The 57,671-nt window shown below is 57.1% G+C and carries 52 protein-coding genes and 1 pseudogene; 36 read left to right on the top strand and 17 right to left on the bottom strand.

The genetic code is table 11. The annotated features are described in order from the left end of the window. Positions 1–381 precede the first annotated feature (381 nt). A complete protein-coding gene (mdtD, locus tag F3J36_RS22050) occupies positions 382–1,785 on the top strand; it encodes a multidrug transporter subunit MdtD (RefSeq protein WP_021508168.1) in 1,404 nt (467 codons plus the stop codon). Here the strand turns inward: mdtD and rbsR are convergent. The 7 genes from rbsR to F3J36_RS22085 form a co-directional block, all read right to left on the bottom strand. Next, positions 1,782–2,774, bottom strand: a complete 993-nt coding sequence (gene rbsR / locus F3J36_RS22055; RefSeq protein WP_371742074.1) for a ribose operon transcriptional repressor RbsR — start codon at positions 2,772–2,774, stop codon at positions 1,782–1,784. The two genes, mdtD and rbsR, sit on opposite strands and share 4 nt — an antisense overlap. A gap of 4 nt (positions 2,775–2,778) precedes the next feature. Beyond that, positions 2,779–3,708, bottom strand: coding sequence for a ribokinase (rbsK, locus tag F3J36_RS22060; protein ID WP_166720610.1), 930 nt, complete (start codon positions 3,706–3,708; stop codon positions 2,779–2,781). 64 nt (positions 3,709–3,772) lie between these two features. Continuing rightward, the gene (gene rbsB / locus F3J36_RS22065) at positions 3,773–4,648 is read right to left on the bottom strand and encodes a ribose ABC transporter substrate-binding protein RbsB (protein WP_021508171.1); all 876 of its coding nucleotides are present in this window, start codon (positions 4,646–4,648) and stop codon (positions 3,773–3,775) included. 27 nt (positions 4,649–4,675) lie between these two features. After that, complete coding sequence (gene rbsC, locus F3J36_RS22070; protein ID WP_021508172.1) at positions 4,676–5,647, bottom strand: ribose ABC transporter permease; 972 nt, start codon at positions 5,645–5,647, stop codon at positions 4,676–4,678. Continuing rightward, complete coding sequence (gene rbsA, locus F3J36_RS22075) at positions 5,644–7,152, bottom strand: ribose ABC transporter ATP-binding protein RbsA (protein WP_058781859.1); 1,509 nt, start codon at positions 7,150–7,152, stop codon at positions 5,644–5,646. Before rbsA ends, rbsC begins: the two co-directional genes overlap by 4 nt. Positions 7,153–7,159: 7 nt before the next feature. Beyond that, positions 7,160–7,579, bottom strand: a complete 420-nt coding sequence (rbsD, locus tag F3J36_RS22080) for a D-ribose pyranase (RefSeq protein WP_021313542.1) — start codon at positions 7,577–7,579, stop codon at positions 7,160–7,162. A 172-nt stretch (positions 7,580–7,751) separates the two neighbouring features. Beyond that, entirely contained in the window at positions 7,752–8,147 is a 396-nt protein-coding gene (locus F3J36_RS22085; protein WP_058758226.1) for a YgiW/YdeI family stress tolerance OB fold protein, read from the bottom strand. Between the two features lie 170 nt (positions 8,148–8,317). Here F3J36_RS22085 and qseB point away from each other — a divergent pair, with 170 nt between their 5' ends. Together qseB and qseC are read left to right on the top strand one after the other, a co-directional pair. Continuing rightward, entirely contained in the window at positions 8,318–8,980 is a 663-nt protein-coding gene (gene qseB, locus F3J36_RS22090) for a quorum sensing response regulator transcription factor QseB (RefSeq protein ID WP_088516146.1), read from the top strand. Then, the gene (qseC, locus tag F3J36_RS22095) at positions 8,977–10,308 is read left to right on the top strand and encodes a quorum sensing histidine kinase QseC (protein WP_166720611.1); all 1,332 of its coding nucleotides are present in this window, start codon (positions 8,977–8,979) and stop codon (positions 10,306–10,308) included. The genes qseB and qseC overlap by 4 nt, the downstream gene beginning before the upstream one ends. An 11-nt stretch (positions 10,309–10,319) precedes the next feature. On the opposite strand, the gene kup is transcribed toward qseC, so the two are convergent. Then, a complete protein-coding gene (kup, locus tag F3J36_RS22100; protein WP_021508177.1) occupies positions 10,320–12,188 on the bottom strand; it encodes a low affinity potassium transporter Kup in 1,869 nt (622 codons plus the stop codon). 299 nt (positions 12,189–12,487) lie between these two features. On the opposite strand from kup, the gene ravA reads away from it, so the two are divergent. From ravA to F3J36_RS22235, 27 genes are all read left to right on the top strand, one after another. Beyond that, positions 12,488–13,984 carry an ATPase RavA gene (gene ravA, locus F3J36_RS22105; protein ID WP_058758223.1) on the top strand — a complete coding sequence of 499 codons (1,497 nt, stop codon included), beginning with the start codon at positions 12,488–12,490 and terminating at the stop codon, positions 13,982–13,984. Continuing rightward, a complete protein-coding gene (viaA, locus tag F3J36_RS22110; RefSeq protein WP_166720612.1) occupies positions 13,981–15,441 on the top strand; it encodes an ATPase RavA stimulator ViaA in 1,461 nt (486 codons plus the stop codon). Before ravA ends, viaA begins: the two co-directional genes overlap by 4 nt. A 14-nt stretch (positions 15,442–15,455) precedes the next feature. Continuing rightward, on the top strand, positions 15,456–17,651 hold the full coding sequence (gene ovoA, locus F3J36_RS22115) for a 5-histidylcysteine sulfoxide synthase (RefSeq protein WP_166720613.1): 2,196 nt from the start codon (positions 15,456–15,458) through the stop codon (positions 17,649–17,651). A 105-nt stretch (positions 17,652–17,756) separates the two neighbouring features. After that, entirely contained in the window at positions 17,757–18,218 is a 462-nt protein-coding gene (gene asnC, locus F3J36_RS22120; RefSeq protein ID WP_007893613.1) for a transcriptional regulator AsnC, read from the top strand. Between the two features lie 154 nt (positions 18,219–18,372). After that, entirely contained in the window at positions 18,373–18,813 is a 441-nt protein-coding gene (gene mioC / locus F3J36_RS22125) for an FMN-binding protein MioC (protein WP_021508182.1), read from the top strand. A 441-nt stretch (positions 18,814–19,254) separates the two neighbouring features. Next, positions 19,255–21,144 carry a tRNA uridine-5-carboxymethylaminomethyl(34) synthesis enzyme MnmG gene (gene mnmG, locus F3J36_RS22130; protein ID WP_166720614.1) on the top strand — a complete coding sequence of 630 codons (1,890 nt, stop codon included), beginning with the start codon at positions 19,255–19,257 and terminating at the stop codon, positions 21,142–21,144. 48 nt (positions 21,145–21,192) lie between these two features. After that, on the top strand, positions 21,193–21,810 hold the full coding sequence (gene rsmG, locus F3J36_RS22135; protein ID WP_021508184.1) for a 16S rRNA (guanine(527)-N(7))-methyltransferase RsmG: 618 nt from the start codon (positions 21,193–21,195) through the stop codon (positions 21,808–21,810). Between the two features lie 713 nt (positions 21,811–22,523). Next, positions 22,524–22,904: a F0F1 ATP synthase subunit I gene (gene atpI, locus F3J36_RS22140; protein ID WP_021508185.1), complete on the top strand. Its 381-nt coding sequence runs from the start codon at positions 22,524–22,526 to the stop codon at positions 22,902–22,904. Positions 22,905–22,912: 8 nt separating this feature from the next. After that, positions 22,913–23,731, top strand: coding sequence for a F0F1 ATP synthase subunit A (atpB, locus tag F3J36_RS22145; protein ID WP_031279833.1), 819 nt, complete (start codon positions 22,913–22,915; stop codon positions 23,729–23,731). A gap of 49 nt (positions 23,732–23,780) precedes the next feature. Beyond that, complete coding sequence (gene atpE, locus F3J36_RS22150; RefSeq protein ID WP_003849523.1) at positions 23,781–24,020, top strand: F0F1 ATP synthase subunit C; 240 nt, start codon at positions 23,781–23,783, stop codon at positions 24,018–24,020. Positions 24,021–24,128: 108 nt separating this feature from the next. Then, positions 24,129–24,599: a F0F1 ATP synthase subunit B gene (gene atpF, locus F3J36_RS22155; protein ID WP_021313757.1), complete on the top strand. Its 471-nt coding sequence runs from the start codon at positions 24,129–24,131 to the stop codon at positions 24,597–24,599. Positions 24,600–24,613: 14 nt separating this feature from the next. Next, entirely contained in the window at positions 24,614–25,147 is a 534-nt protein-coding gene (gene atpH, locus F3J36_RS22160) for a F0F1 ATP synthase subunit delta (RefSeq protein WP_021508187.1), read from the top strand. Positions 25,148–25,161: 14 nt separating this feature from the next. Beyond that, complete coding sequence (gene atpA, locus F3J36_RS22165) at positions 25,162–26,703, top strand: F0F1 ATP synthase subunit alpha (protein WP_021508188.1); 1,542 nt, start codon at positions 25,162–25,164, stop codon at positions 26,701–26,703. A 52-nt stretch (positions 26,704–26,755) separates the two neighbouring features. Further along, positions 26,756–27,622, top strand: coding sequence for a F0F1 ATP synthase subunit gamma (gene atpG, locus F3J36_RS22170; protein ID WP_021508189.1), 867 nt, complete (start codon positions 26,756–26,758; stop codon positions 27,620–27,622). 63 nt (positions 27,623–27,685) lie between these two features. After that, positions 27,686–29,083 (top strand): F0F1 ATP synthase subunit beta, encoded by a 1,398-nt coding sequence (gene atpD / locus F3J36_RS22175; RefSeq protein ID WP_021508190.1) that lies wholly within the window; start codon positions 27,686–27,688, stop codon positions 29,081–29,083. Between the two features lie 24 nt (positions 29,084–29,107). After that, entirely contained in the window at positions 29,108–29,527 is a 420-nt protein-coding gene (locus tag F3J36_RS22180; protein ID WP_021508191.1) for a F0F1 ATP synthase subunit epsilon, read from the top strand. Between the two features lie 290 nt (positions 29,528–29,817). Next, on the top strand, positions 29,818–31,188 hold the full coding sequence (gene glmU, locus F3J36_RS22185) for a bifunctional UDP-N-acetylglucosamine diphosphorylase/glucosamine-1-phosphate N-acetyltransferase GlmU (RefSeq protein ID WP_031279605.1): 1,371 nt from the start codon (positions 29,818–29,820) through the stop codon (positions 31,186–31,188). 180 nt (positions 31,189–31,368) lie between these two features. Beyond that, complete coding sequence (gene glmS, locus F3J36_RS22190; RefSeq protein WP_166720615.1) at positions 31,369–33,198, top strand: glutamine--fructose-6-phosphate transaminase (isomerizing); 1,830 nt, start codon at positions 31,369–31,371, stop codon at positions 33,196–33,198. Positions 33,199–33,416: 218 nt separating this feature from the next. Beyond that, on the top strand, positions 33,417–33,908 hold the full coding sequence (locus F3J36_RS22195; protein ID WP_166720616.1) for a fimbrial protein: 492 nt from the start codon (positions 33,417–33,419) through the stop codon (positions 33,906–33,908). A gap of 109 nt (positions 33,909–34,017) precedes the next feature. After that, positions 34,018–34,431, top strand: coding sequence for a fimbrial protein (locus F3J36_RS22200; protein ID WP_166720617.1), 414 nt, complete (start codon positions 34,018–34,020; stop codon positions 34,429–34,431). A 47-nt stretch (positions 34,432–34,478) separates the two neighbouring features. Then, a complete protein-coding gene (locus tag F3J36_RS22205; protein ID WP_166720618.1) occupies positions 34,479–35,411 on the top strand; it encodes a hypothetical protein in 933 nt (310 codons plus the stop codon). 289 nt (positions 35,412–35,700) lie between these two features. Further along, a complete protein-coding gene (gene pstS / locus F3J36_RS22210; protein ID WP_021506928.1) occupies positions 35,701–36,744 on the top strand; it encodes a phosphate ABC transporter substrate-binding protein PstS in 1,044 nt (347 codons plus the stop codon). Between the two features lie 86 nt (positions 36,745–36,830). Beyond that, the gene (gene pstC / locus F3J36_RS22215; protein ID WP_031279603.1) at positions 36,831–37,793 is read left to right on the top strand and encodes a phosphate ABC transporter permease PstC; all 963 of its coding nucleotides are present in this window, start codon (positions 36,831–36,833) and stop codon (positions 37,791–37,793) included. Further along, a complete protein-coding gene (gene pstA / locus F3J36_RS22220) occupies positions 37,790–38,677 on the top strand; it encodes a phosphate ABC transporter permease PstA (RefSeq protein ID WP_021506926.1) in 888 nt (295 codons plus the stop codon). The genes pstC and pstA overlap by 4 nt, the downstream gene beginning before the upstream one ends. 44 nt (positions 38,678–38,721) lie before the next feature. Beyond that, positions 38,722–39,495 (top strand): phosphate ABC transporter ATP-binding protein PstB, encoded by a 774-nt coding sequence (gene pstB, locus F3J36_RS22225; RefSeq protein ID WP_021506925.1) that lies wholly within the window; start codon positions 38,722–38,724, stop codon positions 39,493–39,495. A gap of 14 nt (positions 39,496–39,509) precedes the next feature. Beyond that, on the top strand, positions 39,510–40,244 hold the full coding sequence (phoU, locus tag F3J36_RS22230; RefSeq protein WP_021506924.1) for a phosphate signaling complex protein PhoU: 735 nt from the start codon (positions 39,510–39,512) through the stop codon (positions 40,242–40,244). Positions 40,245–40,363: 119 nt separating this feature from the next. Continuing rightward, entirely contained in the window at positions 40,364–41,602 is a 1,239-nt protein-coding gene (locus F3J36_RS22235) for an MFS transporter (RefSeq protein ID WP_088516154.1), read from the top strand. A 149-nt stretch (positions 41,603–41,751) separates the two neighbouring features. Here the strand turns inward: F3J36_RS22235 and yieH are convergent. Further along, positions 41,752–42,413, bottom strand: a pseudogene (gene yieH / locus F3J36_RS22240) (6-phosphogluconate phosphatase). A 151-nt stretch (positions 42,414–42,564) separates the two neighbouring features. Here yieH and F3J36_RS22245 point away from each other — a divergent pair. Continuing rightward, a complete protein-coding gene (locus F3J36_RS22245; RefSeq protein WP_166720619.1) occupies positions 42,565–43,878 on the top strand; it encodes an NCS2 family permease in 1,314 nt (437 codons plus the stop codon). 27 nt (positions 43,879–43,905) lie between these two features. On the opposite strand, the gene F3J36_RS22250 is transcribed toward F3J36_RS22245, so the two are convergent. Then, the gene (locus F3J36_RS22250) at positions 43,906–44,670 is read right to left on the bottom strand and encodes a 4'-phosphopantetheinyl transferase superfamily protein (RefSeq protein ID WP_058775620.1); all 765 of its coding nucleotides are present in this window, start codon (positions 44,668–44,670) and stop codon (positions 43,906–43,908) included. A 293-nt stretch (positions 44,671–44,963) separates the two neighbouring features. Here F3J36_RS22250 and F3J36_RS22255 point away from each other — a divergent pair, with 293 nt between their 5' ends. After that, a complete protein-coding gene (locus tag F3J36_RS22255; protein ID WP_031279601.1) occupies positions 44,964–45,473 on the top strand; it encodes a flavin reductase family protein in 510 nt (169 codons plus the stop codon). A gap of 41 nt (positions 45,474–45,514) precedes the next feature. On the opposite strand, the gene F3J36_RS22260 is transcribed toward F3J36_RS22255, so the two are convergent. From F3J36_RS22260 to rpmH, 7 genes are all read right to left on the bottom strand, one after another. Continuing rightward, complete coding sequence (locus F3J36_RS22260) at positions 45,515–46,105, bottom strand: malonic semialdehyde reductase (protein WP_021506918.1); 591 nt, start codon at positions 46,103–46,105, stop codon at positions 45,515–45,517. 426 nt (positions 46,106–46,531) lie between these two features. Beyond that, entirely contained in the window at positions 46,532–46,789 is a 258-nt protein-coding gene (locus F3J36_RS22265; RefSeq protein WP_166720620.1) for a helix-turn-helix domain-containing protein, read from the bottom strand. Between the two features lie 207 nt (positions 46,790–46,996). Then, a complete protein-coding gene (gene mnmE, locus F3J36_RS22270; protein ID WP_166720621.1) occupies positions 46,997–48,361 on the bottom strand; it encodes a tRNA uridine-5-carboxymethylaminomethyl(34) synthesis GTPase MnmE in 1,365 nt (454 codons plus the stop codon). A gap of 80 nt (positions 48,362–48,441) precedes the next feature. Beyond that, positions 48,442–50,088 carry a membrane protein insertase YidC gene (gene yidC / locus F3J36_RS22275; RefSeq protein WP_021506916.1) on the bottom strand — a complete coding sequence of 549 codons (1,647 nt, stop codon included), beginning with the start codon at positions 50,086–50,088 and terminating at the stop codon, positions 48,442–48,444. A gap of 2 nt (positions 50,089–50,090) precedes the next feature. Continuing rightward, positions 50,091–50,348 carry a membrane protein insertion efficiency factor YidD gene (yidD, locus tag F3J36_RS22280; protein ID WP_071813586.1) on the bottom strand — a complete coding sequence of 86 codons (258 nt, stop codon included), beginning with the start codon at positions 50,346–50,348 and terminating at the stop codon, positions 50,091–50,093. Further along, positions 50,312–50,671, bottom strand: coding sequence for a ribonuclease P protein component (rnpA, locus tag F3J36_RS22285; protein WP_040679622.1), 360 nt, complete (start codon positions 50,669–50,671; stop codon positions 50,312–50,314). Before rnpA ends, yidD begins: the two co-directional genes overlap by 37 nt. Before the next feature lie 15 nt (positions 50,672–50,686). Further along, the gene (rpmH, locus tag F3J36_RS22290) at positions 50,687–50,827 is read right to left on the bottom strand and encodes a 50S ribosomal protein L34 (RefSeq protein ID WP_000831330.1); all 141 of its coding nucleotides are present in this window, start codon (positions 50,825–50,827) and stop codon (positions 50,687–50,689) included. Between the two features lie 601 nt (positions 50,828–51,428). On the opposite strand from rpmH, the gene dnaA reads away from it, so the two are divergent. The 4 genes from dnaA (at position 51,429) to gyrB (ending at position 57,629) form a co-directional block, all read left to right on the top strand. Next, on the top strand, positions 51,429–52,832 hold the full coding sequence (gene dnaA / locus F3J36_RS22295; RefSeq protein WP_166720622.1) for a chromosomal replication initiator protein DnaA: 1,404 nt from the start codon (positions 51,429–51,431) through the stop codon (positions 52,830–52,832). 5 nt (positions 52,833–52,837) lie between these two features. Then, positions 52,838–53,938 carry a DNA polymerase III subunit beta gene (dnaN, locus tag F3J36_RS22300; RefSeq protein ID WP_010617831.1) on the top strand — a complete coding sequence of 367 codons (1,101 nt, stop codon included), beginning with the start codon at positions 52,838–52,840 and terminating at the stop codon, positions 53,936–53,938. A 179-nt stretch (positions 53,939–54,117) separates the two neighbouring features. Further along, positions 54,118–55,203 carry a DNA replication/repair protein RecF gene (recF, locus tag F3J36_RS22305; RefSeq protein ID WP_058758201.1) on the top strand — a complete coding sequence of 362 codons (1,086 nt, stop codon included), beginning with the start codon at positions 54,118–54,120 and terminating at the stop codon, positions 55,201–55,203. Between the two features lie 17 nt (positions 55,204–55,220). After that, a complete protein-coding gene (gene gyrB / locus F3J36_RS22310) occupies positions 55,221–57,629 on the top strand; it encodes a DNA topoisomerase (ATP-hydrolyzing) subunit B (RefSeq protein WP_058758200.1) in 2,409 nt (802 codons plus the stop codon). Positions 57,630–57,671: the final 42 nt, after the last annotated feature.

Genomic DNA, 57,671 nt, shown 5'->3' on the forward strand with positions numbered 1-57,671 from the left:
CGGTGCGACGCGGCGCTCGGCCTGCTGTCGCGAGGTGGCGTATATTACGCTTTCCTCCTTCAGAGTCAAACACTTTTTTCAGCGTTTTTCTCCGGCGGGGTGAATCACTTCACGCCCTGCTGAGCCGCCTGCGTTGCCGCTTTGCCGTCTCAGTGGTGGCGCATTATAGGGAGTTAATCTGAAGTGACAAGCATTTCCTGAAAAAAATTGACTGAAAGCTACTTTTTTATACGAACGCGGTAAAAACAGACATTTCCCGTCTAATAATCAGGCAAATCAGCTCTCACAGCGGCACAAATCAGCGCCATCATCGCAGCGACCGATGCTATCCTGTTTAACTTACGCTCTTTGCTGACCGATTTTCTTCAAGAAGGATTTTCAATGATTCGCTCCGCGCGCAGTATGGCCGGCCTGCCCTGGATCGCCGCCATGGCGTTTTTTATGCAGGCTCTCGACGCCACCATCCTGAATACCGCGCTTCCCGCCATTGCCACCAGCCTTGAACGTTCCCCACTCGCCATGCAGTCCGCCGTCATCAGTTATACGCTCACGGTCGCGATGTTGATTCCGGTCAGCGGCTGGCTGGCCGATCGCTTTGGCACGCGTAAGGTGTTTATTGTGGCGGTTTCCCTGTTCACGCTTGGCTCACTGGCCTGTGCGCTGTCCGGATCGCTGAGCATGCTGGTGGTTTCGCGCGTGGTGCAAGGCGTTGGCGGAGCAATGATGATGCCGGTAGCGCGTCTGGCGCTGCTGCGCGCCTATCCGCGCAGCGAACTGCTGCCGGTACTCAACTTTGTCACCATGCCTGGCCTGGTCGGACCGATTCTTGGCCCTATGCTCGGCGGTCTGCTGGTCACCTACGCCAGCTGGCACTGGATCTTCCTGATTAATATTCCTATCGGCATCGCCGGCATCTTCTATGCGCGCAAATATATGCCGGACTTCACCACGCCAAAACGCCGCTTCGATTTCGGCGGCTTTATGCTGTTTGGTTTTGGTCTGGTGCTGATCTCCATCGGTATTGAGCTGTTTGGCGAGCGTATAGTATCGCCGTGGCAGGCAGTGCTGGTACTGGTCAGCGGCGTGGTATTGCTGCTGCTCTATATTATGCATGCGCGTCGCCATCCGGCTCCGCTGATTAGTCTGCCGATGTTTAAGACACGCACGTTCTCCGTCGGGATTATCGGTAATATTGCCGCGCGTCTTGGTACCGGCTGTATTCCGTTCCTGATGCCGCTGATGTTACAGGTAGGATTTGGCTATCCGGCGATCATCGCCGGCTGCATGATGGGCCCTACGGCGATTGGCTCGCTGCTGGCTAAATCCACCGTGACTCAGGTGCTGCGCCGCTTTGGCTATCGTAAAACGCTGGTGGGCATTACGGTTATCATCGGCGTGCTGGTCGCCAGCTTCGCGCTGCAGTCGCCGGACGGAAGCATCATCATGTTGCTGGTGGCGCTGTTTGTACTGGGCATGGCGATGTCGACCCAGTTTACCGCCATGAATACCATCACGCTGGCGGATTTGAATGATGAGAACGCCAGCGGCGGCAATAGCGTGCTGGCGGTAACGCAGCAGGTGTCGATCAGTTTTGGCGTGGCGGTCAGCGCCGCCGTGCTGCGCTTTTACCAGGATTTTGAGAGCACCACGGTGCAGCAGTTCCACGCCACCTTCTTTACCATGGGCGTGATTACCGTGCTGTCGGCGCTGGCGTTTCTGATGTTACGGCCGGGTGATGGCCGTAACCTGATCGCCAACCGCGAGAAAACGCGTAAAAGCAGTTAAACCGAACCGCGCTCCACCAGCTCCGGCGTCAGCACCAGCGTTTGCTGGCTGGCGTCGGGATCGCTCATACGATGAATCAGCGTATCAATGGCCAGCTCGCCCAGCTCATCTTTCGGCTGATGAATGGTACTGAGCGGCGGCGTCAGATAGCGCGCCAGCTCAATGTTGTCATAGCCCATCACCGCCATATCCTGCGGCACGCGCAGTCCCGCCTGATACAGGGCGTGATAGACGCCTACCGCCATCGCATCGTTGCTGGTAAACACCGCCTGCGGTGGCGGATCGAGCGCCAGCAGCTGATTCATGGCGTTAAAACCGCCCTGAAACTCGAAATCGCCGTCCACCACATAGCCCGGCGGCACCGCCAGCCCACTGGCGGCCATCGCCTGATGAAAACCGTCCAGACGCAGGCGCGCCGGGGTTTTATCCAGCGGCCCGGCAATACAGGCGATACGGGTGTAACCGCGGTCAATCAGATACTGCGTGGCCAGTTCGCCGCCCAGCAGCGCATTGTCCTGAATAATATCGCCGCGCCCTTCAAATGGCGCCCAGTCCATCATCACCATCGGCACCGAAGGATAGCGATTAAGGATGTCGGCGGAGGGCAGATGGGTTTCCGTGCACATCAGCAGCAGGCCATCCACGCGCTTCTGCATCAGCGTTTCAAGGCTGCGATTCATGCGCTCTTCATCGCCTTCGGTATTGCACAGAATCAGGCTGTAGCCGCGTTCATAGCAGCTGTTCTCTACACCGCGCACCACCTCCGAGTAGAACGGGTTGCTGCTGGCGGTCAGTAACATGCCAATGGTGCGCGTTTGCTTGATCTTCAGGCTGCGCGCCAGCGCCGACGGCGCGTAGTTTAATTCGCGAATCGCCTGTTCCACTCTGTCGCGCACCTGTTCGCTAACAAAACGGTTGTTGTTGATAACGTGCGAAACGGTGGAGGTGGAGACGCCCGCCAGACGGGCGACATCTTTCATGGTAGCCAAGCGCTTAACCCTGTTGCTGCAGGAATGCGTCAATCTCAGTGCGCCATGGCACTGAGGGCTGTGCGCCCGGGCGCGTCACGGCAATGGCTGCCGCCGCATGGGCAAAACGGACCGCATCCTGCATCGCCACGCCTTCCAGCCGCGCGGTAATGAAGGCCCCGTTGAAGGTATCACCGGCAGCGATGGTATCCACCGCCTGCACGCTGAAGCCGGGAATACGCTGTCCCTGGCCCTGCTCGCTGAGCCATACGCCGCGCCGGCCCAGCGTAATCAATACGGTATCGATGCCTTTGGCGTGCAGCGCCTGGGCTGCCCGCGCCGCGTCGTCGTCGTCGTTGACGGCGATGCCCGTGAGGATTTCCGCTTCGGTTTCATTCGGCGTAATAATGTCGATCAGCGCCAGCAGCTCATCAGAGAGCTGGGTCGCCGGCGCCGGATTGAGGATCACCTGAGTGTGACTGGCGCGCGCGATGCGGGCCGCGGCCAGCACGCTGTCCAGCGGCGACTCCAGTTGCATCAGCAGCGCATCGGCCGAACGAATCACCTGCTGGTGGCGCTCCACACAGGCTGGCGTCAGCGCCGCGTTCGCGCCTGAGTAGATGCCAATGTTATTTTCGCCTTCGCCATTCACGAAGATCATCGCCACGCCGGTGGCTTCTTCCGCCACGGTTTCCACCGGAGCGGTATCAATCTGGTCCTGCTGCAGCTGCTGGCGAATACGTTCGCCGATGTCATCTGCACCCACGCAGGCAATAAAAGCAATGTCAGCGCCGGCACGGCCAGCCGCGACGGCCTGGTTGGCCCCTTTACCGCCAAAGGCAACCTGATACTGTTTCCCGATCACCGTTTCACCCGGACGGGGAAAATGGGCGAGGTTGAGGATGTGGTCGGCGTTGATGCTGCCGAGTACCGCCAGTTTTGCGCTTTTGCTCATAGGGAGTTATCCAGGAAGTTGCGCCACCGCGAGGGTGGCGCGTTGCCATGCTTTTCTTTGGGTTTTATTTAGTAACCAGTTTCAGGTCAACCGGGTTGATCGCCTGCACTTTTTCGCCCTTCAGAACTTTATCTGCGGTATCGACGCCAATCATACCAATCTTGTCTGGCATCTGTGCAACGGTCGCGCTGAGTTTACCGGATTCTACCGCCTTCACGCCGTCCGCGGTGCCGTCAAAGCCCACCACCAGCACGTCGGTTTTGCCTGCAGTCTGCAGCGCACGCAGCGCGCCCAGCGCCATTTCGTCGTTCTGGGCAAAGACTGCCTGCACGTCCGGATGCGCCTGCAGCAGGTTCTGCATCACGTTCAGCCCTTTAGTACGGTCGAAGTCGGCCGGCTGGCTGGCCAGCACGTTGAATTTGTGCGCGTCAGCGGCCTGCTTAAAGCCTTCGCCACGCTCGCGGGCAGCGGAAGTGCCGGCAATGCCCTGCAGCTCGATGATTTTCGCACCGTCGCCCAGTTTCTTCGCGATGAAATCGCCGGCCATTTTGCCGCCGAAGCGGTTATCAGACGCCACGTGGCTGACAACTTTCCCCTGCGCCGCCATACGGTCCAGCGTAATCACCGGGATGTTCGCCTGGTTAGCCATTTTCACGGCGTTACCGACCGCGTCAGAATCCGTTGGGTTGATCAGCAGCAGTTTGGTGCCGCGCACGGTGAGGTCCTGCACGTTTGCCAGCTCTTTTGCCGGGTTGTTCTGTGAGTCGAGCACCACCAGGTTATAGCCCAGCTTATCGGCTTCTTTCTGTGCGCCATCTTTCAGTGACACAAAGAACGGGTTATTCAGGGTTGAGACCACCAGCGCAATCGTATCCTTAGCCATCGCGCCAGCACTGAGGGTGGCGCCAAGGATGACGGCCAATGCAGTTAACTTTTTCATTTCTTTAATCCTGTGTGAAGGTCAGAGTTACTTACTGCTTTTGTTATCCACCAGCACCGCCAGCAGAATGACGACGGCTTTGACAATCATCTGGTAGTAAGACGATACGCCCATCAGGTTGAGGCCGTTATTGAGGAAGCCGAGAATCAGCGCACCGATCAGCGTGCCCATAATGCGCCCTTTACCGCCCGCGAGGCTGGTCCCGCCCAGCACTACTGCGGCAATCGCATCCAGTTCATAACCGGTGCCCGCCGTCGGCTGCGCCGAAGAGAGACGCGCCACTTCGATGGTGCCCGCCAGTGCCGCCAGCAGGCCGCACAGCGAATAGACGATGACTTTAACGCGGTTAACGTTGATGCCGGACAGGCGCGTGGCCGCTTCGTTACCGCCCAGCGCATAGATATAGCGGCCGAGGCGGGTGTGATGCAGCATGTACCACGCCAGCGCGAACACCACCGCCATCAGCCATACCGGCGTCGGAATGCCCAGCGGACGGCCAATGCCGAACCAGCCAAACAGATCGGCGTTATCGCTGAAGCCGGTGTTGATCGGACTGCCGTTGGTGTAAACCATGGTGACGCCGCGCAGTAGCAGCATCATCACCAGCGTAGCGATAAACGCCTGCACCTTGCCGCGCGCCACAATCACACCGGTAATGGCACCAATAAAGGCGCCGAGCGCCAGCGATGCCGCTACGGCCACCAGCGCATTGACTTCCAGCCCGACAATCGATGCCGCTACCGCGCCGGTCAGCGCCAGCAGCGAGCCGACCGAAAGGTCGATACCTGAGGTCAGAATCACCAGCGTCATGCCCACCGCCATGATGGCGTTGACCGACGTCTGCTGCAGGATGTTGAACATGTTGGGCAGCGTGAAGAAGTTCGGGCTCTGGCTGGCAACCACGGCGATCAGCACAATCAGCGCGATCAGCGATTTCTGCTCCAGCAGCCAGGCTTTGCTGAACCAGCGACGGCTGGCAGGTAAGGTTTGGGTACTCATACAACTAACTCCTCGCTGTGTTGCTTACCGACCGCCGCTGCCATCAGGGATTCCTGGGTAGCCTGCTCACGGGAAAATTCGCCACTCAGATGGCCTTCATGCATCACCAGAATGCGGTCGCTCATGCCCAGCACTTCCGGCATTTCCGACGACACCAGGATGATGCTCAGCCCTTCGGCTTTAAACTGGTTAATTAACTGATAGATCTCTTTTTTCGCCCCGACATCGACGCCGCGCGTCGGCTCGTCGAGGATTAGCACATCCGGGCGCGTCATCAGGCCACGCGCAATCGCCACTTTTTGCTGATTACCGCCGGACAGCAGACCGATCGGCTGCATCATTGACGGCGTTTTCACATTGAACAGGCGGATAAAATCGCCCACCGCCAGCTGCTCTTCGGCGTGCTTCAGGCCGCCATCGGCGCGGCTGAAGTAGCGCAGCGCGGTCAGCGACATGTTCTCTTTGACCGACATACCGAGCACCAGTCCGTCACGCTTACGGTCTTCCGAGATATAGACGATGCCGTTGGCCAGGCCGTCCTGCGGCGAGCGGGTGACAATCTCGCGGCCGTTAAGCGTCACTTTGCCGTGCGTACGCGGCAGCGCGCCGTACAGCACCTTCATTAATTCGGTGCGGCCCGCGCCCATCAGACCGGAGATGCCCAGAATCTCGCCCTTACGCAGGGTAAAGCTGACATCTTCTACGCCCGGTCCGCTAACGTGCTCGACCCGCAGCCGCACCTCGCCCGGTGTCTGATCGAGATGCGGATACTGATCCTCAAGCTTGCGGCCGACCATCATTTCGATCAGGCCCTCTTCGCTGAGATCGTTTACCGCGCGCTCGGCAATAAACTGGCCGTCGCGGAACACGGTGACATCGTCGCAAATCTCAAAGATCTCTTTCATGCGGTGGGAGATATAAACAATGCCGCAGCCCTGCGCTTTCAGCTCATTGATGACGCGGAACAGCGACAGGGTTTCGGTATCGGTCAGCGCATCGGTCGGTTCATCCATAATGATGACCTGCGACTCGAAGCTGAGCACTTTGGCGATCTCCACCATTTGCTGGTCGCCAATCGACAGATCGCCCACCAGCTTGTGGCTGCTGAAGCGCAGATTGAGGCGCTTTAACAGCGCATCCGCCGCGGCATACATCTGCTTCCAGTCGATGCGGCCAAAGCGGTTAACGAATTCACGGCCGAGGAAAATATTCTCCGCGACGGTCAGCTGCGGGATCAGGTTCAGCTCCTGATGGATGATGCCGATGCCGGCTTCCTGAGACGCTTTCGGCCCGGAGAACGTCACTTCTTTGCCCAGCCAGTGCAGCGAACCGGCATCCATGCTGTAGATGCCGGTCAGCACCTTCATCATGGTGGATTTGCCCGCGCCGTTTTCTCCGACCAGCGCCATCACGCGCCCGGGATAGACCGCCAGCGACGCGCCGTTGAGCGCCTTCACGCCGGGAAATGATTTTTCAATTCCCCTGAGTTGCAATAACGGTTGCATAGCGGCCTCAGAAAGTGACGCCCGCGCTCAGGATGACATTCGCATACGGAGAGCACTCTCCGCTGCGAATGACCGCCTGACTGCGCTGAGTGTGTTGTTTGAACTGTTCATGGCTGGTGTAACGAACGCTAATCACATTCCCCTGGTGCTGTTGCAAGGCTTCGAGCACGGCGATCAGCTGGCTGTGGAGTTGCGGATTGTGTTGTTGGATCTCTTCCGCTATCAGGGCGCTCTCAACCTGCATCTCCTGCGTGATGACCTCCACCACCTGTAAAAAATCGGGCGTACCGGGCGTCAGCGCCAGATCGATGCGCTGTGGACCGGCCGGGATCGGCAAGCCCGCATCGGCAATCGTCAGCGTATCGGTATGCCCGAGGCGGGCAATCACATGAGAGACTTCAGCGTTTAACAGGCGACCTTTTTTCATTTATTCCACTCCACAGCGAAACGTTTCGCTGTCTGGCAGTGTATTAAATGTACATGGCAACTCAATGACGGCATCACGGAAATGTGATCGCCATCGAAACGTTTCGCCTGCGCCGGAGAAAATTTGAGTTTGGCGGGATGGCGGAGCCCGCGACGTGGCTCCGCAGGGGAGGTTACGGCAGTTTACGCACCTGTTTAACGTCCAGTTCAATCGAATTGAAATCCTTATCCAGTTCGCCGGTCAGCTCGACCTGATCCTTCGGCGTAATGGTCTGGCCGTTCCAGCGTTTGTGGTCAATCTCCACTTTCATGCTGCCGCTGCTGTCGCGGAACAGATAATCTTCATCGCCGATCTGCTTATCAAGCTGGCCGCGCACGGTGATCCAGCTGTCATCCTTCATCTCTTCGGCCTGTTTTACCGTCACCACACTGCTGTTATCGGCCTTAAAACCGCCGGCTTTAGCCTGAGCGGCTGGCGCGTTGGGGTCGACAAAGCCACCCTGCTGGGCGGCCAGTACCGGGGTTGCCGCCAGGGCGATAATGGCGAACAGCGCTGCACTCTTTTTCATTTTTCACCTCATTTCCATGTCTGTGCGGATTACGGGAGCTATTTCACCACAGGGTTCTTAACAGGATCTTAAGGCAAAAAAAGAGGGGAAAAATAAGCCAAAACGGGCGAATGACGCTGTACAAGCGCGCATCTGCTTCGTATAACCCCCCAGGTAACCGGGAGAAACGCATGCGCATTTTATTAATTGAAGACGATACGCTGATTGGCGATGGCCTGAAGGTCGGCCTGACCAAACTGGGTTTCAGCGTCGACTGGTTTGTCAGCGGCGAAGCCGGATTTCAGGCGCTCAACGCGGCGCCATGGGATGCCGTGGTGCTGGATCTGTCGCTGCCGCAACGTGACGGGCTGGACATCCTGCGCCAGTGGCGTGAGCAGGGCGCGGATGTCCCGGTGCTGATCCTCACCGCACGCGATGCGCTGGACCAGCGCGTGCAGGGCCTGCAACTCGGTGCCGACGACTATCTGTGTAAGCCGTTTGCGCTGACGGAGGTAGCCGCGCGTCTGCAGGCGCTGATTCGTCGCCGTCACGGTCAGCTGCAGCCGGAGCTGCGTCACGGCAGGCTGGTGATGGCTCCCGGCAGCCACAGCGTGACGTTGGATGGCGAACCGCTCAGCCTGAAAAGCCGTGAGCTGGCGCTGCTGGAGCTGTTCCTGCGCAATCCCGGTCGCGTGCTGACGCGCGCGCAGCTGGAGGAGAAGCTGTACAGCTGGGACGACGACGTCTCCAGTAATGCAGTCGAAGTGCACATCCACCATCTGCGTAAAAAGCTTGGCAGTCAGTTCATCCGCACCGTGCACGGTATTGGCTACACGCTGGGAGCGGCAGAATGAGTCTGTTCCTGCGACTGGCCATCGGCTTTCTGCTGTTAATTATTCTGTGTGGTGCCAGTGCCACCTTTAGCGCATGGCAGCAGACGCGCGATACAGTTAATGAGCTGTTTGATACCCAGCAAATGCTGTTCGCCAAACGCCTGCTGGCGCTGGATGCCAGCCGTCTGCAGGCCGCCTCGCTGCCAAAAACCAAAGCGATTTTGCGCCACCATCGCGGCGATCAGGATGACGACGCGCTGGCCTTTGCGCTGTTCAGCGCCGACGGCAAACCGCTGCTGAACGACGGCGAAAACGGCCGCGATTTGCAGTTTACAGCGGATCGTGACGGCTTCCACGATGGTCGCCTGCGTGGCGATGACGATCGCTGGCGGCTGCTGTGGCTGACGTCAGCCGATAAGCAGTGGCGCGTGGTGGTCGGACAGGAGTGGGAATATCGTGATGACATGACGCGCGATCTGGCACTGAGCAGTCTGCTGCCGTGGCTGGTGGCCATGCCGCTGATGCTGCTGTTGCTGCTGGCGCTGGTGTGGTTTGAGCTGCGTCCGCTGAAACGCCTGACTGCATCGCTACAGCAGCGCGCGCCGGATGATGCCACCCCGCTGACGCCGCAGCGCCTGCCGCTGGAGGTGAAGCCGCTGGTGGCGGCGCTGAATGGCCTGTTTGCCCGCATGGCACAGCTGGTCCAGCGCGAGCGACGGTTTACCTCCGATGCGGCGCACGAGCTGCGCAGCCCGCTGGCAGCGCTGCGCGTGCAGAGTGAGGTGATTCAGCTGGCCGGCGATGACGAGGCGATGCGTAACCATGCGCTGCAGCAGCTCGACAGCGGCATCCTGCGCGCCACGCGGCTGGTCGATCAGCTACTGACGCTGTCGCGGGTCGAAGCGGACGATTTGCGCAGCGAATTTCAGCCGGTCCCCCTCGCGCCGTTGCTGCACCAGCTGGTGACCGAACATCAGGCACAGGCGGCAGCGCAGCACACCAGGCTGACGCTGACGGCTGACGCGGAACCGGTGATGAACGGTCATCCACTGCTGCTGGGTTTACTGCTGCGCAATCTGCTGGATAACGCGCTGCGCTACACGCCGTCCGGCAGTGAGATTCAGTTGCAGCTCAGCGCGTGCAGGCTGGAGATCGCGGATAACGGACCGGGCGTCAGCGCAGAGCAGCTGGCGCGGCTGGGTGAACGCTTCTGGCGACCGCCGGGGCAGGCGCAAACCGGCAGCGGGCTTGGCTTGTCGATTGTGAAAAATGTGGCTCAGCTGCACGGCATCCGGCTGACCTTCAGCGCGGTGCAGCCGCAGGGGCTGCGCGTCACCCTCAGCTGGTGACGCGCGATGCGTCAGATTTCGACCTGAGTACCGAGCTCGATCACCCGGTTAGGCGGAATTTCAAACTGATCCGGCGCGCGCAGGGCGTTGCGCTGCAGCGCAAGGAACAGCTTACCGCGCAGACGCAGATACCACGGGCGTTTGCCGATGATCAGCGACTCGTGTGACATAAAGAACGAGGTTTCCATCATGCGGCAGTTGAGCCCTTCGAGGCCGCAGCGGTGGAAAATCTCCTCGACGTTCGGCGTTTCACGCCAGCCGTAGCTTGCCACCACGCGCCAGAAGGTGGGCGACAGCTGCTCAATGGTCACGCGACGCACGTTGTGCACATAAGGCGCATCTTCGGTACGCAGCGTCAGCAGCACCACGCGCTCGTGCAGCACCTTGTTGTGCTTCAGGTTATGCAGCATGGCAAAGGGGATGACATTGAGCGCCCGTGACATGTAGACCGCCGTGCCCGGCACGCGCACCGGCGGCGACTTCTCCAGCGAGGCGATCATCGCCTCCAGCGAATTGCCATGCTCATGCATACGACGCAGCAGGCGGAAGCGCTCGCTCTTCCACGTGGTCATCACGATAAACATCATCAGTGCCAGCGTCAGCGGCAGCCAGCCGCCGGAGAACACTTTGACCAGGTTGGCGGAGAACAGCGAAACGTCGATGCACAGCATCGCGATGAGAATCAGCACCACCAGGTAGCGATTCCAGTGCCAGTTCTGAATCGCCACCGTTGAACACAGAATGGCGGTCAGCACCATGGTACCGGTCACCGCAATCCCGTAGGCGGCCGCCAGATTACTGGAGTGTTCAAAGCCGACGATCACAATCACCACAGAGAAATAGAGCAGCCAGTTGATCACCGGAATATAAATCTGGCCGGATTCCTCTTCGGACGTGTGCACGATGCGCATCGGCGGCAGATAACCAAGACGCACCGCCTGGCGCGTCAGCGAGAATACGCCGGAGATCACCGCCTGCGAGGCGATCACCGTGGCCAGCGTCGCGAGAATCAGCATCGGAATCAGCGCCCAGTCCGGCGCCAGCAGGAAGAACGGGTTTTTGATGGCCTCCGGATGCTCCAGCAGCAGCGCCCCCTGGCCGAAATAGTTGAGCACCAGCGACGGTAGCACCACCACAAACCATGCCAGGCGAATCGGAAACTTACCAAAGTGGCCCATATCGGCATACAGCGCTTCAACGCCGGTGATCGCCAGCACCACCGCGCCCAGCGCGAAGAACGATACCGTTTTGTACTGAATGAAGAAGTGCAGCGCCCAGTACGGGTTCATGGCGTGCAGCACCTCAGGATTATTGATGATACTGCGCGCGCCCAGCACCGCCAGAATGATGAACCACAGCAGCATCACCGGCGCAAATAGCTTACCGACAATGCCGGTGCCGTGTTTCTGAATCACAAACAGCAGCGTCAGTACCGCAATCGCCAGCGGCACAATGTAGCTATCGAGGCTCGGTGCGGCGATCTCCAGCCCTTCGATGGCCGAAAGCACGGATACCGCCGGCGTGATCACCACTTCCCCGTAGAAGAAGCTGCCGCCAATCAGCCCCATGATCACCAGAATCGCCGTGGCGCGTGCGCCGGTATTGCGGCCCGCCAGTGACATCAGCGTCAGGATCCCGCCTTCACCGGCGTTGTCGGCGCGCATCACATAACTGATGTATTTAAGCGAAACCACCAGAATCAGCAGCCAGAAGATCAGCGACAGAAAGCCAAACACCGCCTCGCGTTCCACGCCAAAGCCGAACTGACCAGAGAGACACTCGCGCAGGGTATAGAGCGGGCTGGTGCCGATATCGCCATACACCACGCCGATCGCCGCCAGAGTGACTGCGCCAAGGGACTGTTTCTTATCCGAGCTCATAAGTTGTCTTTTGTTGGAGCCGCGCAGGCCTCAGCCCGGCGCTCAGATCATCAAAAAGCGCACAGTATGCACATATTCCCGAAAAAACCTACTTTTACCGTCTGGCATTACGCCGTCTGTGCAGCGTTTTTTCGCCGAAAATCGGCGCGAAATGCGCTGAAAACCCGCGATTTGCCTCACCTCAACCTTCTGAAACAAAAAAGCTGACGGCTATCAACGCTTTCACGCATGATAAACAGTAGAGTATTGCGCTCGCCAGAATATGACGGCACCAGGATCAGAAGGACAATGATGTGATTATGGCTCAACCCCATCTTTTGGCAGAAAGAATTTCTCGCCTCAGCAATGCCCTGGAGAAAGGGCTGTATGAACGGCATCATGCCATTCGTCTCTGCCTGCTGGCAGCGCTGAGCGGCGAAAGCGTGTTTCTGCTTGGGCCACCGGGCATCGCCAAGAGCCTGATTGCCCGCCGCCTGAAATACGCCTTCCAGCACGCCCGTGCCTTTGAATACCTGATGACCCGATTTTCCACGCCGGAAGAGGTGTTTGGCCCGCTGTCGATCCAGGCGCTGAAAGATGAAGGCCGCTACCAGCGTCTGACCAAAGGCTATCTGCCGGATGCCGAAATTGTCTTCCTTGATGAGATCTGGAAAGCCGGTCCGGCGATTCTCAATACGCTGCTCACCGCCATCAACGAACGACGCTTCCGCAACGGCGACAGCGAAGAGCCGATCCCGATGCGCCTGCTGGTCACCGCCTCCAACGAACTGCCGGAGGCCGACAGCGGTCTGGAAGCGCTGTACGACCGTATGCTGATCCGGCTGTGGCTCGACAACGTGCATGAAAAGCAGAACTTCCGCAGCATGCTGACCCACCAGCAGGATGAAAACGCCAACCCGGTGGCGGAATCGCTGTGCATCAGCGATGAAGAGTATCAGCAGTGGCAGAAAGGCATCAGCCAGGTCAGCCTGCCCGATCATGTGTTTGAACTGATCTATCAGCTGCGCCAGCAGCTGGAGAACCTGCCAGAGGCGCCGTATATCTCCGATCGCCGCTGGAAAAAAGCCATCCATCTGCTGCAGGCCAGCGCGTTTTACAGCGGCCGCGTGGCGATTGCCCCGCTTGATCTGATCCTGCTGAAAGATTGCCTGTGGCACGACGTGGCGTCGATGCAGCTGCTGGATCGTGAAATCGATGCGCTGATGACGCAGCACGCGTGGCAGCAGCAGGCGATGCTGCACACGCTGCAGCAGATCAAAGCGCGCCGGCTGGCGCTGCAACAGCAGCAGAGCGTGGCGCAGGCGCTGACGCTGGAGAAGCACAGCGGCATGTTCAGCCGCAAACCGCACTATGAATTACCGGCCTCGATCACGGACGAACAGCTGACCCTGATGCTGCAACAGCCGCTGACGCTGCACGACATGCAGGTCACGCACGTGGTGGTGGCACGCGATGCGCTCAATCAGTGGCTGCTGAAAGCGGGCGAGATCCGCGGCAAGCTCAACGGCATTGGCTTTGGCCAGACGCTCGACCTGCTGGTGGATGCGCACCACTGTCTGACGCTGCGCGACGTCAGCCTGCAGTCCACGCGCCTGACGCTGCCGGGTGCCGCCAGCAGCAGCGACGTGCCGCAGGAAATCATTGAAGAGTACGACGCGCTGGAGGCCCAGCTGCGCGCGCAGCGCACGCTGTTTAGCCAGCATCAGCGCTGCCTGTTTATCAGCGACGACTGGCTGGCACGCGTCGAAACCAGCCTGCAGGATGTGGCGGAACAGCTGAAACAGGCGAGAAAATGATCTCGCTGGAGACGCTCAGCACGCTGTTGTCGATTGGCGAAACCGAGCTGATCGAAGAGCTGATCGTGGCACTGCTGGCCTCGCCACAGCTGGCGCTGTTCTTTGAAAAATTTCCGCGCCTGAAACAGGCGATGATGGGCGAGCTGCCGCGCTGGCGCGCCGAGATTGCCGCCCAGATGAAAACCACGCCGGTGCCGGACGCGCTGGCGCGCGAATTTCAGCTCTTCCAGCAGATGCAGCTGCTCAGCAGCCACGCCTTCAGTGAGCAACTGCCCGCCATCATGACGCAGCTGAAAGCGCTGCCGTCCCCGTTTATCGAAGAAGCCAGCAAACTGCTGCTGCATACCGACAGCGCCCAACTGAGCAATGCGCAGCACACGCTGTTCCTGCAGCGCTGGCGCCTGAGCCTGACGCTGCAAACCCTGACGCTGAACGAAACTCTGCTGGAAGAGCAGCGGGAACGCCTGATGGCCGAGCTGCAGCAGCGCATGGCCATCAGCGGTCAGCTGGCGCCGATTCTGACCGATGACGACGAAGCCGCCGCCGGACGCCTGTGGGATCTGAGCAAGGCACCACTGCAGCATGGCGACTATGAGCTGATTGTGCAGTACGGCGATTTCCTCGCCCAGCAGCCGGAACTGATGAAACTGGCGCAGCAGCTGGGACGCAGCCGCGAAGCGAAATCGGTACCGTCCCAGGATGCGCCGCTGGAAGCGTTTCATCAGCTGGTGCGCGAGCCGGACAACGTGCCGGAAGAGGTCAGCGGCATTCATCAGAGCGACGATGTGCTGCGTCTGTTGCCGCCGGAGCTGGCGGCGCTGAGCATCAGCGAACTGGAGCTGGAGTTTTATCGCCGGCTGGTGGAGAAACGCCTGCTGACCTACCGGTTACAGGGCGATGCCTGGCACGAGAAAGTGACGCTGCGCCCGGCCAGCCATCAGCAGCACGAAGCACAGCCGCGCGGCCCGTTCATCGTCTGCGTGGATACCTCTGGTTCGATGGGCGGTTTCAATGAACGCTGCGCCAAAGCGTTTTGTCTGGCGCTGCTGAAAGTGGCGCTGGCCGACAGGCGGCGCTGCTACATCATGCTGTTTGCTCATGAAGTGATTGGCTACGAGCTGACCGCCGATAACGGCATCGAGCAGGCAATCCGTTTTCTCAGCCAGCGTTTTCGCGGCGGCACCGATCTGGCCGCCTGCCTGTCTGCGGTGGTCACGCGTATGGAGGGCAGTCAGTGGCAGGAAGCCGATGCGGTGATCGTTTCCGATTTTATCGCCCAGCGTCTGCCGGACGACATCGTCAGCACCATTAAACAGCGCCAGCGTCACCACCTGCAACGCTTCCACGCCGTGGCGATGTCGGCGCACGGCAAACCCGGCATTCTGCGCATTTTCGATCACATCTGGCGCTTTGATACCGGCCTGAAAAGCCGCCTGCTGCGCCGCTGGAAACGCTAATTCATCAGGCAGAAATGCTAATTTGCTATAGTGAATTACCCGCTGTGTTTAATCAGCTTACGGAGTTCACTGTGACAACCGCTCATCTTCACGCTCAATTGCCTGCGCCCACCCGCACCGTCCGGCTTTCCGGCAACAGCAGCGACGCCAAACGCGCCGAATTGCTGGCCTATTTCACCCAGACCTGGGAGCTGTACGAAAGCCTGTTCGACTGCCTCGCCGATGAGCGCGCGTACTTTAATAAAGCCATCACCCTGCGCCATCCGCTGATCTTTTACTTTGGCCATACCGCCACTTTCTACATTAATAAGCTGATGGCGGGCGGTTATCTGCAGCAGCGTATTGACGATCGCATCGAGGCGATGATGGCGATCGGCGTGGATGAGATGAGCTGGGACGATCTCGACGACAGCCATTACAGCTGGCCGGACGTAGCCGAGGTGCGCGACTACCGCGGCAAAGTGAAAACCGTGGTAAGTGAATTCATCCGCACCATGCCGCTGGAGCTGCCGATTGACTGGGACAGCCCGGCGTGGGTGATTCTGATGGGCATTGAGCATGAGCGAATTCACCTTGAAACCTCCAGCGTGCTGATCCGCCAGCTGCCGCTTGAGTGGGTAAAACCGCAGCCGCACTGGCCGGCGTGTCCGCAGGCGCGCCACGATCGTGCCTCGGTACCGGCCAATACATTGGTGGCGATGCCTGGCGGGCGCGTCACGCAGGGTAAAACCGATGACACCTACGGCTGGGACAACGAATACGGCAGCCTTTCAACGGAGCTGAAACCGTTCAAAGCCAGCAAAATGCTGGTGAGCAACGCCGAGTTCTTTCATTTTATTGCTGCTAACGGCTACAACGAACGCCGCTGGTGGGATGACGAAGGCTGGGGCTGGCGCGAGTTTGCCCAGGCGCAGATGCCGACTTTCTGGGTCGGTGACATCGCGCAACCTGACGATCTCCGGCTGCGCCTGATGACCGAAGAAGTGGCGATGCCGTGGGACTGGCCCGCCGAAGTGAATCAGCTGGAAGCCGCGGCGTTCTGCCGCTGGCTGGCGGAAGAGAGCGGCAAAGCGATCCAGCTGCCGTGCGAAGCCGAGTGGATGCAGCTGCGCGAGCAGGTTGCCGGCGATCAGCCGGACTGGATCGACGCGCCGGGCAACATCAATCTTGCCCGCTGGGCCTCTTCCTGTCCGGTAGACCACTTTGCCCAGGGTGACTTCTTCGACATCGTCGGCAACGTCTGGCAGTGGACCACCACGCCGACCAACGGCTTTGAAGGCTTCAGGGTACATCCACTGTATGACGATTTCTCCACGCCCACCTTTGACGGCAAACATGCGCTGATCAAAGGCGGCAGCTGGATCTCCACCGGCAACGAAGCGCTGAAATCCTCACGCTACGCCTTCCGGCGCCACTTCTTCCAGCATGCCGGTTTCCGCTACGTGGTTTCCTCGCATCAGGAGAGCATGGCGCTGAATCCGTATGAAACCGACAGCATGGTGTCGCAGTACCTCGACTTCCAGTACGGCCCCGGCTATTACGGTGTGCCGAACTACGCGGCGGCGCTGGTCGATATCGTGCTGCCGCACTGCGCGCAGCGCGGCCACGCGCTGGATATCGGCTGCGCCACCGGCCGTGCCAGCTTTGAACTGGCGCGCCATTTTGCTGCGGTCACCGGCATGGATTACTCGGCGCGCTTTATCGACGTGGCGCTGCAGCTGACCTCGGGTGAGGATTTCCGTTACGTGGTGCCGGAAGAGGGAGAGCTGGTGGAGTATCGCCAGGTGCGGCTGAAAGAGTTTGGTTTCGATGAGACCCTGGCGCAGCGCATTCAGTTTGTGCAGGGCGATGCCTGTAACCTGAAACCGCAGCCCGATGGCTACGATCTGGTACTGGCCTCTAACCTGATCGATCGCCTGCGCCAGCCGAAGCGCTTCCTGCAGGACATCACGCCGATGATCCGCTCCGGCGGTTTGCTGGCTATCTCCTCACCTTACACCTGGCTGGAAGAGTTCACGCCGAAGGAGAACTGGCTGGGCGGTTTCCGTGAAAACGGTGAAGCGCTCACCACCTGGCAGGCGCTGCAACGGCTGCTGCGCGATGCCTTTGAGGAGGTTGCGCCGCCGCAGGACGTGCCGTTTGTAATTCGCGAAACCGCGCGTAAGTTCCAGCACACACAGGCCCAGCTGACGCTGTGGCGTAAGCGCTAAAAAGCGTGCAGACAGCGGCAGCTCCTCTGTCTGCGCCTTGCCTGTCCCGCTAATTTGCTGCACATTCTCCCTGTTCAGAGAAGAAGAACCTAATGAGGATGGATGATGGCGGAACACCTGCAACTGGATAATCTCGACCGCGGCATTTTAAATGCGCTGCTGCAAAACGCGCGCACCGCGTACGCCGAACTCGCCAAGCAGTTCAACGTCAGCCCCGGCACGATTCACGTGCGCGTCGAGAAGATGCGTCAGGCGGGGATTATTCTGGGTACGCGCGTGGAGATCGATCCACGGCAGCTCGGATTTGATGTCTGCTGTTTTATCGGCATCATTTTGAAAAGCGCGCGCGACTATCCGGCAGCGCTCAGCAAGCTGGAAGCGCTGGACGAAGTGGTGGAAGCCTGGTACACCACCGGCCACTACAGCATTTTTATTAAAGTGATGTGCCGCTCCATTGACGCGCTGCAGCAGGTGCTGATCAACAAGATCCAGACCATTGATGAAATCCAGTCCACCGAAACGCTGATCTCCCTGCAAAACCCGATCATGCGCACCATCAAGCCGTGATCGGCTTCCCCGCTGTGCATAACCTTATCCCAGGCGGATCGCTTTTGTGATGCGCCTTGTCGCCTGATGCTATCGGCGATTAACCCTGTTTTCCACAGGTGGATCACCGCTTGATCACAGCGTACAATGCTCGCCTTTAGTGCGGGAGAGCATCATGGCCGATATTACCTTAATCAGTGGCAGTACCCTTGGCAGCGCCGAATATGTCGCTGAACATCTGGAAGAGAAACTGCAGGAAGCGGGCTTTTCAACCGAACTGCTGCACGGACCCGAGCTGGATGAGGTGCCGCAGGAGGGCGTCTGGCTGATTGTCAGCTCAACGCACGGTGCCGGCGAACTGCCGGACAACCTGCTGCCGTTTTATGAAGCGCTGCAGGAGAGCCAGCCGGATCTGTCAGGCGTACGCTTTGGCGCAGTGGGTATCGGTAATCATGAATACGATCTGTTCTGCGGTGCGATCAAACTGCTGGAGACGACGTTAACGCAGCTGGGCGCCAAACGTATTGGCGATCGGCTGGAGATCGACGTGCTGGAACATGAGATTCCGGAAGATCCGGCGGAAGTGTGGGTCGCCAGCTGGCACCCGCAGATTTAAGACGATCTTTGCTGGTCGGGGATCGGGTATTTGTGTCGATCCCCAGTTGATTCCGCTGTTTTATCGCCTTTTACCTGCGTCGCTCTGTGGATAAGATCCGTTATTTCATGCGTATAACCAGTAGTTATCCAAAGAACAACCGCTGATGCTTTTTTACGCTGTGCATAAGTAGCAAAGTTGATCTCAGCTTATACGGATCAGGATCACCGATCATTCACAGTAAACGATCCTCACTAATCCCCTGTTGCCACAACGCTTTTCCGGGTTATCAACAGCCAGGGGCGATCCTAATAAGAGATCTAACAGAGAGATCATATAAAAGACTTAAGATCCTTTCTTTTAAACCGCAGGATCCCGCGACTTTCGCCCTGAACAGAATTTCAGTAGAATCCACCGCCCAGGGCAACGATCCCTGTCCGAACACTAACGAGGACCCACTTCATGTTTTATCCAGATCCTTTTGACGTCATCGTAATCGGTGGTGGTCATGCGGGCACAGAAGCCGCGATGGCCGCTGCCCGAATGGGTCAGCAAACCCTGTTACTCACCCATAATATTGATACGCTGGGACAAATGTCCTGTAACCCGGCGATCGGTGGCATCGGGAAAGGACACCTGGTTAAGGAAGTGGATGCCTTAGGCGGTTTGATGGCCAGCGCGATCGATCAGGCCGGTATTCAGTTTAGGATACTAAACGCCAGCAAAGGCCCGGCGGTGCGTGCTACGCGTGCACAGGCAGACCGGGTACTGTATCGCCAGGCGGTACGCACTGCGCTGGAAAACCAGCCGAACCTGATGATCTTCCAGCAGGCGGTTGACGATCTGATTGTGGAGAACGATCGCGTTGTCGGCGCCGTGACCCAGATGGGCCTGAAGTTCCGGGCGAAAACCGTCGTTCTGACGGTCGGCACCTTCCTGGACGGCAAAATCCACATCGGCCTCGATAACTACAGCGGTGGCCGTGCAGGCGATCCGCCGTCGATTCCGCTGGCTAAACGTCTGCGTGCGTTGCCGTTACGCGTAAACCGCCTGAAAACCGGTACGCCACCGCGTATCGATGCCCGCACCATCGACTTTTCGGTGCTCACGCCGCAGTACGGGGATGACCCGATGCCGGTGTTCTCGTTTATGGGCCATGCCGGACAGCATCCGCAGCAGGTGCCATGCTGGATCACCCACACCAACGAGCAGACACATGAAGTGATCCGCAATAACCTCGATCGCAGCCCGATGTATGCCGGGATCATTGAGGGGATCGGGCCACGCTACTGCCCGTCGATTGAAGACAAAGTGATGCGCTTTGCCGATCGTAACGCGCATCAGATTTTCCTTGAGCCGGAAGGGCTGACCAGCAACGAAATCTACCCGAACGGCATCTCCACCAGCCTGCCGTTTGATGTGCAGATGCAGATCGTGCGCTCGATGAAAGGTCTGGAGAACGCGAAGATCGTGCGTCCGGGCTACGCCATCGAGTATGACTTCTTCGATCCGCGCGATCTCAAGCCGACGCTGGAGAGTAAATTTATCCATGGCCTGTTCTTTGCCGGCCAGATCAACGGCACCACCGGTTATGAAGAAGCGGCGGCGCAGGGACTGCTGGCCGGCCTTAACGCTGCGCGTCAGTCTGCGGACAAAGAGGGCTGGGCGCCGCGTCGCGATCAGGCTTATCTTGGCGTGCTGGTCGACGATCTGTGTACGCTGGGCACCAAAGAGCCGTATCGCATGTTTACCTCGCGCGCCGAGTATCGTCTGATGCTGCGTGAAGACAACGCCGATCTGCGCCTGACCGAAACCGGACGTGAACTCGGCCTGGTCGACGACGCGCGCTGGGCTCGCTATAACCAGAAGCTGGAAGCGATTGAGCAGGAGCGTCAGCGTCTGCGTGACCTGTGGGTGCATCCGAAGTCTGAAAACGTCAGCGAAGTGAACACGGTAATCAGCGCGCCGCTGACCAAAGAGGCCAGCGCGGAAGATCTGCTGCGTCGTCCGGAGATGACCTACGAACTGCTGATGTCGCTGCCGAGCTACGGTCCGGCGCTGGCGGATGAGCAGGCCGCAGAGCAGGTAGAGATTCAGGTGAAGTATGAAGGTTACATCGCGCGTCAGCAGGAGGAGATCGTTCGCCAGCAGCGCAATGAAAACACCTTACTCCCGGCCGACCTCGACTATCGCCAGGTAAATGGACTGTCGAATGAAGTGATCGCCAAACTCAACGACCACAAACCGACCTCCATTGGCCAGGCATCGCGTATTTCCGGCATCACGCCGGCGGCGATTTCAATTCTGCTGATTTACCTGAAAAAACAGGGTTTGCTACGTAAAAGCGCCTGATCGACCCCCGGGGCGGGCACGCTCGCCCCTGTTAATGGAATTCTCGTCGTGATTAATAAACTCTCCCGGCTGCTGCAAGCGGCAAACATTTCCCTCTCCGATCAGCAAAAACAGCAGCTGGTGGGTTATGTCGAACTGCTGCACAAGTGGAATAAAGCCTACAACCTGACCTCGGTGCGCGATCCGCAGCAGATGCTGGTGCGCCACATTCTCGACAGCATCGTGGTAGAACCCCACCTGCAGGGTGAGCGCTTTATTGATGTCGGTACCGGACCGGGCCTGCCGGGGATCCCGCTGGCGATTGTCCGCCCGCAGGCGCACTTTACGCTGCTGGACAGCCTCGGGAAACGTGTGCGTTTCCTGCGTCAGGTGCAACATGAGTTAGGGCTTACTAACGTTACGCCGGTGCAGAGCCGGGTGGAAGAGTTCCCGGCTGAGCCGCCGTTTGACGGGGTGATCAGCCGCGCCTTTGCGTCGCTGGAGGACATGCTGAACTGGTGTCACCATCTGCCGGGCGCGACAGGCCACTTCTATGCACTGAAAGGCGTCAGGCCGGATGACGAAATTGCCGCGCTGCCTGCCGGCTTCGCCATCGAAAAAATTGCGCCTCTGCGGGTGCCGGAACTGGAAGGTGAGCGTCATCTGGTGGTGATCAGGCGGCAATAGTCGCGCAAACGGTGTGGATTTATCGCGATTCATGCCGTTTGGCTTAGCGCAGCAGCCGGCTAAAAAAACAGCGGTTGAACGCGTCACGATAAACGCTTTTATTCAACAGGGCAGGGGAAGCAGGTTAACATCCGCCGCGGAAATTATCCGAAAACCTCTGTTACATTTAACGAATAATTCACATTTCATTATCAGTTACATCACTTTAACCGCTGTATTTACTGTGCCGAATAGTCACGGCGGAAAATATAACTCTGCAATAAATCGGCGGACGTAATATCAGTTTTACGTTTTTATTGCGGTGGGTGATGTCAATAGAGTGTTTTTATCGAAAATCTGGCGCTAATCCTGGAACAATAATTCTATCTTACTGATAAAAAAGTAAATTACGGGTTTCATTAATTGCGCGGCAGGGGTTAAAAAGCAAATTATCGCTGCCGGGGGTGCTTATAATGTGATCTGCAGCACGCTTTAAAAGCAAGTCTGCCGGGCAATTTCAAGCCTGTTTCGTCAGGCAGGCCGAAGCGGATGTTTTGAAAAATAGCCCTCCAGAAAGAAATTTAAATAATTGTTCACCTTTTCGCTACTTACCGATTGAAATCGCAGGTGCGGCCCGTATAATTTGCACGGCTTTTGCTGCTTGACTCAAAAGAGTAAAGGCAGTCTTATACGACACGCGACATACCCCGTTCGGGGCAGGAGAGTTAAGCGTCATGTCAGTGTCTCTTTACAGTGTGAAATTAGCCCGAACCGTGCTGGTGATCCAGCTGGTGACCTTTGTCGTAATCGGTGCGCTGTTTGCCCTGAAAGATGTCACCTGGGGCGCCTCTGCCATCGCGGGTGGTGCGGCAGCCTGGCTGCCAAACGTACTGTTTATGTTTTTAGCCTGGCGCCTGCAGGATCAAACTCCGGCAAAAGGGCGTGTCGCCTGGAGCTTCGCCTTTGGTGAAGTGCTCAAGGTGTTTGCCACCGTTGTTTTTCTCGTTGTGGCGTTAGGTGGATTTGGAGCGGTCTTCTGGCCACTCGCAATCACCTGGTTATCGGTGCTGGTGGTACAAATCGTCGCGCCGGCTGTAATTAACAACAAAGGGTAAGAGGCATCATGGCCGCAGGAGAGATCTCAACGCCGCAGGAATACATAGGTCATCATCTGACACATCTTCAGATGGACCTGCGTACTTTCGAGCTGGTGAATGCACACGACGCGCCAGCAACGTTCTGGACGTTAAACCTGGACTCCATGTTTTTCTCTGTTGTACTGGGACTGGTGTTCCTGGTGCTGTTCCGTAAAGTGGCGAAAAGCGCCACCAGCGGTGTGCCAGGGAAAATGCAGGCGGCTATCGAGCTGGTTGTTGGCTTTGTTGATAGCAACGTCCGCGACATGTACCACGGTAAGAGTAAAGTTATCGCCCCGCTGGCTCTGACGATTTTCGTCTGGGTCTTCCTGATGAACTTCATGGATCTGCTGCCTATCGATTTGCTGCCGTTTATCGGCGAGCACTATCTGGGCCTGCCGGCGCTGCGCGTCGTGCCGTCTGCAGACGTGAACATCACGCTGTCTATGGCGCTGGGCGTATTTATTTTGATTCTGTTCTACAGCATCAAAATGAAAGGTGTAGGTGGCTTCGCCAAAGAGCTGACGCTGCAGCCTTTTAATCACCCGATCTTCATCCCCATCAACCTGATTCTTGAAGGTGTTAGCCTGCTGTCTAAACCGGTTTCGCTCGGTCTGCGACTGTTCGGCAACATGTATGCGGGTGAGCTGATCTTTATCCTGATTGCCGGTCTGCTGCCGTGGTGGTCGCAGTGGGTGCTGAATGTGCCATGGGCCATTTTCCACATCCTGATTATTTCGCTGCAGGCTTTCATTTTCATGGTCCTCACGATTGTCTATCTGTCGATGGCATCTGAAGAGCATTGATTTTTATCTCAACAACTTAGCTTTTAACTGAAACAAACTGGAGACTGTCATGGAAAACCTGAATATGGATCTGCTGTACATGGCTGCCGCTGTGATGATGGGTCTGGCGGCAATCGGTGCTGCGATCGGTATCGGCATCCTCGGAGGTAAATTCCTGGAAGGCGCAGCGCGTCAGCCGGATCTGATTCCTCTGCTGCGTACGCAGTTCTTTGTTGTAATGGGTCTGGTGGATGCAATCCCAATGATCGCTGTTGGTCTGGGTCTCTACGTGATGTTTGCTGTCGCCTAAAGCCTGTAGCCGTGGTTCACTCATGGCACGCAGTGTGATGAGGAACGGATTCTGCCGTTTATCGCTGATAGCGGCAGAGCAAGTTAACTTAATAAGAGGCATTGTGCTGTGAACATTAATGCAACAATCCTCGGCCAGGCCATCGCGTTCATCCTGTTTGTCGCGTTCTGCATGAAGTACGTATGGCCGCCGATTATGGCTGCCATCGAAAAGCGCCAGAAAGAAATTGCTGAAGGCCTTGCTTCTGCTGAACGCGCGAAGAAAGATTTGGATCTCGCGCAGGCCAATGCGACCGACCAGCTGAAAAAAGCCAAAGAAGAAGCTCAGGTCATTATCGAGCAGGCGAACAAACGCCGTGCCCAGATTCTGGACGAAGCCAAAACTGAAGCTGAGACTGAACGTAACCGCATCGTGTCTCAGGCGCAGGCAGAAATCGAAGCCGAGCGCTCACGTGCACGTGAAGAGCTGCGTAAGCAAGTCGCGCTGCTGGCCTTAGCTGGCGCCGAGAAGATCATCGAACGTTCCGTGGATGAAGCTGCTAACAGCGACATCGTTGATAAACTGGTCGCTGAACTGTAAGGAGGGAGGGGCTGATGTCTGATCTGATTACTGTAGCTCGCCCCTACGCCAAAGCAGCTTTTGACTTTGCTGTTGAGCATCAAAGTATCGACCGCTGGCAGACCATGCTGGCGTTTGCCGCAGAAGTGGCTCGCAACGAACAGATGGCAGAACTCCTTTCCGGTGCATTGGCACCGGAAGCCTTGTCTGCTTCTTTCAACGCAGTCTGTGGTGATCAACTTGATGAACACGCTCAGAACCTGATTAAGGTTATGGCGGAGAACGGACGTTTGACAGCGCTTCCAGCGGTACTGGAACAGTTCATTCAACTGCGTGACGCTTATGAAGCGACAGCCGAAGTTGATGTGATCTCCGCCAGTGCGCTGAGTGACAGCCAGCTGAGTAAAATCAGCGCCGCGATGGAAAAACGTCTGTCACGCAAAGTTAAGCTGAATTGCAAAATTGATAAGTCTGTAATGGCAGGTGTGGTTATCCGTGCGGGTGACCTGGTGATTGATGGCAGCGTGCGCGGCCGTCTTGACCGTCTGGCAGACGTCTTGCAGTCTTAAGGGGACTGGAGCATATGCAACTGAATTCCACCGAAATCAGCGAACTGATCAAGCAGCGCATTGCTCAGTTCAATGTCGTGAGCGAAGCTCACAACGAAGGTACTATTGTTTCTGTAAGTGACGGTATCATCCGCGTACACGGCCTGGCCGATGTAATGCAGGGTGAGATGATTGCTCTGCCGGGCAACCGTTACGCTATCGCACTGAACCTCGAGCGTGACTCTGTAGGTGCAGTAGTGATGGGTCCGTACGCTGACCTCGCCGAAGGCATGAAGGTGAAGTGTACTGGCCGTATCCTGGAAGTGCCGGTTGGCCGTGGCCTGCTGGGCCGCGTGGTTAACACTCTGGGTGCACCGATCGACGGTAAAGGCGCTATCGACAACGATGGCTTCTCACCAGTTGAAGTGATTGCACCAGGTGTTATCGACCGTCAGTCAGTCGACCAGCCTGTTCAGACCGGTTACAAATCTGTCGATGCGATGATTCCAATCGGCCGTGGCCAGCGTGAGCTGATCATCGGTGACCGTCAGACCGGTAAAACTGCGATGGCCATCGACGCCATCATCAACCAGCGCGATTCTGGCATCAAGTGTGTCTACGTCGCGATCGGTCAGAAAGCCTCTACCATCTCTAACGTGGTACGTAAGCTGGAAGAGCACGGTGCGCTGTCTAACACCATCGTGGTTGTCGCTTCCGCTTCTGAATCCGCTGCGCTGCAGTACCTGGCTCCGTATGCCGGTTGCGCAATGGGTGAATACTTCCGTGACCGCGGTGAAGATGCGCTGATCGTTTATGATGACCTGTCTAAGCAGGCTGTTGCTTACCGTCAGATTTCTCTGCTGCTGCGCCGTCCGCCGGGTCGTGAAGCATTCCCGGGCGACGTGTTCTACCTCCACTCTCGTCTGCTGGAGCGTGCATCACGCGTTAGCGCTGACTACGTTGAGCGTTTCACCAACGGTGAAGTGAAAGGCCAGACCGGTTCTCTGACTGCGCTGCCGATCATTGAAACCCAGGCGGGTGACGTTTCTGCGTTCGTTCCGACCAACGTAATCTCGATTACCGATGGTCAGATCTTCCTGGAATCGAACCTGTTCAACTCCGGTATCCGTCCAGCCGTTAACCCGGGTATTTCGGTATCCCGTGTTGGTGGTGCTGCACAGACCAAGATCATCAAGAAACTGTCCGGTGGTATTCGTACCGCGCTGGCACAGTATCGTGAACTGGCAGCGTTCTCTCAGTTCGCTTCCGATCTGGACGATGCAACGCGCAAACAGCTGAGCCACGGTCAGAAAGTGACCGAACTGCTGAAGCAGAAACAGTATGCACCGATGTCTGTTGCACAACAGGGTCTGGTACTGTTCGCTGCCGAGCGCGGCTTCCTGAACGACGTTGAACTGGCGAAAATCGGCAGCTTCGAAGCCGCTCTGCTGGCGTTCGCCGATCGCGAACACGCGGAGCTGATGGCTGAAATCAACCAGGCGGGTAACTACAACAACGAAATCGAAGAGAAGCTGAAAGGCCTCCTCGAAACGTTTAAAGCAACCCAGTCCTGGTAATGTCTGGCGGCTTGTCTGAAAAGGCAGGCCGCAAGGCTTTGAGGAGAAGCTAATGGCCGGCGCAAAAGAAATACGTACCAAGATCGGAAGCGTGAAAAACACGCAGAAGATCACCAAAGCGATGGAAATGGTCGCCGCCTCCAAAATGCGTAAAACGCAGGAACGCATGGCGGCCAGCCGTCCGTATGCAGATACCATGCGCAAAGTGATTGGTCACCTTGCTCTGGGTAATCTGGAATACAAGCACCCTTACCTGGATGAGCGCGACGTTAAGCGCGTCGGCTACCTGGTCGTTTCGACTGACCGCGGGCTTTGTGGTGGTTTGAACGTTAACCTGTTCAAAAAATTGCTGGCAGAAATGAAAGGCTGGTCTGATAAAGGCGTGCAGAGCGATCTGGCGATTATCGGTTCCAAAGGCGTTTCTTTCTTCGGCTCTGTAGGTGGCAACGTCGTGGCTCAGGTTACCGGCATGGGCGATAAGCCTGCGCTGTCCGACCTGATCGGCCCGGTAAAAGTGATGTTGCAGGCTTATGATGAAGGCCGCATCGACAAGCTGTATATCGTCAGCAATAAGTTTAATAACACCATGTCTCAGACTCCGACCATTACCCAACTGCTGCCGTTACCGCCAGCGGAAGGTGAAGAAGAGATGAAGGCGAAGACCTGGGATTACCTGTACGAACCCGATCCGAAAGCGCTGCTGGATACCCTGCTGCGTCGTTATGTCGAATCGCAGGTTTATCAGGGTGTGGTGGAAAACCTGGCCAGTGAGCAGGCTGCACGTATGGTGGCTATGAAAGCGGCAACCGATAACGGCGGAAACCTGATCAAAGAGCTGCAGTTGGTGTACAACAAAGCTCGTCAGGCCAGCATCACTCAGGAACTTACCGAGATCGTCTCGGGAGCCTCCGCGGTTTAACCAGGCATATATCCCGTCGCGCGAGCGCGGCCGGATATTCTCGTATTAGGTAGAGGATTCAAGATGGCAGCTGGAAAGATTGTCCAGATTATCGGCGCCGTAGTTGACGTCGAATTCCCTCAGGACGCGGTACCGCAGGTATATAGCGCTCTCGAGGTAAAAAATGGTGATGCTCGTCTGGTGCTGGAAGTTCAGCAGCAGCTGGGCGGTGGCGTGGTGCGTACCATCGCCATGGGTTCTTCTGACGGCCTGAAGCGCGGTCTGGAAGTCACTGACCTGAAAAAACCTATCCAGGTTCCGGTTGGTAAAGCAACACTCGGCCGTATCATGAACGTGCTGGGTGAGCCAATCGACATGAAAGGCGACCTGAAAGAAGAAGACGGCAGCGCTGTAGAGGTTTCCTCTATTCATCGCGCAGCGCCTTCTTATGAAGATCAGTCAAACTCGCAGGAACTGCTGGAAACCGGCATCAAGGTTATCGACCTGATGTGTCCGTTCGCGAAGGGCGGTAAAGTCGGTCTGTTCGGTGGTGCGGGTGTAGGTAAAACCGTAAACATGATGGAGCTGATCCGTAACATCGCGGCTGAGCACTCAGGTTATTCGGTCTTTGCCGGCGTGGGTGAGCGTACTCGTGAGGGTAACGACTTCTACCACGAAATGACGGACTCCAACGTTATCGATAAAGTAGCGCTGGTGTATGGCCAGATGAACGAGCCGCCGGGTAACCGTCTGCGCGTAGCACTGACCGGTCTGACCATGGCGGAAAAATTCCGTGATGAAGGCCGTGACGTTCTGCTGTTCATCGACAACATCTACCGTTACACCCTGGCCGGTACAGAGGTTTCTGCACTGCTGGGTCGTATGCCATCGGCGGTAGGTTATCAGCCAACGCTGGCTGAAGAGATGGGTGTGCTGCAGGAGCGTATTACCTCCACCAAGACCGGTTCAATTACCTCCGTACAGGCCGTTTACGTTCCTGCGGATGACCTGACTGACCCGTCACCAGCAACCACCTTTGCTCACTTAGACTCAACCGTTACGCTGAGCCGTCAGATCGCGTCACTGGGTATCTACCCGGCCGTTGACCCGCTGGACTCTACCAGCCGTCAGCTGGATCCGCTGATCGTCGGTCAGGAGCACTACGACGTCGCGCGTGGCGTTCAGTCGCTGCTGCAGCGTTACCAGGAGCTGAAAGACATCATCGCCATCCTCGGTATGGACGAGCTGTCTGAAGAAGACAAACTGCTGGTGGCACGTGCGCGTAAGATTCAGCGCTTCCTGTCTCAGCCGTTCTTCGTAGCAGAAGTCTTCACCGGTTCTCCGGGTAAATACGTGACGCTGAAAGACACCATCCGTGGCTTCAAAGGCATCATGGAAGGCGAATTCGACCACCTGCCAGAGCAGGCGTTCTACATGGTCGGCGCGATCGAAGAAGCTGTCGAAAAAGCGAAGAAACTGTAATAACGGTTTCCCAGGAGGAGTGGTATGGCTATGACTTATCATCTGGACGTGGTCAGCGCGGAGCAGCAAATGTTCTCCGGTCTGGTGCAGCGTATCCAGGTGTCAGGTAGCGAAGGTGAGCTGGGTATTTACCCGGGCCACGCCCCGCTGCTGACTGCCATCAAGCCTGGTATGATTCGCATCGTTAAACAGCACGGCGAAGAGGAGTATATCTACCTCTCTGGCGGCGTGCTGGAAGTACAGCCGGGCAGCACGACCGTTCTGGCCGACACTGCAATTCGCGGTGAAGACCTCGACGAAGCGCGCGCGCTGGAAGCGAAACGTAAAGCAGAAGAGCACATGAACAGCAGCCACGGCGACGTGGACTATGCTCAGGCCTCTGCGGAGCTGGCGAAAGCTATCGCGAAACTGCGCGTCATCGAGCTGACCAAAAAAGCGATGTAATCAGGCTTTATGCGTCACGAAATGCCAGCCCCCGGGCTGGCATTTTTTTTGCCTGCTGCCGCCGGTACGCATAAATGCGCATGCTGTCAAAAACCGCACAATTACCCCGTAGGGGGGCCATTGATGGCGACCGAAAATGGCACAACGCCCTTACCTTATGCCCTTCCCGGCAAACCGTGCTGGCCACTCACCGCCGCTCATCCTCTTCCGCTAATTTCGCACGGAGAAAAATGTAGTAATCTCAGGGGTAAACCTTACACTTTCGAAAGCTAAATTGAGTCAGGATAGTTATGTCGACAAGCGCAATGAGCGTGGTGATCCTCGCCGCTGGCAAAGGCACCCGCATGTATTCCGATCTGCCCAAGGTGCTGCACAGCCTGGCAGGTAAACCGATGGTGCAACACGTTATTGATGCCGCTACCGGCCTCGGCGCACAGCAGGTGCATCTGGTCTACGGCCACGGCGGTGAATTGCTGCAGGAGAAACTGGCGCATAACCCGCTGAACTGGGTGTTGCAGGCGGAACAGCTCGGCACCGGCCATGCCATGCAGCAGGCGGCACCGTTCTTCGCCGATGACGAAGATATCCTGATGCTGTACGGCGATGTCCCGCTGATCGCCCAGGAAACCCTGCAGCGTCTGCGCGACGCCAAACCCGCTGGCGGCATCGGGCTGCTCACTGTGGTGCTGGATAACCCCACCGGCTACGGACGCATCGTGCGTGAAAACGGCACCATCACCGGCATCGTGGAGCAAAAAGATGCGTCAGCCGAACAGCTGAAGATTCAGGAGATCAACACCGGCATCCTGATTGCCAACGGTGCCGACCTGAAGCGCTGGCTGGCGCAGCTCAACAACCACAATGCGCAGGGCGAATTTTACATCACCGATATCATCGCCATGGCGCATCAGGAAGGCCGCGTGATCAACGCAGTACACCCGGCGCGTATCAGCGAAACCGACGGCGTGAACAATCGTCTGCAGCTTTCCACTCTGGAGCGCACTTATCAACGCGAGCAGGCAGAAAAGCTGCTGCTGGCTGGCGTCATGCTGCGCGATCCGGCGCGCTTCGATCTGCGCGGTACGCTGCAGCACGGTCGTGATGTCGATATTGATACCAACGTGATCATTGAAGGCAACGTCACGCTGGGCCACCGGGTAAAAATTGGCGCTGGCTGCATCATCAAAAACAGCGTAATTGCCGATGACTGTGAAATCAGTCCTTATTCGGTGATTGAAGATGCCACGCTGGCCGCCGCCTGCACCGTCGGGCCGTTTGCGCGCCTGCGTCCGGGCAGCGAACTGGCCGAACAGGCGCACGTCGGCAACTTCGTCGAGATGAAGAAAGCGACGCTGGGCAAAGGCTCGAAGGCCGGCCATCTGTCGTATCTCGGGGATGCGGAGATTGGCGCGGGCGTGAATATCGGTGCCGGCACCATTACCTGCAACTACGACGGTGCCAATAAGTTTAAAACCATTATCGGCGACAACGTGTTTGTCGGCTCGGACACCCAGCTGGTGGCTCCGGTCAGCGTGGCGGCGGGCGCCACCATTGCCGCCGGCACGACGGTGATGAAAGACGTTACCGCTGCCGATCTGGTCTATAACCGCAAAGAGCAAAATCAGAAGTCTGGCTGGCAGCGTCCGGTTAAGAAAAAATAAATGTCAGGGCCGGCAAAGATCGGCCCGGTATTAAAAACCCGACATATTTCGGCTTTCAGGCAGCTAACGCACCTGTAACCTGGAATAGGAAGGGATCTCCCCCACTCTCTACAAGGCTCGGGGAACAATCAGGTCAGATGACAACGCAATGGCCGAAAGCCATGACGTCAGGAAATTACTATGTGTGGAATTGTTGGTGCAGTAGCGCAGCGTGATATCGCAGAAATTCTGCTGGAAGGGCTGCGTCGTCTTGAGTATCGCGGTTATGACTCTGCCGGTCTGGCGGTTGTCGATCGCCAGGGCCACATGACGCGGTTGCGTCGTCTGGGTAAAGTGGCCAATCTGGCAGAAGCGGCAGAGCAGCAGCCGCTGATTGGCGGAACCGGCATCGCGCACACCCGCTGGGCGACGCACGGTGAGCCGTCGGAAGCCAATGCGCATCCGCACGTCTCAGAGCACATTATTATTGTGCACAACGGCATCATTGAGAACCACGAACCGCTGCGTGAGCAGATGATCGCACGCGGTTACCGCTTTGCCTCCGAAACTGACACCGAAGTGGTGGCGCACCTGGTGCACTGGGAGCAGAAACAGGGCGGTACGCTGCGCGAAGTGGTACTGCGGGTGATCCCGCAACTGCGCGGGGCATATGGCATGGTGATCATGGACAGCCGCGATCCGTCGGTGCTGGTGGCTGCGCGTTCCGGCAGCCCGCTGGTGATTGGCCGCGGCGTGGGCGAAAACTTTATCGCTTCCGATCAGCTGGCGCTGCTGCCGGTGACCCGCCGCTTTATCTACCTCGAAGAAGGGGATATTGCCGAAATTACCCGCCGCGAAGTGACGATTATTGATCGTGACGGGAAGCAGGCGCAGCGCGCGGAGATCGAATCCAATGCGCAGTACGATGCCGGCGACAAAGGCGTTTACCGTCATTACATGCAGAAAGAGATCTACGAACAGCCGAACGCCATCAAAAATACGCTGGCCGGCCGCTTCCATGACGGCATTGTTGATCTCAGCGAGCTGGGCGCTAATGCGGAAACGCTGCTGAGCCAGGTGGAACATATCCAGATCATCGCCTGCGGCACCTCCTACAACTCCGGCATGGTGTCGCGTTACTGGTTTGAGTCGCTGGCCAACATCCCGTGTGACGTGGAGATCGCCTCCGAATTCCGCTATCGCAAATCGGCGGTGCGTAAAAACAGCCTGCTGATCACCCTGTCGCAATCCGGTGAAACCGCCGATACGCTGGCAGCGCTGCGCCTGTCCAAAGAGCTGGGCTATCTCGGTTCGCTGGCCATCTGCAACGTGGCCGGTTCGTCGCTGGTGCGTGAGTCAGATCTGGCGCTGATGACTAAAGCCGGCACCGAAATCGGCGTGGCCTCGACCAAAGCGTTCACCACTCAGCTGACGGTACTGCTGATGCTGGTGGCGAAGCTGGGCCGTCTGCAAGGCATGCGCGCTGAAACCGAGCATGAGATTGTCCATGCACTGCAGGCATTGCCGAGCCGCATTGAACAGATGCTGGCGCAGGATAAAGTGATCGAGAACCTGGCCGAAGGCTTCTCTGACAAGCACCACGCGCTGTTTCTCGGCCGTGGCGATCAGTATCCGATTGCCATGGAAGGGGCGCTGAAGCTGAAAGAGATCTCCTACATCCACGCCGAAGCCTATGCGGCGGGCGAGCTGAAGCACGGTCCGCTGGCGCTGATTGATGCCGATATGCCGGTGATTGTGGTGGCACCAAACAACGAACTGCTGGAAAAGCTGAAATCCAACATCGAAGAGGTGCGCGCGCGCGGCGGTCTGCTGTACGTGTTTGCCGACCAGGATGCCGGTTTCAGCGACAGCGAAGGCATGAAAATCATCCCGCTGCCGCACGTTGAAGAGGTGATTGCCCCAATCTTCTATACCGTGCCGCTGCAGTTGCTCTCCTACCACGTGGCGCTGATCAAAGGCACCGACGTCGACCAGCCGCGTAACCTGGCGAAATCGGTGACGGTTGAGTAATTAATAACGTTGTTTTTGTCATTAAAAAGGGTTGGTGCAAATGTGAATTGGCGCTAACCCTTTTCCTCAATAACTTATTGAATTTAAAAGATTAATGATTTGTGAATTGCTGAGTGATAATAATTCACAAAGAATGACTTCGTCTCCACCCCCTTTTCCCGTTTAATATCATTCTGCTTCCTTACCTTGTGTTGCTATTATTAATTTCCGGATGAACTATGAAAACTCATAGTGCCAGTTGGCTACTCATTTCATGTTTGTTTTTTGCATGCTTAGCAAACGCAGCAAGCAACACTATTTTAAATATTACAGGTATAGTTCAGGCCACGGCAAACTGCAGCGTTAATAATGGAAATCCTGTAAGTATAAAATTCGATAATGTCGCGACCGACCAGATTAACGGAGTGAATTATTCGAGGCCAGTAAATTTTACATTAAAATGTGTCAACTTACCATCACCCTCCCTGAAAGTTCGGTTGACCGGTACCGGTGCTGCCTTTGATAGCACTTCATTAAAGACGTCGGTTGATGACCTTGGAATCGCTTTCACTGACAGGAATGGTGATCGTATGGCTCTCAATGCTACCTGGCAAAATTTTAATTACGCTACACAACCGACAATAAACGCGGTACCGGTAATGCGTGCTGGAGCGACTCTGCCTACGGGAGGATTTACTGCATCGGCCACCCTGGTTATAGAGCTGCAATAATCCTGATTAAAAAATGAGGGTGTACCTTGTGTCCCGATATATAAATATATCTCTGACTTTTTTAATAACCCTTGTAAGTCATCCATTAGCATTGGCCTGGAATGCACAAGTGAATTTTAGTGGTACTTTGGTAAGGCCTCCGTCCTGTATCATTAACAACGATACACCAATTGATTTGGATTTCGGCGATAATTTATTAACTACCCGAATTGATGGAATTCACTATCGTCAGCCGCTTAACTGGACATTAGTTTGTCGTGATAACCCATCCAACAGCATGCACCTGCGTATCACTGGCAGTGGCGCTAGTTTTGACGCTACAGCTTTGGCTACAAATGTTAATGGACTGGGTATACGTTTCTCCCAGGGGGCTGCTAATACAACGTTAAAACTAAATGACTGGTTAGACTTCACCTATCCAACTCTTCCGGTTTTAACTGCGATACCCGTAAAAGACCCATCGGTGAAGTTATCTGGCGGTACTTTTACTGCCGTGGCTACGCTGATTACTGAATTTCTTTAAAGTAGCTGAATGATGAATTGTTGAAAGTAAGATGAAAAGGATAATGAATGCCAGCCAGAATAACTCCTCTGGGTAGGAGAAATTTAGTAGCGACACCCTTGTTTTTATTGACTGGCGACGGAATAGCAAAGATAAAAGATAAGATGAAATTCATTTTTTTTACTGATTTTATTAAAGCTAGCCTTGGCTTAATAACTTTGGTGTTAATTTTTCAATTATCTTTTATCTCGGCTGCGCATGCAAAAATATATCTATCGATTACCAAAGTCACGGCTAATGCTGACTGTAATAAACGCTGCTACGAAGTCAAGGGAGATATGATTTGGACCCCTGAAGAGGATGGTCATGCCGTTCCTCAGGAGGGGATCTTCCCTACATGGACTCTGCAATCCGTAGTGAATGGGGTGGTTCAACCATTGGTTGGAGCAGGTTTTCCATTTTGTACATATCAGGGTTATGCAACTGTTGGTGAGGTTCGTAGGGCATGCAACAGAACCCACTTTTCACAAATGAATAATAATCAGACCGGGCAGCCTCCTGTAGGAGCGAAGTTCTGTTTTAGGATTCTGGACGGCAACGATATGCCGTTGCCAGAGAATGTCATTACCTGGGAGTGTGCTCCCCTTCCGCCGCCAGATATTACTTGTGATATTGGAGGGCCTTATACCATCGATTTTGGGACAATTGATGTTACCTCTCTCAGTGGTCGTGCTGGATCTATTTATGTCCGGGCAAGCTGTACCAGTAACGTGAGTGCGACGATTAAGCTTATTCCTTCTGATGGAAAGAATACCGTAACACTGTTACCCGGACTTTTTGGTACGCTCAGTGTAGATGGTCAGCCTGGCGCGACTGGTTCTCGCAAAACGGTGGGACCAGCGGGGGCAAATTTCGAGCTGACAACTACTTTACAAACAAGTGGAACCGTAGCGCCAGGAATCATGAGAGGTTCGGCTATTGTTCGTATTGAGGTTAACTGAGTACGGGATGTCTTCAGCTATACCAGGCGTATAATGGAGTTTGCCTGAAAACTGCAAACCACCGGTACGCCGCAGGTTGGCACCTTTGACAAGGTTTACCTGCTGCAGGCCACCATTCAGTAATCCGCTCCCTTTATAGTGATGACAATCGCCGCGCCGGTGATTGTCATATTACTGTCACAATTCGTACATTTCACTGTCATCAAACTGTCCTATTTTGCCTCCAGCAGCAATCACTGACTCTTACTAAAACGGCGTCAAGCCTGATTTTTAATCCCCTGGAGGGAACATGACACTGATGCGTAGCACCGTAGCCCGAATTCTCGCCGCCACCTTCGCAGTAAGCGCGGTTTCTGCTTTTGCAGCCACCGACCTGACAGGCGCAGGCGGGACGTTCCCGGCACCGGTTTATGCCAAGTGGGCAGCAGAGTATCAGCAAGCCACCGGTAGCAAAATCAACTATCAGGGTATTGGTTCCTCGGGTGGCGTGAAGCAAATCATCGCCAAAACCGTGGATTTCGGTGCGTCCGATGCGCCGATGAAAGAGGAAGATCTGCAGAAAAATGGCCTGTTCCAGTTCCCGACGGTGATCGGTGGCGTGGTGCTGGCGGTGAACATTCCCGGCGTTAAATCTGGTGAGCTGACGCTCGACGGTAAAACGGTCGGCGACATCTATCTCGGCACCATCAAAAAGTGGAACGATCCGGCGATCACCAAACTGAACCCGGGCGTGAAGCTGCCAGACACCAACATCAACGTGGTGCGCCGCGCGGATGGTTCCGGCACCTCTTTCGTCTTCACCAGCTACCTGTCTAAAGTGAACGAGACCTGGAACAGCAAAATCGGTAAAGGCAACACCGTCAACTGGCCAACCGGTCTGGGCGGTAAAGGTAACGACGGCGTGGCCGCGTTTGTACAGCGTCTGCCGGGCTCGATTGGCTATGTAGAGTATGCCTACGCCAAACAGAACAACCTGACTTACACCAAACTGGTTGATGCCGACGGCAAGCCAGTGGCACCGAGCGAAGCCAGCTTTGCGAACGCCGCCAAAGGCGCTGACTGGAGCAAATCCTTTGCCCAGGATCTGACCTTCCAGAAAGGCAACGATGCATGGCCGATCACCTCAACCACCTTCATCCTGATCTACAAAGAGCAGGCGAATGCGGAGAAGGGCAGTGAAGTGCTGAAGTTCTTTGACTGGGCGTACAAAGGCGGCAGCAAAACCGCTACGGCGCTGGATTACGCTGCGCTGCCAGAGAGCGTAGCGAATCAGATTCGTGCTGCCTGGAAAGCCAACATCAAAGACAGTTCCGGTAAAGCGCTGTACCAGTAAGTGTATGACCCGGCCAGCGCCCGCGCTGGCCAGCCTGATGGGCGGCCTCGTTGCCGCCCTGATTACCCTCTGAGATCGAGAATTCTATGGCTGCCACTAAGCCGACGTTTAAAGCACCGGGCAAGCAAGGCGACATGATATTCGGCGCGCTGGTGAAGCTCTCCGCGCTGATCGTGTTACTGCTGCTGGGTGGCATTATCGTCTCCCTGATTTTCTCCTCCTGGCCGAGCATCCAGAAATTTGGCTTCTCCTTTCTGTGGACCAAAACCTGGGATGCGCCAAACGAAGAATTTGGTGCGCTGGTGCCGATTTACGGCACCCTCGTGACCTCACTGATTGCCTTAATCATCGCGGTGCCGGTGAGTTTCGGTATCGCCCTGTTTCTGACCGAACTGGCGCCAAACTGGCTGCGCCGTCCGCTGGGGACCGCGATTGAGCTGCTGGCGGCCATTCCCAGCATCGTGTACGGCATGTGGGGCCTGTTTATCTTTGCTCCGCTGTTCGCGGAGTATTTCCAGACGCCGGTTGGCGACGTGCTGGCAAATATCCCGATCGTCGGCGCGCTGTTCTCCGGTCCGGCCTTCGGCATCGGCATTCTGGCGGCGGGCGTGATCCTCGCCATCATGATCATCCCTTACATCGCCTCGGTGATGCGCGATGTGTTCGAACAGACGCCGGTAATGATGAAAGAGTCGGCCTACGGCATCGGCTGCACCACCTGGGAAGTGATCTGGCGCATCGTGCTGCCGTTCACCAAAAACGGCGTGATCGGCGGCGTGATGCTAGGTCTCGGCCGCGCGCTGGGCGAAACCATGGCGGTCACCTTTATCATCGGTAATACCTACCAGCTGGACAGCGCGTCGCTGTTTATGCCCGGCAACAGTATCACCTCGGCGCTGGCGAACGAGTTCGCTGAAGCCGAATCCGGCGTGCACGTGGCGGCGCTGATGGAGCTTGGCCTGATTCTGTTCGTGATTACCTTTATCGTTCTGGCGATCTCCAAACTGATGATCCTGCGTCTGGCGAAAAGTGAAGGAGCCCGTTCATGACAGCAATTGAAATGCAGGCGCGCGCCGAGCTGGAAGCCTCACGCCGTAAAATGCAGGCGTGGCGCAGCACCAAAAACAAAATTGCCCTGACGCTCTCGCTGCTGACCATGGCGTTCGGCCTGTTCTGGCTGATCTGGATCCTGTTCACCACCGTCACGAAAGGGATCGATGGCCTGAGCTGGACGCTGTTTACCGAATCCACGCCGCCGCCCAACACCGCGGGCGGTGGTCTGGCGAACGCCCTGGCGGGCAGCGGCCTGCTGATCTTCTGGTCCACCTTCTTTGGCACGCCGCTGGGCATTCTGGCGGGTATCTACCTGGCAGAATATGGCCGCAAGCACTGGCTGGCGGAAGTGATTCGCTTCATTAACGACATCCTGCTGTCCGCGCCGTCGATTGTGGTCGGCCTGTTTGTGTACACCATCGTGGTGGCGCAGATGCAGCACTTCTCCGGCTGGGCCGGTGTGATAGCGCTGGCGCTGCTGCAGGTGCCTATCGTGATTCGTACCACCGAAAATATGCTGCGGCTGGTGCCGGACAGCATGCGTGAAGCGGCTTATGCGCTGGGCACGCCGAAGTGGAAGATGATCTCGGCTATTACGCTGAAAGCCTCGGTCTCCGGCATCATTACCGGTGTGCTGCTGGCGATTGCGCGCATTGCCGGTGAAACCGCACCGCTGCTGTTCACCGCGCTGTCGAACCAGTTCTGGAGCACCGACATGATGCAGCCGCTGGCCAACCTGCCAGTGACCATCTTCAAATTCGCCATGAGCCCGTTTGCCGAATGGCAGAGCCTGGCGTGGGCGGGTGTGCTGATTATTACGCTGTGCGTGCTGCTGCTGAACATCGTGGCGCGCGTGATTTTCGCCAAAGGCAAACACTAATTTTCCGGCGCGGCTTCGGCGGCGCTGCACATGAGAGATGAGCAATGAGTATGGCAACTCCTTCTGCCGGTAAAATTCAGGTGCGCAATCTGAACTTCCACTACGGTAAGTTCCACGCGCTGAAGAACATCAATCTGGATATCGCCAAAAACCAGGTGACGGCGTTTATCGGTCCGTCGGGCTGCGGCAAATCCACCCTGCTGCGCACCTTCAACAAAATGTACTCGCTCTATCCGGAGCAGCGTGCTGAGGGTGAAATTCTGCTGGATGGCGACAACATTCTGGCATCGCATCAGGATATCGCCCTGCTGCGCGCGCGCGTCGGCATGGTGTTCCAGAAGCCGACGCCGTTCCCGATGTCGATTTATGACAACATCGCCTTTGGCGTGCGACTGTTTGAGAAGCTGTCGCGTGCCGATATGGACGAGCGCGTGCAGTGGGCGCTGAGCAAAGCCGCGCTGTGGAATGAAACCAAAGACAAGCTGCACCAGAGCGGTTACAGTCTCTCCGGCGGTCAGCAACAGCGCCTGTGCATCGCGCGCGGCATCGCGATTCGCCCGGAAGTGCTGCTGCTGGATGAGCCATGTTCGGCGCTGGACCCGATCTCCACCGGACGCATCGAAGAGCTGATCACCGAGCTGAAGCAGGATTACACCGTGGTCATCGTGACCCACAACATGCAGCAGGCGGCGCGCTGTTCCGATCACACGGCGTTTATGTATCTGGGCGAGCTGATTGAATTCAGCGACACCGACACGCTGTTTACCAAGCCAGCGCAGAAGCAGACAGAAGATTACATCACCGGTCGTTACGGCTGATTCAGGAGAGAAACATGGATAATTTAAATCTGAACAAACATATCTCCGGTCAGTTCAACGCGGAGCTGGAGCACATTCGTACTCAGGTGATGATCATGGGTGGCATGGTGGAGCAGCAGCTTACCGATGCCATCACCGCGATGCATAACCAGGATGGCGAACTGGCGCGCCGGGTGATCGACGGTGACCAGAAGGTCAACATGATGGAAGTGGAGATTGATGAAGCCTGTGTGCGCATCATCGCCAAGCGTCAGCCTACCGCCAGCGACCTGCGTCTGGTGATGGCGATCATCAAAACCATTTCGGAGCTGGAACGCATCGGCGACGTGGCGGAGAAGATCAGCCGTACCGCGCTGGAGAAGTTCGGTCAGCAGCATCTGCCGCTGCTGGTGAGCCTCGAGTCGCTCGGGCATCACACCGTGCAGATGCTGCACGATGTGCTGGATGCCTTCGCGCGCATGGATCTCAACGAAGCCATCAAGATCTACCGCGAAGACAAAAAGGTGGATAAAGAGTACGAAGGCATTGTGCGCCAGCTGATGACCTACATGATGGAAGATCCGCGCACCATTCCCAGCGTGCTCACCGCGCTGTTCTGCGCGCGTGCCATCGAGCGCATCGGTGACCGCTGCCAGAACATCTGCGAAATTATCTTCTATTTCGTGAAAGGTCAGGATTTCCGTCACGTGGGCGGTGACAAGCTGGATGAACTGCTGTCGGGCGACGACGGCAGCAATAAACCCTCCTGATTGACGTGATGACTGCCTGTTAGCGCTGAGGCTGACAGGCAGTGCGCTTGATTTCTGCCTGTTCTCAACCTGCCGCTCTCTTTATACTTGGCGCACATTTTTCTGCCTGGTGCTGTTTTATGTCCTCTGCAAATAACAACAAAACCGCCGTTACGCCGGCGAAAGCAATGGTGGCTGCCGTCAGCGGCTATGCCATGGATGGATTTGATCTGCTGATTCTGGGCTTTATGCTGCCGGCGATCAGCGTGTCGCTGGCGCTGGATGCGTCGCAGGCCGGTTCGCTGGTGACCTGGACGCTGATCGGCGCGGTGGTCGGCGGCATTGTATTTGGTCATCTGAGCGATCGCTACGGCCGCATCCGCATTCTGACCGTGACGATCCTGATGTTCTCACTGTTCACCGGGCTGTGCGCCGTGGCGCAGGGCTACTGGGATCTGCTGGCGTATCGTACGCTGGCGGGCATGGGACTGGGCGGTGAGTTTGGCATCGGCATGGCGCTGATTGCCGAAGCCTGGCCGAAGGAGAAGCGCAACCGCGCCTCGGCGTGGGTCGGTATCGGCTGGCAGCTCGGCGTATTGCTGGCGGCCTTTATCACGCCGCCGCTGCTGAGCGTGATTGGCTGGCGCGGTATGTTCCTGGTTGGCCTGCTGCCGGCACTGGTGTCGTTTGTGATTCGCCGCAGCATGGGCGAGCCGGAAGCCTTCACCCGCCATGTGGAAAAAGCCCCGCAGCTCTCCTTTTCCGCGCGCATTAAACTGCTGTTTGCCGATCGCGCCACCAGCAAAGCCAGCCTCGGCATTCTGATTCTTTGTTCGGTGCAGAATTTTGGCTATTACGGCCTGATGATCTGGATGCCAAGCTATCTCTCTTCCAGCTTCGGCTTCAGCCTGACCAAATCCGGCCTGTGGACGGCCGTTACGGTGGTGGGCATGACGTTCGGCATCTGGCTGTTCGGCGTGCTGGCGGACCGCTTTGCGCGCTGGAAGATTTTCCTGCTGTACCAGTTTGGCGCCGTGGCGATGGTAGTGGTTTACGCCCAGCTGCGCGACCCGACGGTGATGCTGTTTACCGGTGCCATCATGGGGATGTTTGTCAACGGCATGATTGGCGGCTACGGCGCGCTGATCTCGGACACGTTCCCACCGCAGGCGCGCGCCACCGCGCAGAATGTGTTGTTTAACCTCGGCCGCGGCGTCGGCGGTTTCGGCCCGCTGGTGATCGGCATGCTGGCCACGCATATTTCGTTCACCGCTGCGATTACGCTGCTGGCGCTGATTTATCTGCTGGATATCGTCGCCACGCTGTTCCTGCTGCCAAAAAGCCAGGGCAATGAGGATTCGCTGGGCGCGATTGGGTGATTTTTTCCCCTCACCCTAACCCTCTCCCGCAAACGGGAGAGGGAACCGCTCAGTGCGGTTTCACAAACCTGTGCTTCACCTTAACACCCGCTCGATCGGCCCCTTCTCCCGCTGGCGGGAGAAGGCTGGGATGAGGGGGCTGCGCGCACTTACCTGACCAAATCCCAGCCACGCGCACGCCACAGCGCTGGCAGCTGCGCCATATCGTCAAAACGCGTCACCAGCGGGTGATCAATCACCGGATTGTGTGCATCGGCACAGTAGTAAAACACCGGTATGCCAGCGGCGATGCCAGCCCGCGCGCCAGCCTCTGAATCATCCACCAGAATGCACTTTTCAATCGGCACCTGCATCTGTTCCGCCGCGTGATACATCAGCTCCGGATCCGGCTTCCAGTGATTAATGTCATAGCCGCTGTACAGTCGTCCGCTCAGATACGGCAGCATGCCGGTCAGCCCCAGTGAATGCTCCATCTTCTTCACCGTACCGTTCGACACCACGCACATCGGCACCTTCACGCGCTCCACCAGCGCTCTGGCGCCGGCAATCGGCTGCAGATCAAGATCAAACAGGCGCGCTACTTCCGCGCGGTAGGCACTCTCCACCTCAGCCAGCGGCAGCGTCACCTGATGCTGTGCCGTCACATCGCGGATGATGTCGTAAAGCTTCACCCCTTGTACTGTTCAAACATCTGCTGCAGCGAGAGTTCGATACCGTAACGGGCAAAGGTGTTGACGTAGGACTGCGTGCAGATCACTTCGCTGTCGACCAGCGTGCCATCGCAATCAAAAAAGATACATTCAACTGACATCGCGCCTCATCCTTTTAGTAAACAATAAGCTGTCACTCTAGCGCACTCAGCGCAGAAAGCGACCCCAGGCAACCGGTTGCGAAAAATCAGTGTTTTGCGGCGCTAAAGTCTATAGGATACGCGGCGATAAATTTTTCATCGGAACAGCGAAATGAACGAGCAGGGCCTTTTGCAGCGTATTTTCAGGCTGCAGGAACACGGAACCACCGCGCGCACCGAAGTGATTGCCGGTTTCACTACTTTCCTGACGATGGTGTACATCGTCTTCGTTAACCCGCAGATTCTTGGTGCCGCAGGCATGGACACCCAGGCGGTGTTTGTCACCACCTGCCTGATTGCTGCGTTCGGCAGCATCCTGATGGGGCTGGTGGCCAATCTGCCGGTGGCTCTGGCACCGGCCATGGGCCTCAACGCCTTCTTTGCCTTTGTGGTGGTGGGCGCGATGGGCTACTCGTGGCAGGTTGGCATGGGCGCGATCTTCTGGGGCGCGCTGGGGCTGTTGATCCTGACGCTGCTGCGCGTACGCTACTGGATGATCGCCAATATTCCGCTCAGCCTGCGCGTGGGCATCACCGCCGGTATCGGTCTGTTCATCGCCATGATGGGGCTGAAAAACGCCGGCATTATTGTGCCCAACGCGGACACCATCGTGACCATCGGCAACCTGGCCTCGCACAACGTGCTGCTTGGTGCGCTCGGCTTCTTTATCATTGCGATTCTGGCGTCGCGCAACATCCACGCGGCGGTGCTGGTCTCTATCGTCGTGACCACCGCGATCGGTCTGCTGCTGGGCGACGTGAAGTTTACCGGGCTGTTCGCCGCGCCGCCGGCCATCACCTCGGTGGTCGGCCAGGTCGATATCAAAGGCGCGTTCAACGTGAGCATGGCGGGTGTGATCTTCGCCTTCATGCTGGTCAATCTATTTGACTCATCCGGTACGCTGATTGGCGTAACCGATAAAGCGGGCCTGACCGACGAGAAAGGTACTTTTCCGCGCATGAAACAGGCGCTGTACGTGGATAGCATCAGCTCCGTCACCGGTTCGCTGATCGGCACCTCTTCGGTGACGGCGTACATCGAAAGCTCGTCCGGCGTGGCGATTGGTGGCCGTACCGGCCTGATGGCGGTAGTGACCGGCATCCTGTTCCTGCTGGTGATGTTCCTGTCGCCGCTGGCTGCCATGGTGCCCGCCTATGCGGCGGCCGGCGCGCTGATTTATGTTGGCGTACTGATGACGGCTTCGCTGGCGCGCGTGCGCTGGGACGATCTCACCGAAGCGGTGCCGGCGTTTGTCACGGCGGCGATGATGCCGTTCAGCTTCTCGATCACCGAAGGTATTGCGCTCGGTTTTATCTCTTACTGCGTGATGAAACTCGGTACCGGACGCTGGCGTGAAATCAGCCCGTGCGTGGTGGTGGTGGCGCTGCTGTTTGTGCTGAAAATCGCTTTTATCGACGCGCACTAAACGCAACAGGCCGCGGGTGCGGCCTGGTTATCCGGGATGCCTGACTTCCGGCTGACTGGCGACACGCTCGCCGGGCAGGCTGGTGAGGCGCAGGGTGCGCGGCCCGATGTTGGGTTTGCTCATCTCCACATCGCGCAGCGACTGCCACTGCTGCTGCGCATCAATCTCCCACAGCCGTAAACGCTCAGTGCCGGGCGACAGCGCGCAGGACCACACCAGCGTCGGCTCGGCATCACACACCGCCTGAATATCGGGATAGACGCTGGATCGCAGCCGGCCGGCCGCCGGATGCAGCCGCAGCGCATCAATACCGCTGTTGGCTTCGCCGGTCAGTTTGAGGATGCTCTGGCGTAGCGTCCAGATCTGCGTCACCGCTTCCATAAAATCCTGCTGGGCGTTAATCCACGCCTTTTCACCCGATGACAGCCCCTGCGTGAGGGCATCCTGCGCCTGACGGCTATGCGCCCGGACGATTTCCATATCCAGGCCCGCGCGCCCGCCTTCTTCCGCCAGCAGCACGCCGACCATATTACCGGCATAGGAGATACTGAAGTCAGGCAGATTAGGATCGGCAAAGCAGGGACGACCGCTGCTGCTGGCGATCAGCGGCGGCAGGTCACGAATACCATAGACGCGCAGCATCAGCTGGGCCAGCAGCGCGCGTGCGGCAAGAAAGCGGCCGCGGCGCTTATCAGGCAGGTGCCCGGCGCTGGTCATCACATCCTGTGGAACCCGCATGGTATCTGGGGTGAGGGGCGGGTTAACCACCCAACGAACAAAATGACTAGCCATCTGTCGCTCCGTGAAAATGGTCGGATAATCATCAGGGCTATTGTAAGAATTTTCTCATGGGTTTGCATCCGGCTTACGCTGGATAGCCAGTAAATTCAGATAAGGACGAGGCGAATCTCATTGCCATGAGCTGCAATTGAATATGAGGCTTTTGCACATTGGTGTCGGATGGGGTGCCGAAGCGGCGGATGTGGTGTAGGATTTGGACAGGAAAGAGCTGCACAATGAAGTGCTTAAATTATTCACCTATCTGCCAATCGTGCGCATCGTAAACCATGCACGTCGGAGTTGTTATGTCTGTTACCTCTCTTGCTCGCCAGGAATCGATCTCGCTGGATGAATTTCGTCACGGCATGCGCCGTCTCACTGCCGGTGTCTCGCTGGTGACCACCTCATCCAGCGGAGAAAAGTTCGGGCTGATCGCCACCTCGGTCAGTTCGCTGGCAGCGGAACCGCCCAGCCTGCTGGTCTGCGTTAACCGCAGCGCATCAAGCCACGATGCCATTCTGCAGGCGGGCTACTTTGCCGTGAACGTTCTGCGCGAGCAGCACGATGACCTGTGCGCGCAGTTCAGCTCGCCGACGCGCCGCGCTGAGCGTTTCCAGAGCGGTGAATGGCAAACCCTTAATACGGGCGCGCCCGTGCTGGCTGATGCGCTGGTGAGCTTCGATTGTCAGCTGGAAAAAACGGTGGAGTGGAACACCCACAGCGTGCTGCTGGCGCGTATCGTGGGTATTGCGCTGCCGGGCGAAGCGACAGCGCCGATGGTCTACTTCAACAGCGGTTTTCACTCGCTGGGCTAAGTCATGGCGCAGCGCGTCGTGCGGCTGCGCTACTTAACGTATCAGGCAAATTTGCTGGCTTCGTCAAAGCTCAGACGCGGCAGGCGCGGATGCAGTTTGCTGGCTTCGCCATAGCCGAGGTTGATCAGTAAGTTGACCTGCCAGTTATTTTCGCTGAAGAACGCGGCGTTAACTTTAGCCGGATCAAAACCGGACATCGGGCCGGCATCGAGTCCCAGCGAGCGGGCCGCCAGAATCAGATAGCCCGCCTGCAGGCTGCTGTTGCGAAACGCGGTCTCTTTGGCCAAATCCGGGCTGCTGGTAAACCAGCTGCGTGCATCGCCATGCGGGAACAGTTTTGGCAGTGCTTCATAAAAGGTCGGATCCCACGCCACAATCACCGTCACCGGTGCCGCCATGGTCTTATCCACATTGCCTGAGGAGAGCGCCGGTTTCAGCTTCTCTTTACCTTCCTGAGACGTCACGAACACAAAGCGGCCTGGCGAGCAGTTGGCTGAGGTCGGCCCCAGCGCCGTCAGCGCATAGAGCTGCTTCAGCACCTCCTGCGAAATCGGTTTATCCTGCCAGTAGCTATGGGTGCGGGCTTCAGTAAACAGCGCGTTCAGCGCCACGCTGTCGAGCGGTGTACTCATGTTTCTCTCCTGTTCAGGCAACAACCTGCGCCTGATTTTTAGCATGAATAATGGATGTGGCCGCTGCGTTTACGCGGCGACCCTCAACCGTTATACGACAAAGGCGAGGGCGCGCCAAATAACAAACACGCATGACAACCGTTAAACGTTTACTGATGCAAACGCGTGGCCCGCGCCTTAAAGCCATTGAGGATGGTCTGGCTCACGCGTAACGGGAAGGCCGCAGGGATTTGCTCCTGCACGCGTTGGATCACTTCTGGCGTTCTGGCTCTGAACTCATCAAGGATATGTGCCATCGCCGTCAGGGCAAATTTTGTCGTTTTTGCGGTTTCTATAAAATGGCGCGGAAAAAGGTGTGCGCACCGGTTGCTGCCCTGCTGAAAACGCCTGTCCGATAGCCGTTCATGTAGACATCCAGTTCTGTCATCACCACTCCTCCTTCCAGCCGTCCGGGTCATGTTTGGCCGATGGCAAACCACGGGGTTTTATCTCCATTTCCAGATCCAGCGCAGCGAGAATACGAAACAGTGTGTCCAGTCGGGTGGTTTCAGGCTGTAGCTCAAAGCTCGAGACGGTATCCTGGCGAATACCAATTTTGCTGGCAACTTTCGCTTGCGAGAGTGCCTCTGTGAGTCTTCTATCTTTGAGATAAGAACTTAATTGTTTGGCGCTGGTGATTTTCATAGCGGCGCTCCAGTCTGGCAATCGTGATACCATTACACGCTATTGCGTGTGAAGCAAGGTTTACCCGCTATCGCAGGTAATCCCGGCTTCACGCGCAACTGGCGGTAGTGAACTAGGGTTAACGCGGGTTAATAATACCGGGAAGAACAGCGTGGAGTGGCTGACGAACGGTAAAGAAGCCGCCAGCCATTAATATAAAGGTTTGTTTTACTTACCAATACAAAAGCTGGAGAAAATCCGGCCCAGCAGATCGTCGGAGGTAAACTCGCCGGTGATTTCGCTCAGCGCCTGCTGCGCCAGCCGCAGCTCTTCGGCCAGCAGTTCGCCCGCCCAGGCTCCCAGCAGCTGATCTTTGCCCTGCTGTAAGTGAGTGGCTGCTAACTCCAGCGCCTGCAGATGGCGGCGACGCGCGAGGAAGCCGCCTTCCATATTGCCGGCGAAGCCCATGCTCTGTTTCAGGTGCTCGCGCAGCGTATCGACGCCTGCGCCGGTGCGCGCCGACAGACGAATAAGTGAGTGGCCATTTACTTCTGTCAGGCCCAGCATTTCACCGGTCATGTCCGCTTTATTACGCACCACGGTAATTGGCAACGCGGCCGGTAAGCGCGCCACGAAATCAGGCCAGATGGCGGCGGCTTCAGTGGCGTCAGTGGTGGTGCCATCCACCATGAACAGGACGCGATCCGCCTGCTCAATCTCCTGCCAGGCGCGTTCAATGCCGATACGTTCCACTTCGTCGCTGGCTTCACGCAAACCGGCGGTATCGATGATGTGCAGCGGCATGCCGTCGATGTGGATGTGCTCGCGCAGCACGTCACGCGTGGTGCCGGCGATATCCGTCACAATCGCCGCTTCGCGTCCGGCCAGTGCGTTGAGCAGGCTCGATTTCCCGGCGTTGGGACGACCGGCAATCACCACCTTCATCCCTTCACGCAGCAGGCTGCCCTGACGCGCTTCGGCGCGCACGCCGTTGAGATCGCCGATCACCGCATTCAGCTGCGCTTCGATTTTGCCGTCGGAAAGGAAGTCGATCTCCTCATCCGGAAAATCAATCGCTGCTTCCACATAGATGCGCAAGTGAGTAAGTGCTTCCACTAACGCATTAACGCGCAGTGAAAAGGCACCCTGCAGCGAGTTGACGGCGGAGCGGGCGGCCTGCTCGGAGCTGGCATCAATCAGATCGGCAATCGCTTCTGCCTGCGCCAGGTCGAGCTTGTCATTCAGAAAGGCGCGTTCCGAGAACTCGCCCGGCTGCGCAATGCGTACACCCGGCAGCGCCACAATGCGCTTCAGCAGCAGATCGAGAATCACCGGACCGCCGTGGCCCTGCAGTTCCAGCACATCTTCACCGGTGAAGGAGTTCGGACCCGGGAACCACAGCGCGATGCCCTGATCCAGCACGCTGCCATCAGCATCGTTAAAGGGCAGATAGTCGGCGTAGCGTGGCTTCGGCAGCTTGCCCAGCACGGCCTGCGCCACCTCAGCGGCTTTGCCACCGGAAATACGCAGAATACCGACGCCACCACGGCCGGGAGGCGTCGCCTGGGCAACAATAGTGTCACTGTGGCTCATAAGTACCTTCTTCCAAAAAAAACAGGGCGGCATAAATGCCGCCCCTGGATATGTTGCGTCCTGCTCAGCGTTGCCGGGCGTTACGCTTTCTTCTTGTCGCGGCTGTGTAAACCACGCTTTTCCAGCCCGCGATAAATCAGCTGCTGCTGGAGAATGGTTACCAGGTTGCTGACGATGTAGTACAGCACCAGACCCGACGGGAACCACAGGAAGAACACGGTAAAGATAACCGGCATGTAAGTCATGATCTTCTGCTGCATCGGATCGGTCACGGTGGTCGGTGACATCTTCTGAATGAAGAACATGGTGATACCCATGATGACCGGCAGAATGTAATACGGGTCCTGCGCGGACAGGTCATGGATCCACAGTACAAACGGAGCATGACGCAGTTCAACGGAACCGGACAGCATGTAGTACAGCGCCAGGAAGATTGGCATCTGGATAACCAGTGGCAGACAGCCGCCCAGCGGGTTCACTTTCTCCGCCTTATACAGCGCCATCATCTCCTGGCTCTGCTTCTGCTTATCATCACCCAGACGCTCACGCATGGCCTGAATCTTCGGCTGCAGCATACGCATCTTGGCCATCGAGGTGTACTGCGCTTTGGTCAGCGGGTACATGATGCCACGCACGATGAAGGTGATAACGATAATGGAGAAGCCCCAGTTACCGATAAAGCTGTGCAGGAATTTCAGCAGCTTAAACAGCGGCTGAGAGATGAACCACAGCCAGCCGTAATCCACGGTCAGATCGAGGTGCGGCGCGATAGCGGCCATTTTGTCCTGGATTTCCGGACCGACCCACAGAGTGGCACCGAGATCCTGCTGCGCGCCGGCGGCGATGGTCACAGGCGCCGACTTATAGCCGATTGCCGCCACACCATTGCCGAGATTGCTGGTGTACAGCGTATTGTTACCCTGAGTGCGCGGCACCCATGCGGTTGCAAAGTACTGCTGCAGCATCGCCACCCAGCCGTTGCTGGTGGTGGTGTTCAGGTTCTCGTTATCGGCGATGGTATCGAATTTGTATTTTTCATACTTCGCATCGCTGGTCGAGTAAGCGGCACCACGGAAAGTGTGCAGCGCAAAGTTATTGCTGCCGGTATCGCGATGCTTCGGCAGATCGATCGTCTGCTTCAGCTGACCAAACATCGCCACTTCCAGCGGCTGCTGCGAGGCGTTATTGATGTTGTAGTCGACGTTAACCGCGAATTCGCCACGTTTGAACACGAAGGTTTTGGTGTAAACCACGCCGTTCTCACCGGTCCAGCTCAGCGGCACGCGCAGCTCGGTCTGGCCATCGGCCATCTCGAAGTGATCCTGGGAAGCGGTATACAGCGGACGTGCGCCGTTGTTCGGGTTATCCGGACCGTTACGGCCGGTTAAGCCGCTCTGCGCCTGATAAACGAAGGCCGGAGTGGTTTCCAGCAGCTGGAACGGTGCGTCTGAACCCAGTTTGTCCGGGTAAGTCAGCAGCTGTGCCTGCTCGATATCACCGCCGCGGGTATTAATGTTGAGTGACAGGACATCAGTCTTAACGGTGATCGTTTTGCCCTGGCCGCTAGCCGGCACGCCGGAAGAGGCGGCATCACCCGCTGCGCTGCTTGTGTTCTGCGTGGTCTGGGTCTGCTGTGGCTGCGGAGCGTGGTCCGTCTGCCAGGCTTGCCAGATCATAAAAGACACGAACAGAAAAGCGATGAGAAAGAGATTGCGTTGCGAATCCATCGTTAATGTTCTCTGGTATCAAAGGTTTTTGGCGGCACCGGATCGTCGCCACCCGGGTTCAAAGGGTGGCATTTTAATACGCGTTTAATCGTCAACCAACTGCCTTTTAACATGCCGAAGCGGCGTACAGCTTCCACCCCATACTGCGAGCAGGTGGGATGGAACCGGCAATGAGGTCCCAGCAGTGGGCTGATGGCGCGTTGATAAACGCGTATCAGGGCGATCAGGAGCCGCGCGCCAGGCGACAGTGACGACGCCATAATTTCTCCAACGCTTCCGTCAGCGCACGGTTATCGAGGTCAGCAATCCCTTTTTTCGCCACGATGACAAAATCCATCGGCGGCAGCTCGTGTTGACGCAAACGAAAGCTTTCGCGGGTCAATCGCTTGATCCGGTTGCGTTCATGGGCGCGTTTCACGTGCTTCTTGGCGACGGTAAGACCGATGCGGGGATGCCCCAGCGAATTAAGGCGGCCGAGGATGGTGATTTGCGGCGTGCCAGCCCGAAGAGGTTGCTGGAAGACGAAAGTGAAATGAGCGGGAGTTAACAAACGTAACTCCCTGGGAAATGCGAGCTTAACCACGAGGGTTAGCTTTTATTACTTAGAAACGGTCAGACGAGCACGGCCTTTAGCACGACGACGTGCCAGAACCTGACGACCATTTTTAGTAGCCATACGAGCACGGAAGCCGTGAGAACGGTTGCGCTTCAGTACGGACGGTTGAAAAGTGCGTTTCATGGCGATTTCTACCTAAACTTGAAAAATTTCACTGGGTGACGCGTTTTCGGGCCAGTAAAACGACCGACGCCTCAATGTGTCTTTAATAAAGAGGCGGGATTGTAATAATTGTACAGTCCGGAGTCAATTTACTTCGCTGGGCGCGAGACCTGAAAACTCTGATACAGCCCGCTAATTCCGGGCATCAAAGCTTCACGCGCCAATGCCGGGTGGGGAATTATACGGGCTATAAAGGAAAGCGCAAGGATCGTCCAGGATCTTCTTGCGATCGCCGCGCCGATCGTGACGGCAAAAATGCGAGCGCGGTGGAAAATTTCTCGCTTTCAGCCTGATCCCCGCTCGCTTTTTCCGCAGACGGCGTAAACTGATGCATGCCTGGACACCCTGTGGATAAAATGGATCAAAACTGTGTAGAAAGGGAAGATCTCTGAGGCGCTTTGCGCTATGATCCGCCCTTCCGCTGACGATCCTCCTTGCGATCGCCGGGGATGACTACCGCGGATAGCGGTCGCAGGCGCTTTCTGACCGCCTGTGTCAAAAAAGACAGTTTCTATTATTAGCGCCTGAAATTCTTATCGATTTTGTACGAGTGGAGTCCGCCGTGTCACTTACGCTTTGGCAACAGTGTCTTGCCCGTTTGCAGGATGAGCTTCCTGCCACCGAATTCAGCATGTGGATTCGTCCGCTGCAGGCTGAATTGAACGACAATACGCTGGCCTTGTATGCACCAAATCGGTTTGTACTCGACTGGGTTCGGGATAAATATCTCAATAGTATCAATGGGCTGCTGAATGAATTCTGCGGTGCGAACGTGCCGCTGCTGCGTTTTGAGGTCGGCACGCGCTCGGTTGCGCCGGTGGCTGCTACGCAACCCGCCATGGCCAGCAGCGTCAGCGCGCCCGCACCGGCTGAGAATCGTCCGGCACCGGCACAGCCGCTGCGCCCGAGCTGGGATTCGGTTCCGGCACCGGCTGATGTGACCTACCGCTCGAACGTGAATAACCGCCACAACTTCGACAACTTCGTTGAGGGTAAGTCCAACCAGCTGGCGCGCGCGGCGGCACGTCAGGTGGCGGATAATCCTGGCGGCGCTTACAACCCGCTGTTCCTGTATGGCGGCACTGGCCTCGGCAAAACGCACCTGCTGCACGCAGTGGGCAACGGCATCATCGCGCGCAAGCCGAATGCCAAAGTGGTTTATATGCACTCTGAACGCTTCGTGCAGGATATGGTGAAAGCGCTGCAGAACAACGCCATCGAGGAGTTTAAGCGCTACTACCGTTCGGTGGACGCGCTGCTGATCGATGATATTCAGTTCTTTGCCAATAAAGAGCGCTCGCAGGAAGAGTTTTTCCACACCTTCAACGCGCTGCTGGAAGGTAATCAGCAGATCATCCTGACCTCGGATCGTTACCCGAAAGAGATCAACGGGGTGGAAGATCGTCTGAAATCACGCTTTGGCTGGGGATTAACCGTGGCGATCGAGCCGCCTGAGCTGGAGACGCGTGTCGCGATCCTGATGAAAAAGGCGGACGAAAACGATATCCGTCTGCCGGGCGAAGTGGCCTTCTTTATTGCCAAGCGTCTGCGCTCTAACGTGCGTGAGCTGGAAGGGGCACTGAATCGCGTGATTGCCAATGCCAACTTTACCGGGCGTGCCATCACCATCGATTTTGTGCGCGAAGCGCTGCGCGACCTGCTGGCACTGCAGGAAAAGCTGGTAACCATCGACAACATCCAGAAGACGGTGGCTGAGTACTACAAAATTAAAGTGGCGGATTTGCTGTCGAAGCGCCGTTCCCGCTCGGTGGCGCGTCCGCGTCAAATGGCGATGGCGATGGCCAAAGAGCTCACCAACCACAGCCTGCCGGAAATTGGCGATGCGTTTGGTGGCCGTGACCATACCACCGTGCTTCATGCCTGCCGTAAAATTGAGCAGTTGCGTGAAGAGAGCCACGACATCAAAGAAGATTTCTCTAACCTCATTCGAACATTATCTTCCTGACGCATATGAAATTTATTGTTGAACGTGAGCAGTTGCTGAAGCCGCTGCAACAGGTGAGTGGCCCGCTTGGCGGACGCCCGACGCTGCCGATCCTCGGAAATTTACTGCTGCAGGTGAATGAAGGCACGCTGCTGCTGACCGGTACCGATCTTGAGATGGAGATGGTGGCGCGCGTGGCGCTGACCCAGCCGCACGAACCGGGCGCGACCACCGTCCCGGCGCGTAAGTTTCTCGATATTTGCCGTGGTCTGCCTGAAGGCGCAGAGATCAGTCTGACGCTGGAAGGTGACCGCATGCTGGTGCGCTCCGGCCGCAGCCGCTTTTCGCTGTCGACGCTGCCAGCCAGCGACTTCCCGAATCTCGACGACTGGCAGAGCGAAGTGGAATTCACGTTGCCGCAGGCCACGCTCAAACGCCTGATTGAAGCCACGCAGTTCTCCATGGCGCATCAGGATGTGCGTTACTATCTCAACGGCATGCTGTTTGAGACCGAAGGCGAAGAGCTGCGCACCGTTGCCACTGACGGCCATCGCCTGGCGGTCTGTTCGATGCCTGTCGGCCAGGCGCTGCCGAACCATTCGGTGATCGTACCGCGTAAAGGTGTGATTGAGCTGGTTCGTCTGCTGGACGGCGGTGAAACGCCGTTGCAGGTGCAGATCGGCAGCAGCAACATTCGCGCGCACGTCGGCGATTTTATCTTTACGTCGAAGCTGGTTGATGGCCGTTTCCCGGATTATCGCCGCGTGTTGCCGAAGAATCCTGACAAAGCGCTGGAAGCGGGCTGCGATCTGCTGAAACAGGCTTTTGCCCGCGCGGCGATCCTGTCGAACGAGAAGTTCCGCGGCGTTCGCATCTATATCACCGAAAATCAGCTGCGCATCACCGCCAATAACCCGGAGCAGGAAGAGGCGGAAGAGATGCTGGACGTGTCGTACAGCGGCACCGAGCTGGAGATTGGTTTTAACGTCAGCTACGTGCTGGATGTGCTGAACGCGCTAAAGTGCGAAAACGTGCGTCTGCTGCTGACGGATTCGGTTTCCAGCGTGCAGATTGAAGACGTAGCCAGTCCGGCTGCGGCCTACGTCGTGATGCCCATGCGCCTGTGATCGTCTGGCGGGCTAACTTACTCGCTATTTTGCACCCGGGCAGTGCTCGCCCCTGGTCACATACTTCAGTATGCTCCCAGGGTCTGTGCGCTGGCCGTGCGCAAACTAGCTTCGCCGTTAACGCCCTCGATTGCAGGGTTAGGTGAACACCACTTCTTAATGCGCAGCTGGATTCGTTCATGGCTTTAACCCGCCTCCTGATTAAAGATTTTCGTAATATCGAGCAGGCCGATCTCACGCTGGCGCCGGGCTTTAATTTTCTTGTGGGCGCCAACGGCAGCGGTAAAACCAGCGTGCTGGAGGCGATTTATACGCTGGGCCACGGCCGCGCATTCCGCAGTTTGCAGGCCGGACGCGTAATTCGTCACGATCAGGACGCGTTTGTGTTGCACGGGCGGATTGAAGGCAGCGAGCGCGAGCTGGCGGTCGGCCTGAGTAAAAACCGCGCCGGCGACAGCAAAGTCCGCATCGACGGTAGCGACGGCCACAAAGTCGCCGAGCTGGCGCAGCTGCTGCCGATGCAGCTGATTACGCCAGAGGGGTTTACTTTGCTCAACGGCGGCCCCAAATACCGTAGAGCCTACATCGACTGGGGCTGCTTTCATGCTTATCCCGGTTTCTTTCTGGCCTGGAGCAATTTGCGTCGCCTGCTGAAACAGCGCAACGCGGCGCTGCGCCAGGTCGCGCGCTACAGCCAGATCCGGCCATGGGATCAGGAGCTGGTGCCGCTGGCAGAACAGATCAGCGCCTGGCGCGCTGAATACAGCGCAGCCATTGCCAGCGAAATCACCGCCACCTGCAGCCAGTTTTTACCGGAGTTTGCGCTGAGCTTCTCCTTCCAGCGCGGCTGGGACAAAGAGAGCGACTTCGGCGAGCTGCTGGAGCGCAACTTCGAGCGCGATCGTGCGCTCACCTACACCGCCAGCGGTCCGCACAAAGCCGATTTTCGGATTCGTGCTGAAGGCACGCCGGTGGAAGATTTACTCTCACGCGGTCAGTTAAAGCTGCTGATGTGTGCGTTGCGGTTAGCGCAGGGCGAGTACCTGACGCGCAGCAGCGGACGTCGCTGTTTATACCTGATTGACGACTTCGCCTCCGAGCTGGATGACACCCGTCGTCGCCTGCTGGCGGAACGCCTGAAAGCCACGCAGGCTCAGGTGTTTGTCAGCGCCATTGGTGTCGAGCATGTAATCGATATGAGTGACGAAAAGGGCAAGATGTTCCGCGTGGAACAGGGTAAAATAGCGGTTCAACCTGAAGATTAAATGAGCGAGAAACGTTGATGTCGAATTCTTATGACTCCTCAAGTATCAAAGTCCTGAAAGGGCTTGATGCGGTACGCAAACGCCCGGGTATGTACATCGGCGATACGGATGACGGCACCGGTCTGCATCACATGGTATTCGAGGTCGTGGATAACGCCATCGACGAAGCGCTCGCCGGCCACTGTAGTGATATCGTGGTCACCATCCATGCCGACAACTCTGTCTCCGTACAGGATGACGGTCGTGGTATTCCGACCGGTATCCACCCGGAAGAGGGCGTCTCTGCTGCCGAAGTGATCATGACCGTACTGCATGCCGGCGGTAAGTTTGATGACAACTCTTATAAAGTTTCCGGTGGTCTGCACGGCGTCGGCGTATCGGTGGTGAACGCCCTGTCGCAGAAGCTGGAACTGACCATTCGTCGCGACGGCAAAGTGCATCAGCAAACCTACGTGCACGGTGTGCCGCAGGCGCCGCTGGCGGTGACCGGTGATACCGACGCCACCGGTACGCGCGTGCGTTTCTGGCCGAGCCACGATACGTTCACCAACGTCACCGATTTTGAATATGAAATCCTGGCGAAGCGTCTGCGCGAGCTGTCATTCCTTAACTCCGGCGTGTCGATTCGCCTGGAAGACAAGCGCGACGATAAAAACGACCATTACCACTATGAAGGTGGTATCAAAGCGTTCGTTGAATATCTCAACCGCAACAAGAACCCGATTCACCCGAATGTGTTCTACTTCTCCACCGAAAAAGACGGTATCGGCGTCGAAGTTGCGCTGCAGTGGAACGACGGTTTCCAGGAAAACATCTACTGCTTCACCAACAATATTCCGCAGCGCGACGGCGGAACGCACCTTGCCGGTTTCCGCGCGGCGATGACGCGTACGCTCAACGCCTACATGGATAAAGAAGGTTACAGCAAAAAAGCCAAAGTCAGCGCTACCGGTGACGACGCGCGTGAAGGGCTGGTGGCAGTGGTTTCGGTGAAGGTGCCGGATCCGAAATTCTCCTCTCAGACCAAAGACAAGCTGGTCTCTTCCGAGGTGAAATCGGCGGTGGAACAGCAGATGAACGAACTGCTGAGCGAATACCTGCTGGAAAATCCGTCTGACGCCAAAATCGTGGTCGGTAAAATTATCGATGCCGCGCGTGCGCGTGAAGCCGCACGTCGTGCACGTGAAATGACCCGCCGTAAAGGCGCGCTGGACCTGGCGGGCCTGCCGGGCAAGCTGGCAGACTGTCAGGAGCGCGATCCGGCGCTGTCTGAAATCTACCTGGTGGAGGGTGACTCTGCAGGCGGTTCCGCCAAGCAGGGACGTAACCGTAAGAACCAGGCGATTCTGCCGCTGAAAGGTAAAATCCTTAACGTGGAGAAAGCGCGTTTCGACAAAATGCTCTCTTCACAGGAAGTCGCCACGCTGATCACCGCACTGGGCTGCGGTATCGGCCGCGATGAGTACAACCCGGACAAGTTGCGCTATCACAGCATCATCATCATGACCGATGCGGACGTCGATGGTTCGCACATCCGTACGCTGCTGCTGACCTTCTTCTATCGTCAGATGCCGGAAATCATCGAGCGTGGCCACGTCTACATCGCGCAGCCACCGCTGTACAAGGTGAAGAAGGGCAAGCAGGAGCAGTACATTAAAGATGACGACGCGATGGATCAGTATCAGATTGCCATCGCGCTGGACGGCGCAACGCTGCACACCAACGCCAGCGCACCGGCGTTGGGCGGCGAGCCGCTGGAAAGCCTGGTGGCGGAATACAACAGCACCCAGAAGATGATCAAGCGTATGGAGCGCCGCTTCCCGTCTGCGCTGCTGCGCGCGCTGGTTTATCATCCAACCCTGAGCGATCTCAGCGATCAGACGGCAGTGACCGCATGGCTGGAGAGCCTGGTGGCTTACCTGAACGAGCGCGAAGCGCATGGCAGCAGCTATGTGGCACAGGTGCGGGAAAACCGCGAACAGCAGCGCTTTGAGCCGGTACTGCGCGTGCGTACTCACGGCGTAGATACCGATTACCCGCTGGACAGCGAGTTCATTGACGGCGCGGAATACCGTAAAATCTGTGCACTCGGCGCGCACCTGCGTGGTCTGATTGAAGAGGATGCCTACATCGAGCGCGGCGAGCGCCGTCAGCCGGTTGCCAGCTTCGAGCAGGCGATTGACTGGCTGGTGAAAGAGTCGCGCCGCGGTCTGTCAGTACAGCGCTATAAAGGTCTGGGCGAGATGAACCCGGATCAGCTGTGGGAAACCACCATGGATCCGGACAGCCGCCGCATGCTGCGCGTCACCATCAAAGACGCCATCGCCGCCGACCAGCTATTTACCACGCTGATGGGCGATGCGGTTGAACCGCGCCGCGCCTTCATCGAAGAGAACGCGCTGAAAGCCGCCAACATCGATATCTGATATCGCAAAACCCTTCCCAAACGGGAAGGGTTTTTTGTTTTA

The organism is Pantoea sp. Cy-640 (assembly GCF_011752635.1).
Lineage (GTDB): Bacteria > Pseudomonadota > Gammaproteobacteria > Enterobacterales > Enterobacteriaceae > Pantoea > Pantoea dispersa.

Bases quoted from the DNA above. Each gene is read 5' to 3' on its own strand.
- mdtD (WP_021508168.1), top strand. From the start codon at position 382: ATGATTCGCTCCGCGCGCAGTATGGCCGGCCTGCCCTGGATCGCCGCC.
- rbsK (WP_166720610.1), bottom strand. From the start codon at position 3,708: ATGAGCAAAAGCGCAAAACTGGCGGTACTCGGCAGCATCAACGCCGAC.
- rbsB (WP_021508171.1), bottom strand. From the start codon at position 4,648: ATGAAAAAGTTAACTGCATTGGCCGTCATCCTTGGCGCCACCCTCAGT.
- rbsC (WP_021508172.1), bottom strand. From the start codon at position 5,647: ATGAGTACCCAAACCTTACCTGCCAGCCGTCGCTGGTTCAGCAAAGCC.
- rbsA (WP_058781859.1), bottom strand. From the start codon at position 7,152: ATGCAACCGTTATTGCAACTCAGGGGAATTGAAAAATCATTTCCCGGC.
- rbsD (WP_021313542.1), bottom strand. From the start codon at position 7,579: ATGAAAAAAGGTCGCCTGTTAAACGCTGAAGTCTCTCATGTGATTGCC.
- F3J36_RS22085 (WP_058758226.1), bottom strand. From the start codon at position 8,147: ATGAAAAAGAGTGCAGCGCTGTTCGCCATTATCGCCCTGGCGGCAACC.
- qseB (WP_088516146.1), top strand. From the start codon at position 8,318: ATGCGCATTTTATTAATTGAAGACGATACGCTGATTGGCGATGGCCTG.
- qseC (WP_166720611.1), top strand. From the start codon at position 8,977: ATGAGTCTGTTCCTGCGACTGGCCATCGGCTTTCTGCTGTTAATTATT.
- kup (WP_021508177.1), bottom strand. From the start codon at position 12,188: ATGAGCTCGGATAAGAAACAGTCCCTTGGCGCAGTCACTCTGGCGGCG.
- ravA (WP_058758223.1), top strand. From the start codon at position 12,488: ATGGCTCAACCCCATCTTTTGGCAGAAAGAATTTCTCGCCTCAGCAAT.
- viaA (WP_166720612.1), top strand. From the start codon at position 13,981: ATGATCTCGCTGGAGACGCTCAGCACGCTGTTGTCGATTGGCGAAACC.
- ovoA (WP_166720613.1), top strand. From the start codon at position 15,456: ATGCTAATTTGCTATAGTGAATTACCCGCTGTGTTTAATCAGCTTACG.
- asnC (WP_007893613.1), top strand. From the start codon at position 17,757: ATGGCGGAACACCTGCAACTGGATAATCTCGACCGCGGCATTTTAAAT.
- mioC (WP_021508182.1), top strand. From the start codon at position 18,373: ATGGCCGATATTACCTTAATCAGTGGCAGTACCCTTGGCAGCGCCGAA.
- mnmG (WP_166720614.1), top strand. From the start codon at position 19,255: ATGTTTTATCCAGATCCTTTTGACGTCATCGTAATCGGTGGTGGTCAT.
- atpI (WP_021508185.1), top strand. From the start codon at position 22,524: ATGTCAGTGTCTCTTTACAGTGTGAAATTAGCCCGAACCGTGCTGGTG.
- atpB (WP_031279833.1), top strand. From the start codon at position 22,913: ATGGCCGCAGGAGAGATCTCAACGCCGCAGGAATACATAGGTCATCAT.
- atpE (WP_003849523.1), top strand. From the start codon at position 23,781: ATGGAAAACCTGAATATGGATCTGCTGTACATGGCTGCCGCTGTGATG.
- atpH (WP_021508187.1), top strand. From the start codon at position 24,614: ATGTCTGATCTGATTACTGTAGCTCGCCCCTACGCCAAAGCAGCTTTT.
- atpA (WP_021508188.1), top strand. From the start codon at position 25,162: ATGCAACTGAATTCCACCGAAATCAGCGAACTGATCAAGCAGCGCATT.
- atpG (WP_021508189.1), top strand. From the start codon at position 26,756: ATGGCCGGCGCAAAAGAAATACGTACCAAGATCGGAAGCGTGAAAAAC.
- atpD (WP_021508190.1), top strand. From the start codon at position 27,686: ATGGCAGCTGGAAAGATTGTCCAGATTATCGGCGCCGTAGTTGACGTC.
- F3J36_RS22180 (WP_021508191.1), top strand. From the start codon at position 29,108: ATGGCTATGACTTATCATCTGGACGTGGTCAGCGCGGAGCAGCAAATG.
- glmU (WP_031279605.1), top strand. From the start codon at position 29,818: ATGTCGACAAGCGCAATGAGCGTGGTGATCCTCGCCGCTGGCAAAGGC.
- glmS (WP_166720615.1), top strand. From the start codon at position 31,369: ATGTGTGGAATTGTTGGTGCAGTAGCGCAGCGTGATATCGCAGAAATT.
- F3J36_RS22195 (WP_166720616.1), top strand. From the start codon at position 33,417: ATGAAAACTCATAGTGCCAGTTGGCTACTCATTTCATGTTTGTTTTTT.
- F3J36_RS22205 (WP_166720618.1), top strand. From the start codon at position 34,479: ATGCCAGCCAGAATAACTCCTCTGGGTAGGAGAAATTTAGTAGCGACA.
- pstS (WP_021506928.1), top strand. From the start codon at position 35,701: ATGACACTGATGCGTAGCACCGTAGCCCGAATTCTCGCCGCCACCTTC.
- pstC (WP_031279603.1), top strand. From the start codon at position 36,831: ATGGCTGCCACTAAGCCGACGTTTAAAGCACCGGGCAAGCAAGGCGAC.
- pstA (WP_021506926.1), top strand. From the start codon at position 37,790: ATGACAGCAATTGAAATGCAGGCGCGCGCCGAGCTGGAAGCCTCACGC.
- pstB (WP_021506925.1), top strand. From the start codon at position 38,722: ATGAGTATGGCAACTCCTTCTGCCGGTAAAATTCAGGTGCGCAATCTG.
- phoU (WP_021506924.1), top strand. From the start codon at position 39,510: ATGGATAATTTAAATCTGAACAAACATATCTCCGGTCAGTTCAACGCG.
- F3J36_RS22235 (WP_088516154.1), top strand. From the start codon at position 40,364: ATGTCCTCTGCAAATAACAACAAAACCGCCGTTACGCCGGCGAAAGCA.
- F3J36_RS22245 (WP_166720619.1), top strand. From the start codon at position 42,565: ATGAACGAGCAGGGCCTTTTGCAGCGTATTTTCAGGCTGCAGGAACAC.
- F3J36_RS22250 (WP_058775620.1), bottom strand. From the start codon at position 44,670: ATGGCTAGTCATTTTGTTCGTTGGGTGGTTAACCCGCCCCTCACCCCA.
- F3J36_RS22255 (WP_031279601.1), top strand. From the start codon at position 44,964: ATGTCTGTTACCTCTCTTGCTCGCCAGGAATCGATCTCGCTGGATGAA.
- F3J36_RS22260 (WP_021506918.1), bottom strand. From the start codon at position 46,105: ATGAGTACACCGCTCGACAGCGTGGCGCTGAACGCGCTGTTTACTGAA.
- F3J36_RS22265 (WP_166720620.1), bottom strand. From the start codon at position 46,789: ATGAAAATCACCAGCGCCAAACAATTAAGTTCTTATCTCAAAGATAGA.
- mnmE (WP_166720621.1), bottom strand. From the start codon at position 48,361: ATGAGCCACAGTGACACTATTGTTGCCCAGGCGACGCCTCCCGGCCGT.
- yidC (WP_021506916.1), bottom strand. From the start codon at position 50,088: ATGGATTCGCAACGCAATCTCTTTCTCATCGCTTTTCTGTTCGTGTCT.
- yidD (WP_071813586.1), bottom strand. From the start codon at position 50,348: ATGGCGTCGTCACTGTCGCCTGGCGCGCGGCTCCTGATCGCCCTGATA.
- rpmH (WP_000831330.1), bottom strand. From the start codon at position 50,827: ATGAAACGCACTTTTCAACCGTCCGTACTGAAGCGCAACCGTTCTCAC.
- dnaN (WP_010617831.1), top strand. From the start codon at position 52,838: ATGAAATTTATTGTTGAACGTGAGCAGTTGCTGAAGCCGCTGCAACAG.
- recF (WP_058758201.1), top strand. From the start codon at position 54,118: ATGGCTTTAACCCGCCTCCTGATTAAAGATTTTCGTAATATCGAGCAG.
- gyrB (WP_058758200.1), top strand. From the start codon at position 55,221: ATGTCGAATTCTTATGACTCCTCAAGTATCAAAGTCCTGAAAGGGCTT.